Origin of the sequence: Neobacillus paridis (genome assembly GCF_016765675.1) — a bacterium.
Lineage (GTDB): Bacteria > Bacillota > Bacilli > Bacillales > Cytobacillaceae > Neobacillus > Neobacillus paridis.
The window spans coordinates 1-57,671 of sequence record NZ_JAESWB010000247.1; the positions used below are offsets into that span (position 1 = coordinate 1).

62 protein-coding genes (1 of these 62 running past the window's edge) are annotated in these 57,671 nt (G+C 39.0%); 47 read left to right on the top strand and 15 right to left on the bottom strand.

The window, feature by feature from the left end:
• Nucleotides 1-212: 212 nt before the first annotated feature.
• The 6 genes from JK635_RS16480 (at nucleotide 213) to JK635_RS16500 (ending at nucleotide 4,306) form a co-directional block, all read left to right on the top strand.
• Complete coding sequence (locus tag JK635_RS16480; protein WP_202655053.1) at nucleotides 213-569, top strand: hypothetical protein; 357 nt, start codon at nucleotides 213-215, stop codon at nucleotides 567-569.
• 86 nt (nucleotides 570-655) lie between these two features.
• The gene (locus JK635_RS16485) at nucleotides 656-907 is read left to right on the top strand and encodes a hypothetical protein (RefSeq protein WP_202655054.1); all 252 of its coding nucleotides are present in this window, start codon (nucleotides 656-658) and stop codon (nucleotides 905-907) included.
• Nucleotides 908-939: 32 nt separating this feature from the next.
• Nucleotides 940-1,596 (top strand): metallopeptidase TldD-related protein, encoded by a 657-nt coding sequence (locus JK635_RS16490; protein WP_202655055.1) that lies wholly within the window; start codon nucleotides 940-942, stop codon nucleotides 1,594-1,596.
• Between the two features lie 14 nt (nucleotides 1,597-1,610).
• Nucleotides 1,611-1,745 (top strand): hypothetical protein, encoded by a 135-nt coding sequence (locus tag JK635_RS25790; RefSeq protein WP_368857104.1) that lies wholly within the window; start codon nucleotides 1,611-1,613, stop codon nucleotides 1,743-1,745.
• A gap of 77 nt (nucleotides 1,746-1,822) precedes the next feature.
• On the top strand, nucleotides 1,823-3,211 hold the full coding sequence (locus JK635_RS16495) for an MFS transporter (RefSeq protein ID WP_202655056.1): 1,389 nt from the start codon (nucleotides 1,823-1,825) through the stop codon (nucleotides 3,209-3,211).
• 36 nt (nucleotides 3,212-3,247) lie between these two features.
• Entirely contained in the window at nucleotides 3,248-4,306 is a 1,059-nt protein-coding gene (locus JK635_RS16500; RefSeq protein WP_202655057.1) for a M42 family metallopeptidase, read from the top strand.
• A 716-nt stretch (nucleotides 4,307-5,022) separates the two neighbouring features.
• Here JK635_RS16500 and JK635_RS16505 read toward each other — a convergent pair.
• The 5 genes from JK635_RS16505 to JK635_RS16525 are packed head-to-tail and all read right to left on the bottom strand — an operon-like array spanning nucleotide 5,023 to nucleotide 7,771.
• Complete coding sequence (locus JK635_RS16505; RefSeq protein WP_202655058.1) at nucleotides 5,023-5,325, bottom strand: metal-sulfur cluster assembly factor; 303 nt, start codon at nucleotides 5,323-5,325, stop codon at nucleotides 5,023-5,025.
• A gap of 13 nt (nucleotides 5,326-5,338) precedes the next feature.
• Complete coding sequence (locus JK635_RS16510; protein WP_202655059.1) at nucleotides 5,339-6,583, bottom strand: hypothetical protein; 1,245 nt, start codon at nucleotides 6,581-6,583, stop codon at nucleotides 5,339-5,341.
• A gap of 12 nt (nucleotides 6,584-6,595) precedes the next feature.
• Nucleotides 6,596-6,805 carry a DUF2249 domain-containing protein gene (locus JK635_RS16515; protein WP_202655060.1) on the bottom strand — a complete coding sequence of 70 codons (210 nt, stop codon included), beginning with the start codon at nucleotides 6,803-6,805 and terminating at the stop codon, nucleotides 6,596-6,598.
• Nucleotides 6,806-6,818: 13 nt separating this feature from the next.
• Entirely contained in the window at nucleotides 6,819-7,052 is a 234-nt protein-coding gene (locus tag JK635_RS16520; RefSeq protein ID WP_202655061.1) for a DUF2249 domain-containing protein, read from the bottom strand.
• Between the two features lie 26 nt (nucleotides 7,053-7,078).
• The gene (locus JK635_RS16525; protein WP_202655062.1) at nucleotides 7,079-7,771 is read right to left on the bottom strand and encodes a Crp/Fnr family transcriptional regulator; all 693 of its coding nucleotides are present in this window, start codon (nucleotides 7,769-7,771) and stop codon (nucleotides 7,079-7,081) included.
• 241 nt (nucleotides 7,772-8,012) lie between these two features.
• Here JK635_RS16525 and JK635_RS16530 point away from each other — a divergent pair, with 241 nt between their 5' ends.
• Entirely contained in the window at nucleotides 8,013-10,382 is a 2,370-nt protein-coding gene (locus JK635_RS16530; RefSeq protein ID WP_202655063.1) for a nitric-oxide reductase large subunit, read from the top strand.
• Between the two features lie 26 nt (nucleotides 10,383-10,408).
• Here the strand turns inward: JK635_RS16530 and JK635_RS16535 are convergent, their stop codons facing one another.
• On the bottom strand, nucleotides 10,409-10,555 hold the full coding sequence (locus tag JK635_RS16535) for a hypothetical protein (protein WP_202655064.1): 147 nt from the start codon (nucleotides 10,553-10,555) through the stop codon (nucleotides 10,409-10,411).
• 127 nt (nucleotides 10,556-10,682) lie between these two features.
• Here JK635_RS16535 and JK635_RS16540 point away from each other — a divergent pair, with 127 nt between their 5' ends.
• Nucleotides 10,683-10,916, top strand: coding sequence for a DUF2249 domain-containing protein (locus tag JK635_RS16540; protein ID WP_202655065.1), 234 nt, complete (start codon nucleotides 10,683-10,685; stop codon nucleotides 10,914-10,916).
• A gap of 279 nt (nucleotides 10,917-11,195) precedes the next feature.
• Entirely contained in the window at nucleotides 11,196-12,092 is an 897-nt protein-coding gene (locus JK635_RS16545) for a DMT family transporter (RefSeq protein ID WP_202655066.1), read from the top strand.
• An 84-nt stretch (nucleotides 12,093-12,176) separates the two neighbouring features.
• Here JK635_RS16545 and JK635_RS16550 read toward each other — a convergent pair whose 3' ends face one another.
• From JK635_RS16550 to JK635_RS16560, 3 genes are read right to left on the bottom strand one after another with little or no spacing between them, the layout of a single operon-like run.
• Nucleotides 12,177-13,835: a b(o/a)3-type cytochrome-c oxidase subunit 1 gene (locus JK635_RS16550; protein ID WP_202655067.1), complete on the bottom strand. Its 1,659-nt coding sequence runs from the start codon at nucleotides 13,833-13,835 to the stop codon at nucleotides 12,177-12,179.
• Nucleotides 13,832-14,311 (bottom strand): cytochrome c oxidase subunit II, encoded by a 480-nt coding sequence (locus JK635_RS16555; RefSeq protein WP_202655068.1) that lies wholly within the window; start codon nucleotides 14,309-14,311, stop codon nucleotides 13,832-13,834. Before JK635_RS16555 ends, JK635_RS16550 begins: the two co-directional genes overlap by 4 nt.
• A gap of 21 nt (nucleotides 14,312-14,332) precedes the next feature.
• The gene (locus tag JK635_RS16560; RefSeq protein WP_202655069.1) at nucleotides 14,333-14,482 is read right to left on the bottom strand and encodes a cytochrome c oxidase subunit 2A; all 150 of its coding nucleotides are present in this window, start codon (nucleotides 14,480-14,482) and stop codon (nucleotides 14,333-14,335) included.
• 640 nt (nucleotides 14,483-15,122) lie between these two features.
• Between JK635_RS16560 and JK635_RS16565 the strand changes: the two genes are divergently transcribed.
• The 5 genes from JK635_RS16565 (at nucleotide 15,123) to JK635_RS16585 (ending at nucleotide 22,567) form a co-directional block, all read left to right on the top strand.
• Nucleotides 15,123-16,214 (top strand): type III polyketide synthase, encoded by a 1,092-nt coding sequence (locus JK635_RS16565; RefSeq protein ID WP_202655070.1) that lies wholly within the window; start codon nucleotides 15,123-15,125, stop codon nucleotides 16,212-16,214.
• The gene (locus tag JK635_RS16570; RefSeq protein ID WP_202655071.1) at nucleotides 16,211-16,780 is read left to right on the top strand and encodes an isoprenylcysteine carboxyl methyltransferase family protein; all 570 of its coding nucleotides are present in this window, start codon (nucleotides 16,211-16,213) and stop codon (nucleotides 16,778-16,780) included. Before JK635_RS16565 ends, JK635_RS16570 begins: the two co-directional genes overlap by 4 nt.
• Nucleotides 16,781-17,119: 339 nt before the next feature.
• A complete protein-coding gene (locus JK635_RS16575; RefSeq protein ID WP_202655072.1) occupies nucleotides 17,120-20,773 on the top strand; it encodes a dynamin family protein in 3,654 nt (1,217 codons plus the stop codon).
• A 12-nt stretch (nucleotides 20,774-20,785) separates the two neighbouring features.
• Complete coding sequence (locus JK635_RS16580; protein ID WP_202655073.1) at nucleotides 20,786-21,610, top strand: sulfurtransferase; 825 nt, start codon at nucleotides 20,786-20,788, stop codon at nucleotides 21,608-21,610.
• 63 nt (nucleotides 21,611-21,673) lie between these two features.
• Nucleotides 21,674-22,567: a 5'-3' exonuclease gene (locus JK635_RS16585; protein ID WP_202655074.1), complete on the top strand. Its 894-nt coding sequence runs from the start codon at nucleotides 21,674-21,676 to the stop codon at nucleotides 22,565-22,567.
• Nucleotides 22,568-22,614: 47 nt separating this feature from the next.
• Here JK635_RS16585 and sspL read toward each other — a convergent pair whose 3' ends face one another.
• A complete protein-coding gene (gene sspL / locus JK635_RS16590) occupies nucleotides 22,615-22,752 on the bottom strand; it encodes a small, acid-soluble spore protein L (protein WP_202655075.1) in 138 nt (45 codons plus the stop codon).
• 84 nt (nucleotides 22,753-22,836) lie between these two features.
• Here sspL and JK635_RS16595 point away from each other — a divergent pair, with 84 nt between their 5' ends.
• Both JK635_RS16595 and JK635_RS16600 read left to right on the top strand, forming a co-directional pair.
• Nucleotides 22,837-23,328, top strand: coding sequence for a divergent PAP2 family protein (locus tag JK635_RS16595; protein WP_202655076.1), 492 nt, complete (start codon nucleotides 22,837-22,839; stop codon nucleotides 23,326-23,328).
• A gap of 17 nt (nucleotides 23,329-23,345) precedes the next feature.
• Entirely contained in the window at nucleotides 23,346-23,636 is a 291-nt protein-coding gene (locus JK635_RS16600; RefSeq protein WP_235888175.1) for a DUF6123 family protein, read from the top strand.
• An 88-nt stretch (nucleotides 23,637-23,724) separates the two neighbouring features.
• Here JK635_RS16600 and JK635_RS16605 read toward each other — a convergent pair whose 3' ends face one another.
• Nucleotides 23,725-24,645, bottom strand: coding sequence for a DMT family transporter (locus JK635_RS16605; protein WP_202655077.1), 921 nt, complete (start codon nucleotides 24,643-24,645; stop codon nucleotides 23,725-23,727).
• A 168-nt stretch (nucleotides 24,646-24,813) separates the two neighbouring features.
• Between JK635_RS16605 and JK635_RS16610 the strand changes: the two genes are divergently transcribed.
• The gene (locus JK635_RS16610) at nucleotides 24,814-25,470 is read left to right on the top strand and encodes a reverse transcriptase-like protein (protein ID WP_202655078.1); all 657 of its coding nucleotides are present in this window, start codon (nucleotides 24,814-24,816) and stop codon (nucleotides 25,468-25,470) included.
• Between the two features lie 22 nt (nucleotides 25,471-25,492).
• Complete coding sequence (locus JK635_RS16615; protein ID WP_202655079.1) at nucleotides 25,493-25,678, top strand: zinc-finger domain-containing protein; 186 nt, start codon at nucleotides 25,493-25,495, stop codon at nucleotides 25,676-25,678.
• Between the two features lie 67 nt (nucleotides 25,679-25,745).
• Here JK635_RS16615 and cspD read toward each other — a convergent pair whose 3' ends face one another.
• Complete coding sequence (cspD, locus tag JK635_RS16620) at nucleotides 25,746-25,946, bottom strand: cold-shock protein CspD (protein ID WP_042355328.1); 201 nt, start codon at nucleotides 25,944-25,946, stop codon at nucleotides 25,746-25,748.
• Nucleotides 25,947-26,213: 267 nt separating this feature from the next.
• Here cspD and JK635_RS16625 point away from each other — a divergent pair, with 267 nt between their 5' ends.
• From JK635_RS16625 to mntR, 7 genes are all read left to right on the top strand, one after another.
• Nucleotides 26,214-26,483, top strand: coding sequence for a hypothetical protein (locus JK635_RS16625; RefSeq protein WP_202655080.1), 270 nt, complete (start codon nucleotides 26,214-26,216; stop codon nucleotides 26,481-26,483).
• 229 nt (nucleotides 26,484-26,712) lie between these two features.
• Entirely contained in the window at nucleotides 26,713-28,116 is a 1,404-nt protein-coding gene (locus tag JK635_RS16630; RefSeq protein WP_202655081.1) for a cytochrome ubiquinol oxidase subunit I, read from the top strand.
• Nucleotide 28,117: 1 nt separating this feature from the next.
• Entirely contained in the window at nucleotides 28,118-29,131 is a 1,014-nt protein-coding gene (cydB, locus tag JK635_RS16635) for a cytochrome d ubiquinol oxidase subunit II (protein WP_202655082.1), read from the top strand.
• Nucleotides 29,131-30,855, top strand: coding sequence for a thiol reductant ABC exporter subunit CydD (gene cydD / locus JK635_RS16640; protein WP_202655083.1), 1,725 nt, complete (start codon nucleotides 29,131-29,133; stop codon nucleotides 30,853-30,855). Before cydB ends, cydD begins: the two co-directional genes overlap by 1 nt.
• A complete protein-coding gene (gene cydC / locus JK635_RS16645) occupies nucleotides 30,848-32,587 on the top strand; it encodes a thiol reductant ABC exporter subunit CydC (protein ID WP_202655084.1) in 1,740 nt (579 codons plus the stop codon). Before cydD ends, cydC begins: the two co-directional genes overlap by 8 nt.
• A 44-nt stretch (nucleotides 32,588-32,631) precedes the next feature.
• A complete protein-coding gene (locus JK635_RS16650; RefSeq protein WP_202655085.1) occupies nucleotides 32,632-34,818 on the top strand; it encodes a type IA DNA topoisomerase in 2,187 nt (728 codons plus the stop codon).
• Nucleotides 34,819-35,016: 198 nt separating this feature from the next.
• A complete protein-coding gene (gene mntR, locus JK635_RS16655; protein WP_202655086.1) occupies nucleotides 35,017-35,439 on the top strand; it encodes a transcriptional regulator MntR in 423 nt (140 codons plus the stop codon).
• 32 nt (nucleotides 35,440-35,471) lie between these two features.
• Here the strand turns inward: mntR and JK635_RS16660 are convergent, their stop codons facing one another.
• Together JK635_RS16660 and metA are read right to left on the bottom strand one after the other, a co-directional pair.
• Complete coding sequence (locus JK635_RS16660) at nucleotides 35,472-35,684, bottom strand: DUF3892 domain-containing protein (RefSeq protein WP_202655087.1); 213 nt, start codon at nucleotides 35,682-35,684, stop codon at nucleotides 35,472-35,474.
• A gap of 95 nt (nucleotides 35,685-35,779) precedes the next feature.
• Nucleotides 35,780-36,688, bottom strand: coding sequence for a homoserine O-acetyltransferase MetA (gene metA, locus JK635_RS16665; protein ID WP_202655088.1), 909 nt, complete (start codon nucleotides 36,686-36,688; stop codon nucleotides 35,780-35,782).
• A 217-nt stretch (nucleotides 36,689-36,905) separates the two neighbouring features.
• Here metA and JK635_RS16670 point away from each other — a divergent pair, with 217 nt between their 5' ends.
• The 18 genes from JK635_RS16670 (at nucleotide 36,906) to JK635_RS16755 (ending at nucleotide 54,410) form a co-directional block, all read left to right on the top strand.
• A complete protein-coding gene (locus JK635_RS16670; protein WP_202655089.1) occupies nucleotides 36,906-37,436 on the top strand; it encodes a hypothetical protein in 531 nt (176 codons plus the stop codon).
• A 40-nt stretch (nucleotides 37,437-37,476) separates the two neighbouring features.
• The gene (locus JK635_RS16675; protein WP_202655090.1) at nucleotides 37,477-38,112 is read left to right on the top strand and encodes an HD domain-containing protein; all 636 of its coding nucleotides are present in this window, start codon (nucleotides 37,477-37,479) and stop codon (nucleotides 38,110-38,112) included.
• On the top strand, nucleotides 38,112-40,004 hold the full coding sequence (locus tag JK635_RS16680; protein WP_202655091.1) for an ABC-F family ATP-binding cassette domain-containing protein: 1,893 nt from the start codon (nucleotides 38,112-38,114) through the stop codon (nucleotides 40,002-40,004). The genes JK635_RS16675 and JK635_RS16680 overlap by 1 nt, the downstream gene beginning before the upstream one ends.
• A gap of 113 nt (nucleotides 40,005-40,117) precedes the next feature.
• Complete coding sequence (locus JK635_RS16685; protein WP_202655092.1) at nucleotides 40,118-41,254, top strand: conserved virulence factor C family protein; 1,137 nt, start codon at nucleotides 40,118-40,120, stop codon at nucleotides 41,252-41,254.
• 47 nt (nucleotides 41,255-41,301) lie between these two features.
• Nucleotides 41,302-41,736 (top strand): BrxA/BrxB family bacilliredoxin, encoded by a 435-nt coding sequence (locus JK635_RS16690; RefSeq protein ID WP_202655093.1) that lies wholly within the window; start codon nucleotides 41,302-41,304, stop codon nucleotides 41,734-41,736.
• A 192-nt stretch (nucleotides 41,737-41,928) separates the two neighbouring features.
• On the top strand, nucleotides 41,929-42,522 hold the full coding sequence (locus JK635_RS16695) for a YpjP family protein (protein WP_202655094.1): 594 nt from the start codon (nucleotides 41,929-41,931) through the stop codon (nucleotides 42,520-42,522).
• A gap of 100 nt (nucleotides 42,523-42,622) precedes the next feature.
• The gene (locus tag JK635_RS16700) at nucleotides 42,623-43,204 is read left to right on the top strand and encodes a TerD family protein (RefSeq protein WP_202655095.1); all 582 of its coding nucleotides are present in this window, start codon (nucleotides 42,623-42,625) and stop codon (nucleotides 43,202-43,204) included.
• Nucleotides 43,205-43,281: 77 nt separating this feature from the next.
• A complete protein-coding gene (locus tag JK635_RS16705) occupies nucleotides 43,282-44,052 on the top strand; it encodes a TerC family protein (RefSeq protein ID WP_202655096.1) in 771 nt (256 codons plus the stop codon).
• Between the two features lie 72 nt (nucleotides 44,053-44,124).
• Complete coding sequence (locus tag JK635_RS16710) at nucleotides 44,125-45,321, top strand: HpcH/HpaI aldolase/citrate lyase family protein (protein ID WP_202655097.1); 1,197 nt, start codon at nucleotides 44,125-44,127, stop codon at nucleotides 45,319-45,321.
• The gene (locus JK635_RS16715; protein ID WP_202655098.1) at nucleotides 45,263-46,606 is read left to right on the top strand and encodes a phosphoribosyltransferase family protein; all 1,344 of its coding nucleotides are present in this window, start codon (nucleotides 45,263-45,265) and stop codon (nucleotides 46,604-46,606) included. Before JK635_RS16710 ends, JK635_RS16715 begins: the two co-directional genes overlap by 59 nt.
• Before the next feature lie 5 nt (nucleotides 46,607-46,611).
• Nucleotides 46,612-47,727 carry a cysteine protease StiP family protein gene (locus tag JK635_RS16720; protein WP_202655099.1) on the top strand — a complete coding sequence of 372 codons (1,116 nt, stop codon included), beginning with the start codon at nucleotides 46,612-46,614 and terminating at the stop codon, nucleotides 47,725-47,727.
• Nucleotides 47,724-48,596 (top strand): HAD family hydrolase, encoded by an 873-nt coding sequence (locus tag JK635_RS16725; protein ID WP_202655100.1) that lies wholly within the window; start codon nucleotides 47,724-47,726, stop codon nucleotides 48,594-48,596. Before JK635_RS16720 ends, JK635_RS16725 begins: the two co-directional genes overlap by 4 nt.
• Nucleotides 48,597-48,973: 377 nt before the next feature.
• On the top strand, nucleotides 48,974-50,617 hold the full coding sequence (locus JK635_RS16730) for a YceG family protein (RefSeq protein WP_202655101.1): 1,644 nt from the start codon (nucleotides 48,974-48,976) through the stop codon (nucleotides 50,615-50,617).
• A 3-nt stretch (nucleotides 50,618-50,620) separates the two neighbouring features.
• Nucleotides 50,621-51,721: a toxic anion resistance protein gene (locus tag JK635_RS16735; RefSeq protein WP_202655102.1), complete on the top strand. Its 1,101-nt coding sequence runs from the start codon at nucleotides 50,621-50,623 to the stop codon at nucleotides 51,719-51,721.
• A gap of 31 nt (nucleotides 51,722-51,752) precedes the next feature.
• Nucleotides 51,753-52,373, top strand: a complete 621-nt coding sequence (locus tag JK635_RS16740; protein ID WP_202655103.1) for a TerD family protein — start codon at nucleotides 51,753-51,755, stop codon at nucleotides 52,371-52,373.
• 29 nt (nucleotides 52,374-52,402) lie between these two features.
• On the top strand, nucleotides 52,403-52,981 hold the full coding sequence (locus JK635_RS16745; RefSeq protein WP_202655104.1) for a TerD family protein: 579 nt from the start codon (nucleotides 52,403-52,405) through the stop codon (nucleotides 52,979-52,981).
• A 134-nt stretch (nucleotides 52,982-53,115) separates the two neighbouring features.
• Nucleotides 53,116-53,910 (top strand): thymidylate synthase, encoded by a 795-nt coding sequence (locus tag JK635_RS16750; protein ID WP_202655105.1) that lies wholly within the window; start codon nucleotides 53,116-53,118, stop codon nucleotides 53,908-53,910.
• Nucleotides 53,907-54,410 carry a dihydrofolate reductase gene (locus tag JK635_RS16755; protein ID WP_202655106.1) on the top strand — a complete coding sequence of 168 codons (504 nt, stop codon included), beginning with the start codon at nucleotides 53,907-53,909 and terminating at the stop codon, nucleotides 54,408-54,410. The genes JK635_RS16750 and JK635_RS16755 overlap by 4 nt, the downstream gene beginning before the upstream one ends.
• Nucleotides 54,411-54,469: 59 nt before the next feature.
• On the opposite strand, the gene JK635_RS16760 is transcribed toward JK635_RS16755, so the two are convergent.
• On the bottom strand, nucleotides 54,470-54,703 hold the full coding sequence (locus JK635_RS16760) for a hypothetical protein (protein ID WP_202655107.1): 234 nt from the start codon (nucleotides 54,701-54,703) through the stop codon (nucleotides 54,470-54,472).
• 307 nt (nucleotides 54,704-55,010) lie between these two features.
• Here JK635_RS16760 and tatA point away from each other — a divergent pair, with 307 nt between their 5' ends.
• From tatA to JK635_RS16780, 4 genes are all read left to right on the top strand, one after another.
• Nucleotides 55,011-55,205 carry a twin-arginine translocase TatA/TatE family subunit gene (gene tatA / locus JK635_RS16765; RefSeq protein WP_202655108.1) on the top strand — a complete coding sequence of 65 codons (195 nt, stop codon included), beginning with the start codon at nucleotides 55,011-55,013 and terminating at the stop codon, nucleotides 55,203-55,205.
• Nucleotides 55,206-55,344: 139 nt separating this feature from the next.
• The gene (tatC, locus tag JK635_RS16770) at nucleotides 55,345-56,085 is read left to right on the top strand and encodes a twin-arginine translocase subunit TatC (RefSeq protein ID WP_202655109.1); all 741 of its coding nucleotides are present in this window, start codon (nucleotides 55,345-55,347) and stop codon (nucleotides 56,083-56,085) included.
• Nucleotides 56,086-56,316: 231 nt separating this feature from the next.
• Nucleotides 56,317-57,393, top strand: coding sequence for a hydrogenase small subunit (locus JK635_RS16775; protein ID WP_202655110.1), 1,077 nt, complete (start codon nucleotides 56,317-56,319; stop codon nucleotides 57,391-57,393).
• A protein-coding gene (locus JK635_RS16780; protein ID WP_202655111.1) for a nickel-dependent hydrogenase large subunit crosses the window boundary here: on the top strand, nucleotides 57,393-57,671 show its 5' end (the start). It continues 1,443 nt past the right edge of the window; the window shows 279 of its 1,722 coding nt (coding positions 1-279); the start codon lies at nucleotides 57,393-57,395; its stop codon lies beyond the right edge, outside the window. Before JK635_RS16775 ends, JK635_RS16780 begins: the two co-directional genes overlap by 1 nt.

Below are 57,671 nucleotides of genomic sequence, written 5' to 3' on the forward strand. Positions count from 1 at the left end.
TCAGGTTTAACTGTAAATAAATTTCCAAATGGACAGAGCCACCTTTAAATGGGTATTTATCTTTTTGGCCCTAAAAAGGTGAAATATTTTAACTGAAAATTCCGATACTTTTTATGCAACACTAGTGAAAATCATTAGATTTATTTAGATTAGATAATCCTGAAAATAATATTAACCACTTTGTACTTAAGCATGAGTTTTTAACTACCTTAATGTCAATATTAGTGGTTAATCAAAATCCGAATTTTATAATACAAACTGACGATATAAATGAGAATGCTGCATGTAAGTATAGTGTACAGCACTATACAAAGAATATTTATACTAGTATCACAGGTAATAATTCTGTAGATAATCGACAAAATATTTTTCCTTTTTTATATGCATCAACCAAGAACAATTTCATTTGTGGTCCTATAAACTTTTTAATAGAGGACTTACTTATTCACCGAAATACAGAATCAATTCTTGGTCAGTCCGAAGAGTTAATAAAAAAATATAATATTTCACAAGAGACTCTTTTGGAAACCGTAAATAAATTAAAAAGTCTAGGATTAATGGAAGACTGACTGACTTAAAAATGTTGAATAGAGAAAAAAACGTTAGAATTATCTATATTTTACATGATTTAATGTCCAAAAGAAGGTATAAGGATATGGAAGATTCCTTTTTTTTCAGAACTAGCGAATATAACTCATTAGATGATAAGGTCGAACATAGAAATTCTACCTTCATTCATTCAAAAGCCAAAATTCTTTTATTTCAAAAATTGGATGAAGAGTTACATTCTTGTATAACAGAATTAAAAAATTTATTAAAAATATATAAGAATTACTTAGTAAAATTTCATGTTTTAATTCAATCCCGTGAAACCTGGCTTGCACAAAAAAACATTATCTTACCCTAAATACTGAAAATGTTTTTATATGTAGAATTTTTTTGGAAAGAGAGAAAAATATTATTCCAGTTATTTGGCACACTACCTTTTCCAATAACCTATTAGAATTGTTAAGAGAGGCAATCGAAGATGAAATAATTGCTGCGCTAGTTGGAAAAGAGTTAGAAAGAACTGAAACATTGCCTCTGGTTTTAGATCATTTGCCGGCATCAATTTTTATTCATGAATGCGTTGGTCATACATCAGAGGCTGATAACTATCTTCAATATATTCTGCATCAAAATGATGTAAAGTTAGGTTCTAGATTAACTGACTTCCCACTAAATGTTTTTGATAATCCTCTGATTACTGGTCATCGGAGAAGTTACGACAAGGATCACGATGGGATGCCAGGTAGATGTAATCAATTAGTTAAGGATGGAATTTGGAACGAGCTTCTTCATAATAAACAAACGCAAAAAATTATGAATGCACCTTATGGGGGGAGTGGAAGGCGAGTTCCTAAAATGCCAATTACCCTCCCAAGAATGTCAGTAACTTATGCTGATGCTGGAAGTCAAAAGTTTAATCACATTATAGAAAATATCGAGAAAGGGATTTATTGTATAGGAGCATGGGGTGGGGGCTCCATGGGAACTAATTTTATTGTACGTCATATGGTTATTGGATTGAAAATGGAAAGATTACTAATAAGGTAATTAGGAGATTTGATATTAAGGGGAACAAATTTGAGGCGATTTCGAAAATAATCGAACTTACAGATATAGTTAAATTTTATAATCCAGCATTTGGTTGTGATAAATATGGACAAATCAATTACCTAATACAATGGGATCTCCCATTGTAAGGTTGGAAAAATTCACAATCTACCCTATTACAAGAGAAAATTGAACGGAAAAACATATGAAAAGTGGCGGGTTTACCATGAAAAACAAAATTAATGATCAATTATTAATAATTATAATTTCCATGGGGGTTTTCTCAGGTGTAATGAGTACCTCGATGATTACCATTGCATTTCCTGATATTGTAAAAGAATTTAATGTTACCTTTGGAGAATTACAATGGAGAAATATATTGTTTTTTTCTATATTCGCAGTAGGTTTGCCTTTCTTTGGTAAGCTATCTGATAGGTTAGAAGCAAGAAAACAATTTTTATTTGGTTTATGCCTATTTTCAATTTCATCACTATTAAGTGGATTAATTAATAGTTGGTATTGTTTTTTATTTTTTCAATCTTTACAGGCATTGGCAGATGCAATGATTTTACCTGTGATTATCTCCTTAATCCGAAAATTGTTCTCAGAAAATAAGATCGGGTGGGCTTTTGGATGGTTTTCGACTGTCCTTTCTGTAGCAACACTTACAGGTCCAGCTCTTGGAGGACTTATAATAGACTATACAAGTTGGAATGGTATATTCATTTGTTTATGTGCTATTTCATTATTAAATGCTATTTTAGCATTTTTATATCTCCCAAATGTTTCGCCATCGAATGTAATAATAAAGGTAGGGTTTTTAAGTGCCTTTTGTTTACTCGGTGCGATTGTTTCGATGCAAATAATCTTTATGTCTCAAACATTGACTACAAAAATATTTAGTTTAGTATTTTCTTTAGGCTTTTTAGCACTGTTTTTATACGGAGAAAGACGTAAAAATGGCGATCTCTCTTTACTCCCTAAAGGAATTTTTAAAAATAAAATCTTTATAAATGCTAGTATAAGAGTATTTTGTTTATTTTTAGTAGTTAATTCTATTGTTCTTTTTGTACCTAGTTATATGCAAGAAATACATAATATAACGCCTGTTATCGTTGGAGGGATTTTATTAGGTCAAGCACTTATGACATTCCTTTTTGCACGATATTCAGGCAAAGTAGCAGATAAAAAGCCAAGGACTATTTTGAGTTTGGGAATACTCACATCCATTTCAGGATCAATGTTTTTGTTATTTAGTACCTCTATTTCATCTGTTATTTATTATAGTGTTACTTTTATTTTAATTGGTCTAGGTGGAACATTTACAATGCCTTCTCAGAATAAAATTGCCTTACTTTCTGTACCTTCCGATCAAACCGGAAACTATATGGGTGTATTTCAAATGATACAGTTTATTACTGGTGCCTTTGCTGCTGGTTTTTTTGGTTCAATTATACAAAATCAAAAAGGGAATATTTCAATAGAAGGTTTTCAATTTGTGATGATAGTTAATTTAATTTTCTTATTGCTAGCATTAGCTTCTGTTGTATTTGATTGGCGTATACTCAATTCAAGAAAAAAGGTAGATGCTCAATTAAATGAAACAGAAATTTAAGGAATATAAAATAATAAAACATTGGGAGGAAAAGACATGGTATTAAATGATGAAAAAATTTATGGAACTCTAAAGGAATTAATTGATCTACCTGGGCCAGTTGGCCATGAGTATACCGTTCGAAACTGGTTACAAAATCGTTGGAAAGATAAAGTTCAAGAATATATGATTGATCCTGTAGGAAATCTTATTTGCAAAATAGGTGGTAAAGGACCTAAATTACTAATTCAAGCTCATATGGATGAGATTGGTTTTATAGTTAGGTATATTACACCAACTGGTTTTATTTTACTTGATCCAGTTCAAGAGGCTCATAGAACAGCCCCAATTCATTTACATATGATTGGTCAAACAGCCCAAGTTATTGATCGTAAAGGAGTTGTAGCCACCGGTATTTTTGCTGCTCCTACCGGTCATATTCTTACCAATCAACAAATGGGAAGTAATTTAGATTTTAACGGATTTTTTGTTGATCTTGGAGTAAATACCAAAGAGGAAGTAGAAAAAATGGGTGTACGTGTCGGATCGAGTGTTATATGGAACAGAAAATTATCAAAAATAGGGAACCGTTATGTTGGAAAAGCAATTGATGATCGTGCGGGACTTCTTATTATGGATCTTTTGTTAAATAATTTGAACCCTGAAGACTTAAATTATGAGGTTTGGTTAGGTACAACGGTTCAAGAAGAAAATAAAGCGCATGGCGCTTATGCTTTAGGTGAATTTATGAAATTTGACCTTGCTATCCCATTGGATATTGGCTTAGTAGGGGATATACCAACGGTAAATCAACAGGATTATCCTAATCGATTAGGTGCCGGACCTGCATTAGTCTATAAAGATGGGGCTATTCATTATGATACAAACCTTTTATGGCAGTTAGAAGATACAGCTAAAGAAAATAATATCCCTTATCAAATCGGTATTTACAGTAAGTATGGGTCTGATGGTATTGCATTTTATGACAGAGGAATCCCTTCAGCATTAGTTGGTATTCCAACTAGATATACACATACTGCATTTGAAATGGTTGATAATCAAGACATTAAAAAAACAGTAGAATTACTAAAAAAGTTTGTAGAAAGAAGTACCTAAATAATCGATTATTGCCTTGTAAAAGTGACACTGCTGGGACACTTAGGACAAAAAATAGTGACACCCCTGCCATGGCTAGAGCCACCATAAAATAGATTTCGGACTAGACGTGCACTTTATTACAATGAGAAACGGGATGATAGCCTTATCGACTGAGACAGCCCCTATGGATGCTGGCTTTCTGGCTAGGAATCCATGCCTGTAGAGAACTCGTTGTAAAGTGACAAACTGATACTACAAACTACATGTAGAACACATTATTTTCTGGGGGCTCTTCGATTTCCCTAGTGGCTCAAAACTATGGCACGGATGTCACTCAGTCATAGCTGTAATCAATAATACGAGCCGAAGGGGAAGCACCACAAAAAATAGGAGCCGGGGAGGTAAATTTGCCCCGGTTTTCTTATGTTTAGTGAAAGCATCAGATATATAAGTCAGATTTTTAAATCGGATACTCTTAAGATTGTAATATGCGACTTTCATGCATGAGGGTGATGACAGCTTCAAAAAAATTTATTTTTGTGCCCGTACTTGTTGGATCTAATTCCAACATTTTTATGTTTATTTATATTTGAGGGGTGTGGTGTGTAGCAACCAAACTAGCATTATTGGTTCATTGCTACACAAAAAATTAAAGGCTATGAATTGTTACTTATGTTTAATATCGTCTGGTTTTTTACTAATTTAATTATGGGGGGATGGGAAAAAACACCCTTTCACCATCTTCCTAATGCTCTTTTTCCTTCTTCTGTCATTTTGTCAGGGGACCATGCTGGTTCCCAGACGAGGTTAACCTCGACGTTTCTGGTTTCTTCAAGCGCTTCGACACAGTAGCGCACTCCGCTCGTAATACTGCTGTGAAGCGGGCATCCTGGTGTTGTTAAGGTCATGGTAATTTGTACATCGCCTTGTTCAGTAGTCCCGATACCATATATTAATCCTAAATCGACCACATTCATATTTAATTCAGGATCATAGACGCTTTTTAATGCTTCGAGTATTTTCTCTTCTAAGTTCATCGTAAACACCTCGTTATTTTTTTAAAACGCTAAAGATTCCACCAGCAAACACGATAAATACAATCGATGCAACGAATTGTCCAATATTAAAGAGAACTGCAGATTGGATGATTAAGGAACAAAAAACGACAGCTACTGCGGTTATCAATAATGACAAAACAGGGGCTATGAGTTTTTCATTCATCATTTCCTTTAAAGCAGGTACCTTTGCTTTGCCAATTTCTTTACTGTATTTATAGGTCCACCAGAGGAAAGGAACAATCTTATATAAATAGCCTGTGATGCTAAGAACGATCCAAAGTAAAATATAGGCGTAGACGAGCGGTCCGATCACCTTATTAAATGTTGAAGTCCATAAAAGCAAGAAGGCTGCCAAATGAATAATGTTTCCCAAGCCAATAGCTGACAAAGCAAATGAGAACGGCTTATCGAGTTTTTTCTTTAACCTTTTGTTAATGATGATGCTGATATGCCAGCTGAAAATGGAAAACCCCACTAACAGTAGAAAGAAACCAACCTTTGTTAAAACGCTTTGTCCATTAAAGAAGGAAATGAGTGTGATGATCAGTCCTGCTGTATAAAATCCATATACATATCTGGCATGAATCATTGGAAAACCATGCGATAATGAAAACATCGGAACCATCTTATAGGAAAATCCGAAAATTAACAGAGTAAACCAGCCGGTAAGGCCCATTAATAAATGGCTTTTAAAAATAGCTTGATAATAGTTGGTACCGGTACCTGTTTCTAAGCAATATATTAAGGTGATCCCTAAGGATATCGTCAGCAGCAAGCAAACTAAAGCGGTTCCGACAAAAGCCGTCAGGATATTTGGCTTAGCCTGTGTTTGTAAGGTCATCAGCATTTGAAATATAAACATTAAAATTCCCAAAAGGGTCAGGATCCCTGGAATCAACGCATGTTGCGGTGAAAAATATAAAGTGACAGCAAAGGAGATGACTCCTATTGCCGTAATGAAAAATTGGATAAAACCCAATTTTTCACTCCAAATTTTAGTTAAAAAGGCCACTGGTACCAGCTGGTACATCGCTCCCATAGCAATCATCAAGGCCCACCCCAGGACTAATAAATGGGCTGCCGACCAAATCCCCGGAATTCGAAAGCTGCCCCCGGTCACCATTTGCCCGTTAAATAGCAACATGATTTGCGAGGCAATGAGGGCTATTAAACTAAATAATATAAAGGAAAAAGGAAGTTTGAAATTGGTTTCACTTCCTAAATTCTGCGGAAGCATAGTCTCACCTTCTTAACGAAAGATTTCAATTTTAAAACTTCCATCTGATTGTTGTTCGGTTCGCTGTTTATATCCGAGTTCTTCCAGCTGCTCATAAAGGAACATGGGTCTTCTATCATTAATAATCGTTAATACTTCATCATCTTTCATTTTTGTTAATGCAGCTAAAGTCCGCATCATTGGCTGTGGCGGCTCAAGACCACGATTATCTAGCATTTTCATTGATTTCACACTCCTAGTTGCTCTTTGTAAAGGTTACTTTCCAATGCTTTTTTTCGATTTCCTCCGCCTCATGGGAAAAGCCCTTTGCTTTTAAAATGGCAAACAGCGGGGTTGGCTTAAACGGGGCATGAAGAATGAAGATATCGCCCTGATTGCAATCCTTTACAGCCTCCATTATTTTTTGGAATGGCTCAATTTTATTTTTTAAATCTTCTCTAACATCTAATTCAATTATTTTCGGTTCCATTTAACCATCCTTACCTTTCCTTCAAATTAAGAAAACAATTCTCCTTGGAGGGATTCACGGTCGATATAGTAAAACCCATCCTCACTCAGAACAACTTGCTTTTTCTTTTTTAATTGGTTAATCGTACGGCTGACAGTTTCCCTGGAAGTTCCAATCATATTGGCCAATTCCCGATTTGTAAATGGGGTTGTCAGCTTATAATGACCCCCGATTTTTTCCCCATTCGTTTTACATAACCTAATAAGCAGGAGAACAATTTGTTCAAATGTATTATGAAGAACCTGCGCTTCTAATCTCCCTTGTAAATCGATAATTTTTTCTCCCAGCACTTTAAAAAGTTTAATACAAAGTTCAGGAAAAGAAATGAGGATTTCTTCAAATTTGTCAATAGGGATAACAATTAAATCTGCATCCTCGATAACCTCAGCATGTGCTGGATAATGCCCCTTCCTAAAAAAGCCGGCATGAGGAAACATTTCACCCGGTTCCAACACCGAGACAATTTGCTCCTTACCGGTAAAATCAGTTTTGTAAATTTTCACCTTACCGCGATGAATAAAGAAGACACGATCAAGGGGGTCGTCCTGCATAAAAACATACATCTTATGCTTATAAAAGCGAGTTAGGGCAATCTCCACGATGGGAGCTAGTTCATCGGATGATAACTCTTTAAATAAGGGGACATCGGATAGTCTCTTTTCTATGTCCTCTTGCCTCATTAACATCACCTTCATGTTATTAATTACTCTATTCGGAACTATTTTAGCAATGAAATCACAGTAAATATGTGACCTGCATCATAGAAGTGAAGTTTTTATGAAAATAATTCTTGATGTGACAAAATTGTGAACAAAAATCCGCTAAATGTGAGAATTATCACAGATTAAAAATGAGGCGCCTCACACTGTAGAATTATTGGAAAGCTAAAATATGATTTGTAATGAAAAGGAGGAGAACCAAATGGATATCCAAAGGGGAACAGCCACAAAAAAAATGGCAAAGGAAAATAAAAATGCCCTATTGAAATCTATTCTATTAGTCACTATTATTCTTAGTTTCACAGTTTTGCTTGGGGGAGGTTATTGGATCTTCAAGGAACAAGCTCCTAGGCCGCTGAAAATCACCAATCAAAAGGGTGAAGTATTGTTAACGAAAAAATCAATTATGGGCGGCCAGGCCGTATGGCAAAAATACGGATTAATGGATTATGGTACCGTGCTTGGACATGGCTCCTATATGGGACCGGACTATACGGCCGAAGCATTAAAAATATATACCGAAGGAATGCAGGATTTTAAGGCAAATCAACAGTATCAGCAAAATTATGCGACCCTAAATACGGATGATAAGGCAATCATCAAAAATCAAGTTATTAAGGAAATGCGAAAAAATCGTTATGATTCAAGCAAAGATACTTTGCAGCTTACGGACGCACAGGCGTTTGGCTTGGAGAAAGTGCGTACATATTATAAGAAGATTTTCACAAAAGGCGATAGCTGGGGTTTAAAGGCCAATCTAATAAAAGAATCAGATATGCCAACAAGTCATCGTGCCTATGTAGATAACGGGGATCAAATAAAGCAAATTTCTGATTTCTTCTTCTGGACGGCCTGGCTCTCAAGCACTGTACGGCCAGGAGACAAAATAACCTATACGAATAACTGGCCGTATTACGAAGATGCCGGAAATCATCTGTCTTTCTCAGCTGTATGGTGGAGCGGAGCAAGCGTTACGATATTAATTTTAATGATTGGAATTATTCTATACTTCTTCTACCGTTATCAATTTAGCATGAAAGAGGCCTATAAGGAAGGAAATTTCCCGCGGATAGATTTGCGTGCCATGCCGGTGACAAGTTCGCAGGTTAAAACAGGAAAGTATTTTGCCGTTGTTTCAGTGTTATTCTTTGTTCAATGTATGTTTGGGGCGTTACTTGCCCACTATTACATTGAACCGGAGAGCTTTTTCGGAATAAAGTGGATTCATGATATCCTTCCATTTAATATCACAAAAGGCTATCATTTGCAGCTGGCGATATTCTGGATTGCAACTGCCTGGCTTGGAATGGGGATCTATGTAGCACCGCTTGTTGGCGGTTATGAACCGAAGAAGCAAGGATTATTAGTTGATATTTTATTCTGGGCATTAGTTGTCCTTGTCGGCGGCAGCATGGTCGGCGAATGGCTTGGTGCCAAAGGCTATTTAGGCAACGAATGGTTCCTGTTCGGACACTCAGGCTGGGAATATATTGAGCTGGGACGTGTATGGCAGCTGATTCTGATCGTAGGTATGTTTATTTGGCTGTTTATTGTCTTTCGGGGAATTAAAGCCGGATTAAAGAAAGAAAGTGATAAAGGCGGTTTAATTCACTTATTATTTTACTCGGCAATTGCTGTTCCAGCCTTTTATATCTTCGCATTATTTATTAATCCGGATACAAGCTTTACCTTTGCTGATTATTGGCGTTGGTGGATCATTCACCTTTGGGTGGAAGGAATTTTCGAAGTGTTTGCCGTAGTGGTAATCGGGTTCTTACTTGTTCAATTGGGACTCGTTACGAAAAAATCAACTGTTAGACAATTATACTTCCAATTAATTTTATTGTTAGGCAGCGGGGTAATCGGCATTGGCCACCATTATTACTATAACGGATCCGCTGAGGTTTGGATAGGACTTGGTGCTGTTTTCTCAGCTCTGGAAGTCATTCCGTTGACATTATTAATTCTTGAAGCATATGAACAATATAGAATGATGCGTGATGGCGGCGTCGATTTTCCTTTCAAAGGTACCTTCTGGTTCTTGATTTCTGTTGCCATCTGGAACTTGGTTGGTGCTGGTGTCCTAGGATTCTTGATCAATCTGCCAGCCGTTTCCTACTTTGAACATGGGCAATTCTTAACACCGGCTCATGGACATGGTGCGATGATGGGGGTATATGGTATGTTTGCCTGTGCAGTCCTGCTATACTCCTTAAGAAATGTTGTAAAACCAGAGGCTTGGAATGATAAGTGGATTAAATTTAGCTGTATCATGTTAAATATCGGTCTTGCCGGAATGGTCTTCTTATCGCTGCTTCCTGTCGGTATTAAGCAAATAAAAGAAGCCTTCTATCATGGTTATGCAGCCAGCCGTTCCTCGGCATTCCTGAAACAGGACTTTGTGCAAACTATATTAACCTGGCGTGCTGTTCCTGACACCATTTTCCTAGCCGGAGTAATTGTTCTTACACTATTCTGCATTAAAGCGCTTTTCAATTTGCGTAAGCCAACACATAAAGAGGGGGAAAAGCTCCCGGTTAAAGATTTAACACTTGATTATGAAGAAGAATAAATAATGAAAATCCGTAAGGCTCAGCTTTACGGATTTTCATTTTTTTTGCATATAGTTTCGTAGCAAGTGAAGCAGTAACTTTGTTTTTCATCCGTCATGACTCCATTGAAAAAACCGTCTAAACAATAAATGTCTTTACCACAGCAACTGCAGGTGCCAACTAATTCCTTCATCCCAAATCCTCCTTTGCCTTAAACCTATTAACAAAATCATCAATAAACTGTGATAGGGTTCACTATTTCTTGGAAAAACATTTTTTATAATGTAATAGCAGTTAACGAAATAACAGGAGTGATTCTATTGCAAACTTTTGCTAAGGTAATAAATGTACCAGATTATCCACCACGTGAAAAACATCCAACGATCTTTAAAGCATTTGATGCGTTAGCATCGGGGGAAATCATGCAAATTATCAATGACCATGATCCAAAGCCCCTGCTATATCAATTTATGATGGAGAGAGCAGAGCAATTTACTTGGGAGTATACTGAAGAAGGTCCTGAAATTTGGAAAGTAACGATTAGTAAGAGATAATTTTTGCTGATTTGACAAGTCCCTCTTTAAAACATTCGAGAAACCCATTATTTTAGATAAATTTATTTTACAACAGAAATAACTTCTGTTGTATTTTTTTATAAAGGGGAGATCGCTTGCACCGTCTTTTAACTTTTCAGAAGAATGTGATAAAATTTATTTTATGAAAAAGGGGGAAGCTTTGATGGATTTTGGACCATTAACTATGGAGTTCTTAGAATTATGTCAGAAAGACATTGATTATTTATCAGAAAAATATGGAAAGGTGTATCAGTTAAATTGAAACACGTTTACCCGATTTTTTTGATATCTATTAGTGCGACGTTATGGGGGATTATCGCGATCTTTGTTCGGAAACTTTCAGCTATTGGCTTATCTTCAATGGAAATTGTTACTATCCGAGTGGTAATGGCAGCCATATTGCTGGGGATTATCGGACTGGTAAAATATCGGCCGCAGATGAAAATTTCTCTATCAGATTTGAAGTTATTTATCGGGACGGGAATCTTTAGTATTGTGTTATTTAATTGGTGCTATTTTACTTCCGTTAATCAAATGAATTTATCTTTAGCGGTCATATTGCTTTATACATCGCCGGCTTTCGTGACCATTTTATCATTTTTGTTTTTAAAGGAAAAAATGACATGGCTAAAGGCTGTCTCAGTCTCCGGAACGATCCTGGGGTGTATGCTAATTGCCGGCGTCAGCCAACATGATGCTGCCTCTTTAAGTACGCTTGGCATTATTACTGGTCTTGGTGCCGGTTTTGGTTATGCCTTATATAGCATCTTTGGTAAATTTGCCTTGGAAAAATATCAGCCGTTTACCGTTACCTTTTATACATTTTTAATCGCGGCTATTTTCTTACTCCCAATTTCCGGTCTATGGAATAAAGCAGGATTACTTTTTAGTGGGCAAGTCCTCATTTATGGAATTGGTTTTGCGTTGTTTCCAACCGTTATTGCCTTTTTATTATATACGAAGGGGTTGGAGAAAATTGAAAGCAGTAAGGCAGCCATCATTGCAACTGTTGAACCTTTGGTGGCTACTTTATTAAGCCTATTACTTTATAAGGAAAGCTTTGGATTGATTCAGGCCATTGGATCCAGTCTAATTCTCGCATCAGTTATTATCGTTAATCTGCCAAAAAAACAAAAGGCTTCAATCATCGATTGAAGCCTTCGTTTGTCCTAGTTTTCAAGTGTTTTTTTCTTTTGTTTATCTAAAGATGTTTTCTTTTAACAAAGTATTTACTTTTTATTACCATGTCTTAAAGCCTTTTGAGCCAATTGGTGCATTTTGAATGATATCAATGAATGGCACCGTGTAGGCAAACAAGATAAGTACAGCAGTTATTCCAAGCCATAATTTCCAGTTTTCAAATACCAATGGTGCTTTTTCTTCCAGATTCTCTGCTTCACCAACAGGGAATTCTTCTTCTCCTTTTGGTGCAAAGAAAGCGAGATTAATAAAAATGATTAAGAACAAGATAATCCCAATGAATAAAATCGATCCGCCGACTGCTTGGGCAATTTGGTATGGAATCCAATCTAAAGCCTGCTGTGAATTCCCATATGTTGAAAAACTTGAGCGTCGTGGTCCGCCTAAGAGACCTTCAAGATGCATTGCTACAGACATGAACGTCATTCCAATAAACCAAACCCAACCTTGGATAATCGCCAATTTATTCATGGATTTTGTTAGTTTACGCCCCGTTAAATGCGGGACAAGCCAATAAGACACACCCAGGAATGTTAATAATACAGCGGTTGCAACTGTAAGATGAAAGTGACCCGTTACCCAAATAGTGTTATGAACTACCTGGTCCATTTGGTTGGAAGCATTGACAATACCACCAGCACCTGCAGGGATAAATGCAACCATACCGATAAATGGAACGGTAAAGCGGGCATCATTCCACGGAAGTACTTTAAACCAGCCGAAAAGGCCTTTTGCTCCCTTGCTACGTCCATATCTTTCAAATGTAGCGAAGAGGGAGAATGCGGTCATCAATGATGGGATGACAACCATAAATGTCAGGATAACTTGAATGAACTTCCATGCTGGATCAATCCCCGGTTCCATTAACTGATGGTGGAAACCGACCGGAACCGAAAATAGCAGGAATAAAATAAATGTCAAACGAGCTAAAGAATCTGAGAAAATTTTGCCACCAATTACTTTTGGAATCACAACATACCAAGCCATATAAGCAGGAAGTAACCAGAAATAAACCAGCGGGTGACCGAAGTACCAGAAGAGCGTACGGCTTACCAGGACATCAACCCGGTCAACCAGACCCAAAGACCATGGAAGCAATTGGAATAATACAGTTGAGGCTACACCAAGGGTAGCGACAATCCACATTACTGTATTAATAACAGCCATAAAGGTCAAAAGCGGACTTGGTTTCCCAGGATTATTCTTCCGCCATTTAGCGTAGGTCATAATTTGTGCTGCACCATCAACCCAGCTGCCGACAACGACCAAGGTTAAACCTAAGTAGAAAATCCAATGTGCTTGAAGCGGTGCATAGAACGTATAAAGAACGGATGCTTTATTGGTCAAAATCATCGCAGCCGCCATTAATGTTCCAATTGTCATCAGCCAAAAACCAATCCAACCAGCACGTCTCGCTGCATTAGAGTGGGTTCCGGCTGTTTTGCTGACTGCAGCATATTGGAATCCCATGATGAAAAACGTAGTTAAAATAAGCCCCATTAACACACCGTGGGTGGTTAAAATCTCATAATAGCCTATTCCTAATGGTAATTCGAATTTACCGGAACGGACGAGCACTTGCAGTAAGCCCATAAGTCCCCCAAGAGCAAGCGCTATAAAGGCCACATAAAAATGCGCCATTGAAACCTTTGCATCTTTGGGATCAACCTTTACCTTTGCCGAAACACTATTTATCATTGTTTAACCACCTCTATCTTTGAGAACATTAAATGGTGACCCGAGCCGCAATATTCGTTACAAACGACTAAATATTCGCCAGCTTTATTAAATGTTGTCGTATATTCGCTGACATAGCCAGGTTCAAGCATCATATTAATATTCGTTCCGGCAACTTCAAAACCGTGAATGACGTCTTTCGTTGTAGCAATTACCTTTACTTTCGCCCCAAGAGGAACTTTTACTTGAGCGGGATTATATGAGAATGCCTGCGCAACATAGACTAGCTCATAATCCCAGTCTTTTCCTTCTACTTTATGTAACCCCGGTTTGTCGAATGGCTTTTGCTGATCGACCTTATCAGGGTCTACTGTTGTTAAACAGCTTGGCGGTTTATTGCCAAGGTAGAAGGCGCTTACACCTATCGTGGTTAAGAAAAGAACCAGGCAGCTAACACCCACTATTAGCCAAATTTTTTCCAGCTTATGCATATGCATAATTTTTTCCCCCTTCAATCTTTAAAAACGTTCTACGAATAGCATGTAAACACTAACCCAGGTGATAACAATAAACAATCCCAGGAAGAAAACGGATGCAAGTGTTCCTTTTAAAGAAGAACTATCTTCTATTTCTGTTTTTTGTTCCGTTTTAAGTTCTGCTTTCGCCATCCCCAAACACTCCCTTCTGAAAGTTTAAAAATAAAAATAATTTAGTTCTCTTTCATAATACAAAACAATCTTGAAAGAAAAATACCAAATTTAAGAGTTCACAAATTGTTCATACTTTATATTTTCACTATGAATATAGTGAAAAATTGATGTAATAGTGATTTATGTCACATTTTGCATTTTTGCAAATGTGAACAAAATGTGAAATGCCATAACTCACTTGTGACATAAGTAGTTGAATTTTCCTAAAAGGTCCTTTCGCCATTTTATGTCACCTTATCGGATAGAAGGAATAGTATAATTATTATTTGAATATTTTTCAGATTGGAAGAGAGTGATCGGTAAGTGGAGAAATATTACTGTGAGCAATGCCGCTTATTGTATAGCAAAATGGAGTATTGTAAAATATGCGGAATTTTAGCCAGTAACAAAATAAAGATTGAAATTCATAAGCAGCCCGAAAAATAAAGCTGGAAAAGATTGTTCAATGCCTGGCCAATGAATCTGCTATATAATAATAGAGCACAACAACAACCTTCAAAACGTTTGCTTCTCCATCTGCGGGGAGGCTTTTTTTTTACTGGAATAATGGCTGGTGAACAGGAGATAATATTCCGTAAATATATTAGGGAGTCAGAAAATGCCAACAATCATTTCTATTGCAGAAGTTATTCCGCCGTTTGAAATAAAACAAGACAAAGCCTCTGAATTTGCCAAAAATCTATTTTCAAATGCCTATAAGGATATCGATAGATTATTGCAGGTGTTTCAAAATGGTCAAATTGAAAAACGCCATTTTGTGAAAGATTTAGCCTGGTTCGGGAACAGCCATTCATTAAAAGAAAGAAATGATGCTTATATTGAAGCAGCGGTTTCTTTAGGGAAGGCTGCAGTTATAAATTGTTTAACAAATCGCTCATTTTTAAAAAAATCAATTCCCGTTGCGGAAATTGATGCCATCTTTTTTGTCTCGACAACTGGTTTTGCTACTCCCACTATAGAGGCGAGGATAATGAATCTTCTCCCGTTTAACCCAAACACAAAACGGATCCCCATTTGGGGGCTTGGCTGTGCCGGCGGGGCCGCCGGGTTATCAAGAGCATATGAATATTGCCTGGCCTTTCCCAGCGCAAAAGTTCTTGTCTTGGCAGTTGAACTTTGCAGTCTCACATTTCAGCATGATGACCTTTCAAAAAGTAATTTAATCGCCACATCGCTTTTTGCTGATGGTATAGCTTGTGCGCTGATTTGTGGAGATGGTTGTAATCTGGATGAAGTAAGATTGAAAAAAACCTTGCCGGCAATAATGGCCACGCAGTCGACGTTAATGCCTGATTCATTGGATGTTATGGGGTGGGATCTTCAAAATGAGGGCTTATACGTTCTCTTCTCCCGCGATATCCCCAGTATCATCGAGCGATGGCTAAAGCCAAATGTTATCAGCTTTCTTCAACATCAGCGGCTTCATTTGGAAAAAATAGATTATTTTATTGCCCATCCGGGTGGTAAAAAGGTACTAGACGCTTATTTGAAAGCACTACATATCCCTGCTTCCATGGTTGAAAATTCTTTGGAGGTGTTAAGACAATACGGAAATATGTCTTCAGCGACTATATTTTATGTGTTAAAGCGTTATTTGGAATTGCAAATTCCGGTTGGGGCCAATGCTTTGTGCGCTGCCCTCGGTCCGGGCTTTAGTATGGAATTGTTATTATTAAGGTGGTTTGAATGAGTAGTAGTACACCGTTTCTTTGCTTAATCAGCTATCTAATTACCGCACGTTTAATAGAACTGGTGATTGCAAAAAGGAATGAAAAGTGGTTGAAACAGCGGGGGGCAGTTGAATTCGGCAAAGATCACTATCGTTATCTAGTCACGATGCACATGCTGTTTTTTGCGGTATTTGTTTTTGAAAAAATTTTCTTTAATTGCAGGTTAACTCCGTTATGGCCGGCAATTTTCCTTCTTTTTATATTGGGGCAGATGATGAGAATTTGGATCATCGCGTCACTCGGTAAGTATTGGAACACGAAAATTATTGTGCTGCCAAATGCAAAAGTAGTCAAGAATGGTCCATACCGCTTTATGAAACATCCTAACTACTGTATCGTTACATTGGAGTTTATCGTGATTCCATTATTGTTTTCCACCTATTATACATTATTTATTTTTACATTATTAAATATGTTCATGCTTATGATTCGGATTCCGGAAGAGGAAAAAGCACTTAAAAGGTTAACGGAATATGAAGGAACTTTTCATGATTATAATCGTTTTATACCAAAGATTGTGAAATAATTGTGACTTTTACTTTTTTGATGTTGAAAATGATTATCATCAGTGCTACAATTTGATTAGAGTGAGAATTGTTCTCAGCAACGGACGTAATAAGGAGAGTGTTACATATGACATATGCTTTTGTTGTCGGAACAATCATTATTTACGCATTTGTCATTAAGCACGTTTTAAAAAATGTAACTCATTAAAATGGATTTAATTTTTGCCAGGGAGCTTGTACACTCCTTGGCTTTTTTATTTTTTAAAAAATTAAACCGGTTTGAAGTGTCAAGATAGGAAAAGTTTGAATTATCGTATAAAATAGAAATTATTATCACGATGCTAAGGGGATTAAATGTAATGGTGAAAACTGCCAAGCAAAATGAAACCATCCAGACACTTAAACAAAAGATGGTCTTGATGTACGACTATTTAATGGAACAAAGTGATCACGAAAATGCTGAAAAAGTGAAACAGTTAGCAAAAAAATTGGCCAATCGGGAATATGCGATTGCCTTTTGCGGTCATTTTTCCGCAGGAAAATCAACGATGATCAATCGGGTAGTGGGAGAAAATTTATTGCCGTCGAGTCCAATTCCTACCAGTGCCAACCTGGTGAAGGTGAAATCCGGCGATGATTATGCAAAAGTCTTTTTCAAAAGCGGTAAGCCGCGCCTTTATTTAGCTCCTTATGACTATGAACTGGTTAAAAATTATTGTAAAGACGGCGATAAAATTGAGGAAATTGAGATTAGTCACAGTGACTCCCATCTGCCAGAGAATACGGTGATTATGGATACACCTGGGATTGATTCAGCCGATGATGCTCATCGGATTGCCACTGAATCAGCGATCCATTTAGCAGATTTGATCCTTTATGTAATGGATTATAATCATGTTCAGGCAGAATTGAATTTTTTATTTACGAAAGAGCTGACAGAGGCAGGGAAGGATGTCTATTTAATTGTCAATCAAATTGATAAACATAAGGAAGAAGAGCTAAGTTTTCAAGACTTTCAGCAAAGTGTAGTTGATGCTTTTGGTTCTTGGGGGGTAAAGCCGGCAAAAATCTTTTATACGTCATTAAAAGATAAAGAACACCCATTTAATCAGTTTCAGGACCTGCGGCAGTTTATTGCTGACCATTTAGTTGAAAAAGATCAATTTTTACTGCCATCCGTATTCCATTCTTTAAAAAAAATTGCCGCGGAACATATTGAACATACAAGAAAAGCAGAGAAGGATAAACTAGCACCGATTTTTGCCCGATTAAATGATTTAACTGACGAGGAAAAAACAGGATTACTGGAAACCTATCGGAAAATTTCTGCTGACTTGGAAGAACTAACCGAAAGTGTCACAAAAAAGGAAAAGCAATTTGATGCAGAAATGGATAAAATTTTAAAAAATGCCTATTTAATGCCGTTTCAAACTAGAGCTTTAGCTGAAAGCTTTCTGGAGTCATCACAGCCGGAATTTAAGGTAGGGTTCCTGTTTTCAAAGCAGAAAACGCTGGAGGAGAAAAAAGCCCGATTCCAAAAATTTTACGATGATATCAATGATAAAACGAAGTCACAGCTTGAATGGCACTTACGTGAATTTTTGTTAAGGACATTAAAAGAGGCCGGATTAAATCATGGTGAACTATTAGACATGGCGCAAAAATTTTCGCTCTCGGTTCCTGAAAAGATCTTACTTGATGCGATAAAGTCAGGAGCCCGCTTAACCGGGGAATATTTGCTTCATTATACTGAAGATGTTGCCAATGATATTAAGAAGTATGCCAGAAATGAACTTGGTCAATTTAAAGCGAGCTTGCTTAGTTCTCTTTCCGAGCAGGTAAAAAGGTTAAGAACTCAATATGAGCAGGAACTGAGTCATATGCAGCAGTATGTTGCGGCATTCTCGGAACTAACATCATTTGAACAACAGATTGCCAGGAAAGAAACAATTATCAATGATTTACTCAGTGAAACCGACGTCTTCTTTCAAGAAGATCATGATCTATTTAAGCTGGCGGAAGAGGAATATGAGCTGGTGAAGTCCGATTATGAACCTCTTAAAGAAAAAAAAGAAAAGCTGATTACGCCAGCTAGCGATAAGCTTGCTCGGAGTCGTCAATCGAATAGTAAGCGGGCAGAGGATCAGCTGAAAACGACAGTTGCCAGACTGCAGCTGGCTTCAAAGTTAATCGTGGATTTACCGGGGTTCCAAAAATTATCAATTGAATTGATGGAGAAGGCTGGCAGATTAGAAAACAAAGGTTTTACCGTTGCTTTATTTGGTGCTTTTAGCGCAGGCAAATCCTCATTTGCCAATGCCTTAATGGGAGAAAGGGTGTTGCCGGTTTCACCAAACCCGACTACTGCGGCGATTAATAAAATTAAACCGGTAACCTCCGAGTACAAGCACGGTACGGCCTTGGTGAAGTTTAAGGAAAGTGCGGCAATGCTTGAGGATGTTAACCGTTCGTTAAAGTTTTTTGATTTACAGGCCAAGGATTTCACAGAGGCGATAAAACATATCAGCTCGATTATGCTTGAGCAAGGCCAGGCGGGTGTCTTGGAGAAAACCCATTTTGCCTTTTTAACGGCATTTGCAAAAGGATACTCCGCCTTTGTACCACGCTTGGGCACGGTTTTAGTCACGGATCTTAACGAGTTTCATAATTTTGTTGCCTTAGAGGAAAGATCTTGTTATGTCGAATGGATTGAGCTTTACTATGACTGCGAATTAACCCGGAAAGGAATCACTTTAGTTGACACACCTGGGGCGGATTCGATTAATGCACGACATACCGGGGTTGCCTTTGATTATATCAAAAATTCAGATGCGATTCTTTTCGTCACTTATTACAATCATGCCTTTTCAAAAGCAGACCGGGAATTTCTAATTCAGTTGGGCCGGGTTAAGGATTCATTCCAGCTTGATAAAATGTTCTTTATTATTAATGCCATTGACTTGGCTGAGAACGAGGAGGAAAAACAGGCTGTTTGTGATTATGTTCAAGATCAGCTGGTGAAATACGGGATTCGCAATCCCCATCTTTATCCATTATCAAGCTTGCTTGCGCTGCAGGAAAAAACAGATCAACCAGCGGCAGAATCATCGGGAATGAGTTATTTTGAGCATGATTTCGCAGAGTTTATTTCCAATGATTTAACGGAAATGGCAGTTTCCGCGGCGGAAAAAGAAGTGACACGTCTTCAGGCTGTCATGAACAAGCTGATTCAAACTGCCAAAGAAGATAAGAATCTCAAAGCGAAAAAGCGCTTTGAGATTGAGCAGCAGAAGGCGGAAATTATTGGTCTATTAGCCGCCCAAACCGCTGACCATCTCACGAGCCGCATGCTTCAGGAAGCTGAAGAGTTAATTTACTACATTAAACAGCGGGTCTTTTTCCGCTTTGGTGATTTCTTTAAAGAAGCCTTTAACCCATCGACATTAAGGGATGATGGGCGCAACTTGAAAAAAGTCCTGCAAGCGGCCCTTGAAGAATTCTTAGAGAGCCTTGGTTTTGACTTTGCTCAAGAGATGCGGGCGACAACTGTTAGACTAGACCGGTTTGTGGAAAAACTGTTTGCGGAATACCAGGAAACGATTGTCTGGCACTTACAGGACATTAATCAGGATTTATCTTTTTCATTTGTTGAAGTCAACGCCAATAATCAGCTTGATTTCCCAATTGCCTTTAGCAAGACTGACCTCCAAGTGTTTGCCAGAGCACTCTCTTATTTTAAGAGTCCGAAGGCCTTTTTTGAAAAGGATGAGAAAAAATTTATGCTGGAGGAACTTCAAAACGTGTTAAATCCGCTGGCGGACCAGTATTTAAATCAGGAAGCTGAACGAGTGACTCAATATTATACGGATGAAATATCTCGCGAATTCTACCGTTTACTTGACCATATAAAACAACAGGCTGAGGATTTCTGCTTTAGCTTATTAGCTGCCATAGACGGCGGTGTGCCAATTGAACGGCTAATGGAAATAAAACAGCAATTAGCTAATTCATAGGGGGGAACTAGATTGAAGTACATTGTAGAAAAAGACTGGCTGTTAAGAAATTTAGATGACAGCAAGATTAGAATTGTTGATTGCCGGTTTTCTTTGGCGGATAAAGAGCAAGGCCGTCAAGAATATGAAGAAAGCCATTTGCCTGGGGCCGTTTTCTTTGATGTGGTAAAAGATCTATCCAGCACCGTTAAAGAACATGGAGGCCGTCATCCATTTCCTAATTTGCCAGATTTCATTCACAAATTGGAACAAGCAGGCATCGATGAGACCGTAACCATTGTTGCTTATGACAACGGCGAATGCTCATTTGCCGGACGCTTTTGGTGGCTGCTTCACTATTTGGGTCATGATAAGGTATATGTATTAAATGGCGGTTTTAAACAATGGCGGGCGGCGAACTATCCTCTATCCGCGGATATTCCATCCTTCGAAAAAGTTCATTTTCACAGCCATATTCGGCCTGAACTTTTAGCCGATATCGAAGAGGTAAAAGCCGTATCTGCCGGAAAAAAAGCAGCAATACTAATTGATTCACGTGAAGCCAAGCGCTATCTGGGAATGGAAGAGCCGATTGATAAAAAGGCCGGTCATATCCCTGGTGCCATTAATAAACCATATATCGACGGATTTAGCGGCGGGCAGTTTAAGCCGGCAGAGGATCAAAAAGAAAGATTCAAAGATGTCGATCCGGACAAACAAATTATTGTTTACTGCGGCTCAGGCATTACGGCAACGCCGAACTTTTTGGCGTTAAAGGAAGCAGGCTTTGACAAAGTAAAGCTTTATTTAGGAAGTTTTAGCGATTGGATCAGCTATGACGATAATATTATCGAATAATTTTTTTAAGCTGTATTTGTGGTATAATGGTAAACATGTGTTTTTTCTAAGGAGGTTCTTAACATGAAGCAGCAAAAGCCTTCATTTATGCTTGTTGATGGAATGGCACTGCTTTTCCGAGCTTTTTATGCAACAGCCGTTTCCGGACAATTTATGGTCAACTCTAAAGGAATCCCGACAAATGGAATCCATGGCTTTATAAAACATATGTTTACCGCTATTTCGTCGTTTAAGCCGACACATTTGGCGGTATGTTGGGATATGGGCAGCAAAACATTTCGAACTGAGCTTTTTCCGGACTATAAAGGCAACCGTGGCGAGGCTCCAGAGGAGTTAATCCCGCAATTTGACCTTGTCAAAGAGGTGGTGGCATCATTTGATATTCCCAACATAGGTATCGACGGGTTTGAAGCAGATGATTGTATGGGGACAATTGCAAACCAAGTCAAGGACTATGCCCATGTTTCCATCCTGACAGGAGATCAAGATATTCTTCAATTGCTGGATGATGAAATATCGGTTATTTTGCTGAAAAAAGGCTTTGGAAATTATCTGGTACACACGCCTGAAACCTTTTTTGAAGAAAAAGGAATTTCACCAAGACAGATGATTGATTTAAAAGCCTTGATGGGGGATCCGAGTGATAATTACCCCGGGGTAAAAGGGATTGGCGAGAAAACGGCACTTAAATTGTTAAAAGAGTTTCATCATGTTGAGAATATAGTCGCCAACCTCGATCGGTTGTCCAAATCAAATCGCACCAAAATTGAACAGAATATCGACATGCTCTACCTATCGAGAAGATTGGCCGAGATTAAATGTGATGTTCCTGTCAGCTGCACCATTGAAGAAGCGGGGCTGAGGATTGAAAGGGAAAAAGTCTTAAATAAATTAATGGAGCTCGAAATCCGCGGTTTGCAGCGGCTGCTGCCAATGGATGAAGCCATTATATCTTAACAAGTGAGTTCTGGCTGTCTAGGAAGACAGCCAGTTTGTCGTTTGTGCTATATTTTGGTATTAGACTTTTTCGCTCTGTTTTCCAGCTTGCTTTTCGGTTCCTCGGAAAATTCTGCATCCTGTCCGTAACCTTGTGGATTCACACCTGGTGCTTTGACACCGCGATTTTTGCTTTTCTTACCCATATTGTCACCTCCCGCTTGATTAGTATTTCCGTTTCGTATAATAAAACTCAACTTTCTCAACAATAAGGGCAGAGGTGATTCAGAATGAACAAAGGGGTTTATTTGTCCCTTTTAAGTATAGGGCTTGCTCAAGCAATAAAAATCCCGCTTCATTATATAAAAAAAAGGGAGTGGCGGCCGGATCTATTTTTCAGTACCGGGGGCATGCCCAGCTCCCATTCTGCCGGGGTTTCTACGTTAACAACATACATTGCCTTAAAACAAGGGATGCCGACTTTTGATTTTGCCTTATCGCTTATTTACGGGTTGATTGTCATGTATGACGCCCAAGGGGTACGAAGGCAGACGGGTGAATTAACATTACAAGTTAATTCTCTTAATGAATTCATTGAGAAAATTCATAAAGACGAGAGCGTCAAATTTAAACAGAATGGGCCAAAAAAGTTAAAGGAAGCGCTGGGACATCAGCCAGAAGAAGTATTAGGCGGTGCGCTGCTTGGAATATTAGTAGGGATGATCGGCCATAAATGTACAAAAAAGGATAGAAAATCAGCAAAAATTACGATAAGATTTTAAAGGGATTGGCAGATTGAATGGAGAGGGATGTAAGTAAAGTGCGGACAGTGGAAGATTATTTGCACTATTTAAAAGGAAAGGGCTTTCAATTACAAGAAGATGCCATTGGCTTTATTTACTTTGGAAAACATTATACCAATGCTTCCGATGAAATCATCAATACAGCGATTGAAGTGACGCTTAAAGCCCAAAAAAGCTTCGATGGCAGTTTCTATGTTTCGTTACTGGAAACGTTTATCACAAATAACATCAATAGCAGAGAAGATGCTCTTAAGTTTGTTAAAGAGAATGTATTGCTGGCCATTTAACAGCCTAAAGCAAAGCTATCGCGAATGGTGTCAGGCACCGCTAATTTATTGAGGGCCCTGACACCATAGCCTTTAGATCGTCTTTTTGCTACCCTCCAATACTTTTACTTTTTTGCAGCAGCGGAATTTTCTTGGCAGGCAATTCAGCCAAGATCATCCCTATAAAGATAAGGCTGCAGCCCATAATGGCGCTAGATGTTAATCTTTCGTCAGCCCAATAATATCCGGTGATTGCCGCAAAGACAGGCTCCATGGCAAAAATTAAGGCAACTCTTGTGGCGGATGTATATTTTTGGAATTTTGTTTGAATAAAAAAAGCAATCGCCGTAGCGAATACACTTGTGACAATTAATGCGATGATGACCTCCTTTGATAGTAAAATATCGGCTCGGAGAGACTGTTTCCAATCTTCAAAAATAAAGGATGAAACGATACATAAAATGGCAACGGTTGTAATCTGAACAACTGTTAACAGCATCGTTGGATATTGGCGGGCAAACTTTCCAGTAAAGATAATTTGTAGTGCGAAGCTTATGGCACAAATAAAGACAAATCCATCGCCAATATTAATTGCTGTAACGTCAGTCATTGTCAATAGGAATAACCCGAGTGTTGCTACCATTATTCCGAAAATGGCATTTCTGCTTGGAAATTGTTTTAAAACAGCCATAGAAAAGATGGGGACTAATACCACGCTCAAACCTGTAATAAACCCGGCCTTGGAGGTAGTGGTATATAATAACCCGATTGTTTGGCTGACATATCCGAGAAACAACCAAAAACCAATGAAAAATCCGGCAGCTGCCAATTTGAAATCAAATTGTTTTAATTGTCCTCTGTTAAAGAACATAAGAAATAGAACAAGTAATAAAGCCGCCATTAAAAAGCGGATTCCGTTAAAGGCAATTGGTGGTAAAAAGTCGATTGCCTTTTGAACTAATACAAAAGTCATTCCCCAAATAAGGGCTACAAAAAGTAAGCTAATATCGGCGATTATTGATTTCCTCATTTTATGTTCTTACCTCCATAAATGTTGACCTTTCTCTAATGCAATATGGAAAGTTTATCATGATTATGATAAGTTTGCAGATAATTTGCATAATTGGGTAAGATAACAAAGTGTATAGAAAATATTCTATAATAAAATACAACGGTAAATTATGAAAGGCTGAAAAAAATGAAATTCAGACTGGAATGGAAGTATAAATTAAAAAATAATCAAAAAGTTCACTGCTCTTCGGAATGGATTTCAGGAATGAATGCCATTCAAATGGGAGAAGAATTAGAAGCTGGCGGTAAGGCCAGTGAATTGTATTTTTATGATGAAAAAGGGACATCGTGGATATTAAAGGAAATGAAAAAGCTGGTTGTCGAAATTGAGGAGGATCCGCATGAAGTTACCGTCTATTTTGATGGCGGATTTAATCGAGAATCCAATCAGGCCGGGATTGGCGTGGTCATTTATTTTAAACAAGGGAAAAAGAAATATCGCATACGTGCTAATGAGTTAATAGAGGAAATGGATACAAACAATGAGGCGGAATATGCAGCATTTTACTATGCCTTAAATATACTGGAAGATTTAGGCGTTCGCCATTTGCCATGTGAATTTAAGGGTGATTCTCAGGGATTATTAAAGCAGTTGGAAGGTGAATGGCCGTGCTACGAAGAAGTGCTGAACCAATGGCTTGACCGGATTGAGGAAAAAATCAAGGCATTGGATCTGAAACCAGTCTACAAGGTTATTCCCAGAAAGGACAATAAAGAAGCGGATAAATTGGCAACCCAGGCATTAGAGGGAAAAGAAGTCTTCTCTAAAATGTTGATACTTTGATAAGCGGGGGGTAGGAAAATTAGTGAAACCAACAGTCAGGAAAGAAGTTCTTCAACAAGTGGAATCGATCATGGCTCAATATTGTGAGGGCTGTTTTTTACATCGGTATTTGAAACAGGAAGGCGGCAGGAGACTTGCCCATCGCTTTTGCATTTCACAATGTACAGTTGGTGCAACTTTAAAGGAATATGGAAAAAAACTGATTTAATGACAAGACAATATAGAAAAAGGTCGACATCATTTGTCGACCCTTAATTGTCTAATCTATAAATGGATCATAGTTTTACAACGTTAGCAGCTTGAGGTCCACGGTTTCCTTCGACGATTTCAAAAGAAACTTCTTGGCCTTCTTCTAATGATTTGTAGCCTTCACCTTGGATTGCGCTAAAATGTACGAATACATCGTCGCCGCCTTCGACTTCGATAAAACCAAAGCCTTTCTCATTGTTAAACCATTTAACTTTACCGTTTTGCATGTACTTCTTCCTCCTAAGCCTTTCGCGGCACCGCCTATATAGTGCCAAAGTAAAATATTACCATGTCACGTTTACCAACGCTTTGTTTCATTGTTAAATCTGTGTACATGATGCTTTAAATATACAATAAGAAAAAAGGCCAGTCAAGGAACGCTGAAGATTTTTACAAATATTATTGAGGAGATTTCTGGATTCAAAAACATTTAACATAAAGTAATTGAGGCCCCTCATATGTTAGATTATGACTAAATATTGAGGTGGGGATCCATGTATCGCTTTTCAATTGAAAAAGATGAATGGGTTTTAAGATTTTCTCCAAAGCTTTCCATTGATGCTGACGAACGGCAAATGATTTTGATGTCACTCCTTCACATAGGCGAGAAACTGTCGAAATATTCACATGGAGATGCCTTTATCATTTTTACAAAAAAGATCGGCGCTATTGTCTTTACTGTAGAAACAATCCCATCATTTATATTAACCGTATCAAATATTATTTCAGAAGAATATTGGTACAATCAAGATTCGGTCAGTTAAAAAAATAAGTGCAAGAGGTTCAACAGGGTGCCCATTGAGGCACCCTGTTTTGGTTGAACTAGGAATCATGTTAATATTGTAACAAATTTGACAAAAATTAGAGCACTTTCTTTGATTATCTTTGATAAGATAAATGTGAGGAATATCACATTTAAAAACAAATCGGCTTTTTTGTGGGTGCATAATTTTATTAACATAATAATCAAATAATCTAAAGGGAGTGTTATTAGTGGATCCGCTTTTTTTGGCAAGGGTTCAGTTTGCCGCGACAACGATTTTCCATTTCTTCTTTGTTCCGCTTTCCATTGGACTTGTCTTTATGGTAGCAATTATGGAAACCATGTATGTCGTGAAAAAAAATGAACTCTACAAAAAAATGGCAAAGTTTTGGGGGCATTTATTTTTAATTAATTTTGCCGTTGGTGTAGTTACCGGAATTATTCAAGAGTTTCAATTCGGCATGAACTGGTCAGATTACTCCCGATTTGTTGGGGACGTCTTCGGTGCTCCGTTGGCTATTGAAGCACTTTTGGCCTTTTTCATGGAATCTACTTTTATTGGATTGTGGATTTTTGGCTGGGACCGTTTGTCGAAAAAGGTCCATCTGGCTTGTATTTGGCTGGTTTCCCTTGGTACTACTTTATCGGCAATTTGGATCTTGACAGCCAACTCATTTATGCAGGTTCCGGTTGGATTTGCAATGAAAAACGGCCGTGCGGAAATGAATGACTTTTTGGCCTTAATTACGAATGGCCAATTACTTGTCGAATTTCCACATGTCTTTACGGGTGCCTTATGTACTGCGGCCTTCTTTGTTGCCGGAATTTGCGGCTATAATTTATTGAAAAAACGTCATATTGCTTTTTACAAAAAGTCCATGAAATTGGCTATAATTATTGGCCTAATCGGCAGTATTGGTGTTGCTCTTACGGGTCACACACAAGCCCAGTATCTTGTCAAAACACAGCCGATGAAAATGGCTGCAGCAGAAGGGATTTGGAAAGATACTGCTGATCCTGCGCCATGGTCTCTTTTTGCTTTAATTGATACTAAGAAACAGGAAAATAAATTTGAACTAAATATTCCATACGCCTTAAGCTTTTTATCCTATTCGAAATTTGAAGGTTCACTTAAAGGGATGGAAACACTGCAAAAGGAATATACTGAAAAGTATGACTCAATCGTAGGTGAGGGAACAAATTATATCCCTCCGGTAAAGACCACCTATTGGAGCTTTAGACTGATGGTCGGTTTTGGAGCAGCGATGATTCTTTTATCAATCATTGGTTTAATCCTCTGGAAAAGGGACCGGCTTGTTGCAAGTTCTACATTTTTGAAGTTTTTGGTGCCGGCAATAGCGTTCCCATATTTGGCCAATACCTTTGGCTGGCTGATGACAGAAATTGGACGGCAGCCATGGTCTGTATTCGGTTTAATGACCACCGCCGATGCTGTTTCGCCGAATGTCCCTGCTGGGATGGTGCTATTTTCAACCATTATATATCTAGTGGTATTTACCATTCTTCTTGGTGTAATGGTGTATTTAATAATCAGGGAAATCAAAAAGGGTCCGGAAGAAGTACAGGGTATAGATGATAAACTTTCAACAGATCCATTTAAGGTAGGTGCTTAAGATGGAGTTAAGCGAGTTATGGTTTGTCTTAATCGCAGTGGTATTTATTGGTTTCTTCTTCCTGGAAGGGTTTGATTTTGGGGTAGGCATGTCAACCCGTTTTGTAGCTAAAAATCAAACAGAACGTTCAGTTATGGTCAATACCATCGGGCCGTTCTGGGATGCGAATGAGGTGTGGCTGTTAACAGGCGGCGGAGCTATTTTTGCGGCTTTCCCACACTGGTATGCCACGATGTTCAGCGGCTACTATTTGCCTCTGTTTGCGGCTTTGCTTTGTTTAATCGCGCGCGGAGTCTCATTCGAGTTCCGGCGAAAAATCAAGAATGAACGTTGGACAAATATTTGGGATTGGGTCATATTTATCAGCAGTCTTCTGCCGCCATTTTTACTTGGTGTCTTATTTACCAGCATGCTCAAAGGCATGCCAATTCAAAAAGATATGAATATGCAGCCCGGATTTACCGATTTTATCAACGTTTATTCCCTATGGGGCGGTGTAACCGTAACAATATTATGCTTCTTGCACGGCCTTCACTTCTTGACGTTGAAAACGGATGGCGAGATTAGAAGCCGCTCGGCCAGCCTTGCCAAAAAGGTTGCCTTGGCTGCACTGGGAGCATTGGCCATTTTTGTTGTCCTGTCCTGGATCATGACTGATATATTCACCGTCCATCTTGTTCCGGAGCTGGCGTTAGTGGTGTTAATTGTCTTGGCATATGCCTTAGCCTACTATTTTGTCTCGAAAAAGCGGGAAGGGTTAGCATTTACAATGTCTGGTCTAGGTTTGGCATTTACTGTTTCGGCGATATTTGTCGGGCTGTTCCCGCGGGTCATGATCAGCTCGATCAATAAAGCCTTTGATTTGACAGTCTACAATGCATCCAGTGGAGCTTATTCTCTCAAAATCATGACAATTGTTGCGGTTACGATCCTTCCATTTGTGTTAGGTTATACAGTCTGGAGTTACTATATTTTCCGTAAACGGGTAACAGATAAGGAGCATTTAACCTACTAATGGACAAAGCGATATTCACCTATAAAGGAGTTACACCAGTTTTAATTAAATTAGCGGTTTTAACGATATTGCAATGTGGAATGATCATTGTACAGGCCTATTATTTAGCGAATGCAATCTCCTCTCTTTATAGAGGAGATTTGTTTCGTACTGTGGTCGTTAAATTAATCATTTTCCTTATAGCACTTGTCCTTCGCCAGCTGCTATCTGTGTGGAAAAAAAATATTAGCTTTCATTTTGCTGCACATACAAGTGAATGCTTTCGTGATGCACTATTGCAAAAACTAATTTCTTTAGGTCCTCGTTTCATCCGAAAAGAGGGGTCGGGAATGACAGTTACATTAGTAATGGAAGGAATTTTAAAGTTTCGTCACTATTTGGAAATTTATTTAATAAAAATGATGAATATGGCCATTATTCCTATGGTCATTGTTTTGTTTATTTTTAAGGTTAGCGTTCAGTCAGCGGTAATATTAGTAGTAACTTTACCAATTCTGGTGACGTTTCTTATACTCCTTGGACTTGCAGCAAAAAGTAAGGCAGACCGGCAATTTCAGTCATTTCATCTGCTTTCGAATCATTTCATCGACTCGCTTAGGGGATTAGAAACCCTCAAATACCTCGGATTGAGTAAAGAACATGTTCATAAGATTAATAGTGTCAGTGAAGCCTATCGACGGGCCACGATCAAAACTCTGAGAATTGCCTTTTTATCGTCTTTTGCGCTTGATTTTTTTACTCTGCTTTCGGTTGCTACCGTGGCCGTTTTCTTAGGCTTGGGATTAATAAATGGTACGGTCCAGCTGCACCCGGCTTTAACGATTCTTATTTTGGCACCGGAATTCTTCCTTCCGATTAGGGAACTGGGGGCTGATTATCATGCTACTCTCGATGGCAAAAATGCCGGTAAAAAGATAGCAGAAATTATTGCCCAAGAATCAGAACATCACGATCATAAGATTTTACCAGTTTGGAATACATCAAGCAGTTTAGCTATTAAACATGTAAATTTACAGTTTCCTGATCATCAACAAGGTGGTCTTCAAGATATTGAACTTACCGTTTCAGGCCCCCAAAAAATTGGCATCATTGGGGCAAGTGGTGCGGGAAAATCCACCTTAATTGATCTGTTAAGCGGCTTTCTTGAACCTTCATCAGGAGAGTTTTGGATAAATGGAGAAAAGAGTTCTACACTATCCAATGACGTTTGGCAGCAGCAAGTTACGTATATACCGCAGCATCCATATATTTTTAATGACACGGTTTTAAACAATATCCGCTTTTACCAACCGGAGGCTGCAGATGACGACGTGCTTAGAGCTGCCAAGAAAGCTGGACTTGAGGAGGTAATCCAATCACTGCCCCAAGGGCTGGAAACCGTGATTGGGGACGGCGGCCGCAGCTTAAGCGGGGGGCAGGAACAACGAATCGCATTAGCCCGGGCTTTCTTGGGGAACCGCTCGATTATTATGCTTGACGAACCTACTGCCCATTTAGATATTGAAACGGAAGCAGAATTAAAGGAAACGATGTTAAAACTATTTAGCGGCAAGCTGGTTTTCTTTGCCACTCATCGTCTGCATTGGATGTTGGATATGGATCAAATTATTGTGTTAGATCAAGGCCGTATTGTCGAAATTGGATCACACGAACAGTTAATCGCAAACAAATCCTATTATTATCAACTCGTAGAAGCGCAGAAAGGAGATGGTCAACATGGGTAAGGAGAACTGGATTCGGCCTTATATACGGCAATACCGAACTTTCTTTGTCCTCTCAATCTTTCTTGGCCTATTGACCATTCTCTTTGGTGGTGCCCTTATGTTTACGTCGGGGTATTTAATCTCTAAATCGGCAGCACGGCCTGAATCCATCTTGATGGTGTATGTTCCGATTGTTGGTGTCCGCGCTTTTGGTATTGGCCGGGCGGTATTAAGCTATGTTGAAAGGTTATCAGGGCACTCGTTAGTGTTAAAAATCCTTTCAGAGATGCGTGTGAAGTTGTACAAAGTGATCGAGCCTCAAGCTTTTTTTGTACGCTCACGCTTTCGCACCGGAGACATTCTCGGGGTACTTGCTAATGATATTGAACATATCCAAGATTTCTATTTAAAGACCTTCATTCCTGCGTTTGTTTCCTTAATTATTTATGCGATCATCGTTGTTTGTTCTGATTTGTTTTCTATACCATTTGCAATCTTTCTTGCAATCATGATTGGCTTATTGTTATTTGTCGGTCCGCTCTTTTCATTGATCTATACAAAAGCCAAAAATGAACATTTAAAGAAGAACAGAAATGAACTCTATTATAAATTTACCGATGGCATTTTCGGTATTAGCGACTGGATCCTTAGCGGTCACTCTTCACAATTAATTGAAAAAGTGAAAAAACAAGAACATCAGATATTCCAAATAGAAGAAAAAAAACAATCCTTTATAAATTGGCGTGATGTCGCCAATCAGCTTGTACTGGGTTTCATTGTTATCGGAGTCATCTACTGGGCTAATGATTTTACACTTAAAGAGCTGCTTACTCCGCCATTCATTGCTGCCTTTGGACTTGCTGCTCTCTCCTTAATGGAATCCTTTTTGCCGATTGCAGGTGTCGTTAGTGATATTACCACCTACCAAGATTCCCTAAAGCGGCTGGATACAATAGAAAGTAAAGCCTTATTAATAACCGAAGAAAATCACACTGCTGATGACGTGGAGTTATTCTCAAACTGTGATAAACTGATCGAGATCAATAAGCTGACATTCGGTTACTCCCCAGATCTCCCGGTCCTGAATGAAGTGAATCTAACCGTTTCCCAAGGAGAGAAAATTGCTATTATCGGCAGAAGCGGCACAGGAAAGTCAACCTTGTTACACTTGCTGCATGGCGCCATTCATCCAACTAGTGGCGAAGTTAAAATAAATGGTCGGAATCTAACCAATTTAAGCGGATCAATCACTAAATATATTAGTGTTTTAAACCAAAAATCCTATTTATTTAATACATCGGTTTTGAATAATATCCGTCTGGGAAATCCAGCGGCAAGTGATGATGATGTCATTCGTGTTGCCAAGATGGTACAGTTAGATGAGATGATTAAGCAGCTTCCGCTCGGTTATGATACCATCATGGAGGAAACAGGGCAGCGTTTTTCGGGAGGAGAGCGTCAGCGGATTGCACTTGCCAGAATTTTATTGCAAAATACACCGATTGTTATATTGGATGAACCGACAGTCGGTCTTGATCCAATTACCGAATCTAAACTGTTATCTACTATTTTTACGACACTAAAGGATAAAACGATTATTTGGGTGACGCACCATTTAATTGGTGTTGAACAAGTAGATCGTGTTCTCTTTCTCGATCAAGGGAAATTTGTCATGGAAGGCAGTCATAAACAGCTGTTAGAGAGCGAAGAACGGTATCGGCGATTATATAGCTTAGACCGTCCGTTTTACTAAAACCTTTGATACCACCCTAAAAAATGAGGGAATGGAGGTATAAAATGGTTAGTGTAATTATTTCAGAGAAACCATCCGTCGCAAAAAATATTGCGGATGCGTTAAATATAAAGAATAGAAAAGATGGATACTTTGAAGGTAAAGACTATATTGTTACTTGGGCTTTTGGACATTTATTACAACTTTACAATGTGAAGGATTACGATGTGGGAAAGGCAAGGTGGAGAATGGAAAACTTCCCATTTATCCCTTCCCATTTTCGCTATAAAGTAAAAAGTGATCCTCGTAATAAAGAAAAAGAAGATCTTGGTGCTAAAAAGCAGTTGAAAATTATATACAGCTTAATCAAACGAAATGATGTAGATTCAGTGATACAGGCTTGTGATTATGATCGTGAAGGACAAGTCATTGGCGATACGATTATTTATAATCTCAAGACAAAAAAACAAGTTTATCGCTTATTATTGAACGAATGGACTCCGGATGAAGTGTTAAAAGGACTCCAAAACTTAAAGCCAAATACGGAAATGAGGCCTCTCCTAGACGCTGGTATTAGCCGTCAGTGGGCTGATTGGGTAATTGGCATTAATTTAACTTCTGTGGCAACCTTGAAGTATCAGAAGGGTTCTGGAAAGGCACTGAACATTGGAAGAGTGCTACTGCCAACGCTAAAAATTATTTATGATCGAGATAAAGAAATCGAAAACTTTGTACCTGAAGATTATTTTAAATTAGCGGCTACATTTAAAACAAAAGATGGTAAAGAGTACGAAGGGACATATATGGAAGATGGAGAGGATAAATTTAAGAATAAGGAAACTTTGGAATTAATACAACAAGCTCTAAGTCATCGATCAGCCACAATCTTAGACAAAAAAGTTGAACTTAAAAAAGAATATCCCCCATATTTATTTAACCTTTCAAACTTACAAGGTTTTATAACAAATAAATATAAAGGTTGGACTTCTGATAAAGTCTTGAAAGTGGCTCAATCTCTTTATGAAAAGAAATATATTACGTATCCACGTACGGCCAGTGTAGTATTGGAAGAAAGTTTAGTAGATAAGGCGGCTAAGGTACTGGGTAATCTAAAAAAAGGACTGCCATATGAAAATGAAATTACATTTGCGAAAAAGAAACGTGTTTTTGATAATTCTAAGGTAGAAAGTCACAGTGCGATTACTCCAACGTATTTACTTCCGAAATCGTTATCGGGGGATGAAGAAATTGTTTATAATGCTATTAAAAATCGCTTTATAATGCAGTTTATGCCGATTGCTGAACATGAAGAAACTAAAATTATCACCAAAGTTAATAATGATGAAATAAAAGGTCTGTTTACATCAAAAGGGAAAGTACAGCTAGTTGAAGGATGGAAAAAGGTTGAGAAAATCGAATCGAAGGATACTATTCTACCTTTAGTGAATATAAATGAGGTCGTAAGTATTGAAGACCACAAATTGACTTCTCATGTGACAAAACCACCAAAGCACCATACAGAAAAAACATTATTAAGAGTAATGGAAACATGCGGCAAGGGTAAAGACAAAGAGGATGATGATAGTGAAGAAATGATGGCTGCTATTTTAAGTGGTTATAGTATAGGTACACCAGCTACAAGGGCTGAAACAATAAAGAAGCTAAAAGACGTTGGCTATATTGCTACTCAAAATAAAGATTTAATTTGTACGGAACTGGGCAGAAAGTTAGTTGACACATTTCCAGTAAAGGAATTATTTGATTTAGAATTCACTGGTAGATTGGAAAAAACATTGTCTGATATTGAAAAGCAAAAGTTTAAAAAGGAAAGTTTCTTGAACTTAATTTTTGATTTTACAACAGGTGCTGTTAAAACAATTAAAAATGAAAAAGACATCATTATTAATGAAGTATCAAATAAAAAGAAATCAATGGAGGTTCTTGGCAAATGTCCTCTTTGTGGGCATGGAATTATTGAGGGACAAAAAGGTTATGGATGTAGCAACTGGAAAAATGGCTGTAAATTTGTCATTTGGAAAAATGATAAATATTTAGCATCGATGAAAAAGAAACCAACAAAAACAATGGTAAAAAGCCTTTTAAAAAATGGAGTCGTTTTGGTTAAAGGACTAACTAGTAAAAAAGGGAATAAGTTTGATGCTTATTTACGTTATGAAAAAAATTCTGATAACGAATATTTTAGTTGGAAGATGGAGTTTCCTGAAAAGCAAAAGGTTAAGGGTGAAAATTAACAAGGATTTACAAATAACGGTAAAGACTTTAATGCCAGGGTTTTTTTCGATGAAATCGGCTATAACCTGAAGTTCTTATTTGAAAGCGGGACAATAAAAAAATGACCTTTAGACCAATATTAGTGTGATAAAGAGCCTTGTCACTCTTATGGTTCTATAGTAAACTTTTAATGATGATGAGTAATGGAGGACTTCGGGATGCCCACACCAAGTATGGAAGATTATATAGAGCAAATTTATATGTTAATTGAAGAAAAAGGATATGCTCGTGTCTCTGATATTGCTGAAGCGCTATCTGTTCATCCCTCCTCAGTAACGAAAATGGTGCAAAAGCTTGATAAAGATGAATATTTAGTTTATGAAAAATATCGAGGACTTGTTTTAACTGCAAAGGGAAAAAAGATTGGCAAACGGTTAGTGTTCCGCCATGAATTACTGGAACAATTTTTGAAAATTATCGGTGTCAAGGATGAAAATATTTATAATGATGTCGAAGGAATTGAGCATCATTTAAGCTGGGATTCCATTGATCGGATTGGTGATCTGGTGCAATTTTTTGAAGAAGATGAAAAGCGGATTGATGCCTTAAAAGAAATTCAGAAACACAATGAAAATGGGTAGGAATGAGCACTTGGCAGAATCGCCAGGTGCTTTTAAAATAGGTTGGGATAATGATCAAAATCTTGCTCATGCTCGGGCAGTAAACACGGATTACCCTCCGGTCCCATCTCAACATGAACACCGGCAAGTAAACCTTTTTCCGCTTCCATTATCGCTTTTTGATAAGAAATGACCCGGCCTTCAGAGGTAATAAAACTAATAATCTTGCCATAATAATTCCGATGCAGTGCTGTAATTGTTTCCACCAAATATTCCACCTTTCCCTTCTAGCTTTTCATCTTTTCTATTTTTTAATCCACTTGCAAAAGAAAAGCATCGGAAAAATTTTTCCGATGCTTGTTTACCTCCAAATAAAAGGTGTTTCCTGGTAGACATAATAGTTTAGCCAATTTGAAAAGAATAAATGTCCGTGAGAACGCCAGCGATTAATCGGCGGCTGATTGGGATCATTATTGGGAAAGTAGTTTTCCGGCACATGAATCTCGAGACCTTTTTCAATATCTCTTTGATATTCCTGTGCCAAAGTATCGGATTCATATTCCAAATGACCGGTAATCATGACATGTTTGCGGTCTTTTGAGGAAATTAAAAGGGCGCCCGCTTCATCTGAGGCAGCTAACAGTGTTAACTTAGGATGATTTTTAATTGCCTCGATTGAAACATCTGTATATCGGGAATGAGGAGCGAAAAACTGGTCATCAAATCCCCGCAGTAATAAATCGTTCGCTTCAAAAACACGATGTGGATAGATTCCTGAGCATTTTCGGCTTAACTCAAATTTTCCGATATCATAATGGAAATAAAGAGCTGCCTGGGCACCCCAGCAAATATGTAACGTTGAAGTAACGTTTTCCTTCGTCCATTCCATGATTTCAGTCAATTCCGACCAATATTTCACTTGTTCAAATTCCAATAATTCAACGGGGGCTCCCGTTATAATCATCCCATCATACTTGTGATTTTTCACTTCTGCAAAAGTAGTGTAAAATTGTTCAAGATGCTGTTTACTCGTATGTGTCGACTCATATGAGCTGGTTTTTAGAAAGTTCACATTCACTTGTAATGGTGAATTTCCCAGCAATCTTAGCAGCTGAGTCTCCGCCTTTTCTTTTTCAGGCATCAAGTTTAAGATTAAGATGTTTAATGGTCTGATGTCTTGGCTGGTGGCTCGTTCGTCATCCATGATAAAAATATTTTCCTGTTCTAAAATTGCCCGTGCCGGCAGCAATTTTGGAATGTTAATAGGCAAATGGACCGACTCCTTTCATTTTTCGTTCATTCACCTAAATAAGTTTAATAGGTCAATGTGAATGAATAATATAAATATTCAATATTATTATTATAAACATTATTGATATTTCAGGAAAGATGATAATTTACTCTATTTACTTGTTCGAATGAATGCCTTATTTCCTAAAAGGACAAAGCAGTTCTAAATAAAGAAAACGAAGGAGTAGAAAAGTGATATGTTTGATCCAACAGCCTTTGATAACATGAAGGTAGTGATTGAAGGGGCAATATATGATCGGGATCTAAATGGAGAAATCATAATTACCGACCGAAATGATATAATTAACTCTGCAAAATTGTCTCGAGAGTTTTCGGTTCGTTTTACCCTTCCCGAAGATATAGATCATCATCTTTCTGCACAGATAGAATTGGTTGCAACGCTTGATAATTTGGCAGCTGAGCTGCTTTCCAGCTCCATGTCAGAAAAATTGGCAGGCTGTTTGGTTAAACTGGAATTCTTTTTAATACATCATCACGTTGCTGATAACTATCAAGCCATTCAAAAGTTGTTTTCCGGTATATGGGGAGAAACAAGAAAAATTACACAAACAATTCAGTATAAGCCTTTCGAGGAACCGCAAAAGGTAAAACATATTGTGACCATTGATTTTGCCCGGCTAATCAGGGAAGAACAAATGGATGATTTAATCGAGATGCTTGATTTTATCGTTAAGACTCTAAAGGAGTTACAGGTATTTACCATTTAAGATATGAGGATGAAAGCAGGTGTAAAAGGTGAACAGGGAAATGATCGAGCAAACAGAGAGCTTTGTCCGCCAAGAATTAGCTGAAGATGCGACAGGTCATGATTGGTATCATGTAGACAGAGTTCGGCGAAATGCATTATATATTACACACGAGGAACAATCTGGCGACCCATTTATCATTGAAATGGCGGCACTTCTTCATGATATAGCTGACGAAAAACTGAATGAAACTGTTGAAAAAGGAGAACAAAAGCTTGATAGCTTCTTGCAGACGTTATCAATAAATGAACAAACGAAACAACATATTAAAGAAATTATCGGCACCATTTCCTTTAAGGGCGGGCATGGCAGTGAACTTACCTCTGCCGAAGCAAAAATTGTCCAAGATGCGGACCGTTTGGACGCAATCGGTGCAATTGGAATTGCCAGGGCTTTTGCTTATGGAGGCAAAAAAGGACAACCAATCTATAATCCAGAACTTCAGGTTAGACAAGAAATGAGCCTGGAGGAATACCGGAAAGGGAAATCAACAAGTATTCATCATTTCTATGAAAAACTGTTGAAATTGAAAGATTTATTAAATACTGAAACAGCTCGAACAATGGCTGAAAGCCGCCAAAAAATGATGGAGCGCTTTTTAGATCAATTTTTTCAAGAATGGAATGGGATAAGATAATGAAGATGCTCACTGTCGAAAACGTTAGCAAAACATACGGAGAAAAGCAGCTTTTTCAGGAAATTTCCTTTACAATTGCGGAAAAAGAACGTGTAGGTTTAATTGGTGTCAACGGAACGGGAAAGTCTTCGCTATTAAAGATTGTAGCCGGTTTGGACCAGCCTGATTCCGGAAAAATAATAATGGGAAAAGACTATTCAATCGCCTACCTTCAGCAGCAGCCGGAGTTTGCTGTCGACCGCACGATTCTTGAGCAAGTCTTCCTTGGTGAGGCTCCTATCCTTAAGCTAGTACGAGAATATGAAAATACCTTGGTGCGACTGGCCAGCTCACCGAATGACGTTGAGACTCAGGAAAAATTATTTAACTTGCAGAAACAAATGGATACTCTAAATGGCTGGGAGACAAGCACAAATGCCCAATCGATTTTAACAAAATTGGGGATTACGGATTTTCGCCAGCATGTCGGTACTCTTTCCGGCGGGCAAAAAAAACGGGTTGCTTTGGCACAGGTCCTCATTGCTGAACCGGATCTGCTCATTTTGGATGAGCCTACCAACCATCTTGATTTTGAATCGGTCAAGTGGCTGGAGGAATATTTAAGCAGATATAAGGGCTCGATTTTACTTGTTACCCATGACCGTTATTTCCTTGATAGGGTAACCAATCGTATTTTTGAATTGGACAAGGGGCAGCTCTATAGCTATAAGGGCAATTACGCTGCCTTTTTGGAGGCTAAGGCTGTTCGCGAAGAAAACGCGGTGGCAACCTATGAAAAACAAAAGAACCTCTACAGACGGGAACTGGAATGGATTCGCCGCGGTGCTCAGGCGAGGTCGACAAAGCAAAAGGCAAGAATTCAACGCTTCAATGAACTTGATGAAAAGCTCGCGACTGGAAAACCCGGAACGGACAAGCTTGATATTGCCTTATCAGGGAGCCGCTTAGGTAAACAGGTTTTTGAATTAAAGGATGCAACGAAGCGGTATGGTGCCAAAACCATTCTACATCATTTTGATTTACTGGTTAAACCCGGGGATCGAATTGGCATCATTGGGAACAACGGGACCGGAAAATCAACTTTTTTAAATATCCTTGCTAAACGAGTTTCGCTCGACGAGGGTGAGTATAATATGGGCCAAACCGTGAAAATCGCTTATTATACCCAAGAAGGCGAAGATATGGATGAGAATAAGCGGATGATTGAATATATGAAAGAAACAGCCCAAGTTGTGGAAACATCGGATGGGAAGACGATTTCTGCCGCCCAAATGCTGGAACGTTTTTTATTTCCGCCTTCCACCCATGGTACTCCAATCCGGAAGCTCTCAGGCGGGGAAAAGCGCCGTTTGTATTTATTGAAAATTTTAATGACAGCCCCTAATGTCTTGCTGCTGGATGAGCCTACGAATGACTTGGATACCGAGACATTGACAGTGCTTGAGGATTATCTCGAGGAGTTTTCCGGAGTCGTAATAACAGTTTCTCATGATCGCTACTTCCTAGATAAAGTTGCCGAACAGTTGCTTATTTTAAGAGGTGAAGGGCAAATAGAGTCTTTCTATGGGAATTATAGTGAATACCTTGAAAAAGTAATCGCTATTGAGGCGAATAAAGCAGCTGTAACAGCTGCGCCAATTCCTAAGGGTCCGGAAAAAGAAAAAAAGAAGAAGAAAATGACCTATAGGGAGAAGAAAGAATGGGAAGAGATTGATGGAGTCATTGCCCGGACAGAAGAGCAGCTGGAAGAGATCACAGCGGCAATGGCGGCATCCGGCAGTGATTTTGCAAGTTTACAGGAGTTAATGAAGCAGGAGGCAGAAATAAGCGAAAGGCTGGACCAGTTAATTGATCGCTGGACCTATTTGGCGGAGCTTGCCGAAAATGAATGAATATACACGTCATGAAAGACGTGCTTTTTCATTTAAATCAGGCATCTTACATGAATTAATGATATTCAATATGTTAAACTTGTTAATGAATACATGAGAATAAGGTGATTGTGTTGAGAATTAAGTCTATAGAACCAACGCCAAGTCCAAATACGATGAAAATTATTCTTGATCATGAGCTGCCGATGGGTAGAAGCCATAACTATAAAAAAGAAACGGCTGCGGATGCTCCTCCAGTTATCCAAGCTATCCTGTCTATAGAGGGTGTTAAGGGAGTCTACCATGTTGCCGACTTCCTGGCAATTGAGCGAAATGCAAAATATGATTGGCAGCAAATTTTGCCAAAAGTTCGTCAGGCGTTTGGTGAAAAGTTAACTCAAGCAGAGGAAAGCCAGAACCTTGTTACCGATCACTTTGGGGAAATAAAAGTGGAAGTTCAAATGTTTAAAGGAATTCCGCTGCAAGTCAAACTAACGGATGGTACACAGGAAAAGCGGTTCGGCATGCCGGAATACTTTTTAAAAGAAAGAGAGAAGGCCCAACTGCCTGAGGATAATTATATATTGCTGCGCAAATGGAAAAATATAGGAGTGAGATACGGTGACATCGATCAGGTTGGGCAAGAGGTTGTTGAGGAACTCGTTGCCGCCTATCCACTTGAAAGATTAAAGGAACTTGTAAAAAAAGCACAGTCAAAAGACGGCACTAAAGAACAAAAACCTAAACGCAGCCGCAAACGACTAACGGTCCAAGACTTAAACCATCCTGATTGGCGGGTTCGCTACCAGCTGCTGGAGCAAATGGATGATCCGGAACTGGCCGATTTGCCTGTTCTTGAAAAGGCTTTAGCGGATGAAAAACCTTCGATACGCCGGCTGGCCACCGTTTACTTGGGGATGATTGAAGATCAAGCTGTACTGCCTCTCTTGTATCGCGCCCTCAAGGATCGGACCGTTACAGTCCGCCGTACAGCTGGAGATTGTCTGTCCGATTTAGGATTTATTGAAGCTGTTCCGGCAATGATGGAAGCATTGCAGGATTCCAGTAAAATAGTGCGCTGGCGGGCAGCGATGTTTCTATATGAAGTGGGAGATAAACGAGCACTTCCGGCATTAAAAGCTGCCGAAAATGATCCCGAATTTGAAGTCAGAATGCAAATTAAAATGGCTATCGAAAGAATAGAAGGCGGCCAAGCCGCCAAGGGCTCCGTTTGGAAGCAAATGACCGAAGCACGAAAGACAGAAGCATAATTGCTTTAAGTTGATTTTCTTAAAAACAAGAATGGAGTGAAGTATTAATGTCAAATGCCTATGAAGAATATATGAAACAAATTATTTCGCCGATGCGTGAAGAGCTGACAAATGCCGGCTTTGAAGAATTAACGACGGCAGAGGACGTCGAAAAATTTATGGAAAATGCAGATGGAACAACTCTAGTCGTGGTAAATTCTGTGTGTGGTTGTGCCGCTGGATTAGCTCGCCCTGCAGTAGTTCAGGCTATAGTAAACAGTAAGAAAAAACCGACCCATCTTGTTACGGTGTTTGCCGGTCAGGATAAGGAAGCAACAGCGAAGATGCGTGAATATTTTGAAGGCTATGAGCCTTCCTCTCCTTCAATGGCATTACTGAAAGGGAAACAAGTAGTTCATTTTATTCCACGGCATGATATTGAAGGGATGGAGATGGAAACAGTAATGCAAAATGTGCTCGGGGCGTTAGAAGAACATTGTTAACTTATGGGGGACGAACTCACGGCGTCCCTCAGTTTAATTTATGAAATAAATATCAATATTATCTGGACGTTTCCAAAAATTTAAATTTTTAATAAATATATCAAACTGCATTTTCCATTTTTTCGAAAAAAGAAGTATAATGACCTTATCGGTAAGTTTTTTTGACTTAATAGAGAAAATGGGTGAACTGTCGTGAATAAATGGCTCCGAAAATCACTTTTTATCATCATTTCTATCTTAACTTTCGGCTTAGTCACACCTTCACAGCTGATGAATACGGTGAATGCCGAAAATCATGGCGATCGTGATGCATTTGAAGCTCAGTCGGTAGAGAATAATTTTGTCAAAGCAACCGGTCTTTTAGAAGAGTCTGAGTCTGCAAAAGAAACATTCCTGCAAGAACTATTAAAACAAGCTGAGTTACAATCCTATCAAAAATTTGGAACGAGAATAAAACCGGTGATTGAAAATGAATTCCGGGAAATTATCTTACCTAATATTGAATCAGCACTTGAAGAAACGGCGGCACAATTTCCCGAAGAAGACTTAAAAAATTTGACGATTACAGAAAAGCCGGGAAAGGGACTTTCCGAAAAAATATTTAATATAAAAAACGCTGAAACAGGGAAAGATATTCTTCGATTCCATGTGAGAAGGGAACATCCGCCGCAAGCGGGATACTGGTTTAACTTTCACTACCATACGTATCACGACGAATATCAAGGCCATCATGATCTCGGTTCTATCTATTGGGACAAAAATACTCCTCCAAAATGGATGAGTTAAACTTTCTTTTAACGAAAGAAAGAAAAAGTTATTTTTAAGTGAAACTTTTTATTAAAAGACTCGTAAATAGACTATCAACTAAAATGGAGGAATGATAAAAATGGCAGTAAGTTTATCAAAAGGACAAAAAGTTGATCTAACAAAAACAAATCCAGGGTTAACCAAAGTGGTAGTTGGCCTTGGCTGGGATACAAATAAGTATGACGGCGGTCATGATTTTGACCTGGATTCTTCTGTTTTTCTATTAGGCGAAAACGGTAAAGTGACAACTGAAACTGATTTTGTCTTTTATAACAATCCACAAGGGGCCAATGGTGCAGTCGTACATACCGGGGACAACCGAACAGGCGAAGGAGATGGCGATGACGAACAAGTAAAAATTAATTTAACGGAAATTCCGGCCAACATTCAGCGGATTGCTTTCACGATAACAATTCATGAAGCAGCCAGCCGCAATCAAAATTTTGGACAGGTGTCGAACTCATACGCCCGAATTTTTAACGAAGAAACAGGTGAAGAATTGATTCGTTATGACTTAGGCGAAGATTTCTCGATCGAAACAGCCATTGTAGTTGGAGAATTATACCGTCATAATGGCGAGTGGAAATTCAGTGCAATCGGAAGCGGCTACCAAGGCGGCTTGGCAGCATTGGCGACAGACTTTGGGTTACAAGTCGGCTAATCAGTTCATGATTTTAAGACCCGGCAGGAAGCTGGGTCTTTTTGACAAATCAGTCTATCTAGGGGGAACAAACTTAAATGTCAGTTTTACAAGGAATTCTCGACACATATGCGCAATTTTTTGATTGGCATATGTGGGGAGAGGTTTTGACCGATCCGGTTGCATGGGGGCTCATTGGTTCACTGGTTATTCTTGAAGGCCTCCTTTCTGCCGATAATGCTCTCGTTTTAGCAGTAATGGTAAAGCATTTACCGCATGATAAACGGAAAAAGGCCCTTTTCTATGGCTTAATTGGCGCTTATACCTTCCGCTTTGTTGCGATTGGGATTGGCGTATATCTGATTAAGCTATGGTGGGTCAAAGTTATCGGGGCTGGATACCTTGCTTGGTTATCCATTAAATATTTTATCGATAAACATAAAGACGAAGCTGAAGAAGGGGAAGAAGCTGAGGGAATCAACAAGAATGGTATATTGATTCGTACTTTCGGTGTTTTTTGGGGAACAGTTGCTTCTGTTGAACTGATGGATATAGCTTTTTCAGTCGACAGTGTGCTGGCGGCGTTTGGTGTAAGCAATGAGGTCTGGGTCCTGTTAATCGGAGGTATGCTAGGTGTGTTGATGATGCGAGGCGTAGCCGGTTTATTCTTAACCTTAATTGACCGCGTTCCAGAGCTTGAAACAACGGCCTATATTTTAATCATGCTGATTGCCATTAAGATGCTGCTTAGTGTCTTCGATATTGAATTAACCCATGTAACATTCTTCACAATCCTGATCGTAACCTTTGGTGCTACTTTCATTGTTCATTTTATGAACAAGAAAAAGAAGAAGGCGAAAGAAAGTTAACAGCAACATGAAAAGGGAGCTGCCGCGAGTTGTCTCCCTTATTTTTTAGCGTACATGAGGAGTAGGAAACATATGAGGTTTTTTACCTATTTTTATCAGGATGAACTTGAGCAGTTCTTCTATCAACAACCCCAGGAGTTTAATAAATTTTCAAGCAGGGATATCCTGGCTTACGGTTTGGGAGCAACACTTTATATGCCAGCAACACGCCCCAATATTCATCAGGATATTCTCTCCAATAAGCATGAGGGGTTAACCTCCTTAGTTTTAGATCTGGAAGATGCCGTCGGTGATAATCAAGTTATTGCTGCCGAACTGCTGTTAATTGGAGAACTGCTGAAATTAAATGGTGAATTGGAGAAGGGATTTTTAACCGTAAAGGATTTGCCCTTAATGTTTGTCCGCATTCGCAGCCTTGAGCAGTTCAAGCGGGTGATGGAACAGTTGGGTGATGCATCACAGTTGTTAACAGGGGTTGTGCTGCCTAAATTTAATCCCGAAAATGGTGCGGAAATTTTGAACGAAGTTCGTCATATTCATTTGCACCACCATCCTTTTTATGCCATGCCGATTCTCGAATCAGTTAAAGTGATCCAAAAAGAAACGAGAATGGAAGAATTATTAAAAATTAAACAGCTTATCGACTGCTATAAAGAAAATGTACTTAATATTCGAATAGGTGCAACAGATTTTTCCGGGTTATATGGGATTCGCCGCAGCGCCGATACAACGGTTTACGAGATTGCTGTTTTACGAGATTGTATTGCTGATATTATTAATGTTTTCGGGCGCCAGGCAAGTTCCTATGTTATTTCAGGCCCTGTGTGGGAATATTTTTCAGCAAAAGATAGAATCCTTAAACCACAGCTTAGGCAAACCCCATTTCGCGACCGTTATGGCACGGAAGGCTTACGATGGCGAAAAAAATTGTTAGATGAAAATATCGACGGGTTCATTCGGGAAATTCTAATGGATATCGCCAATGGCTTAACCGGGAAAACGATCATTCACCCTTCACATATTAAAATCGTTCAGGCATTAAATGTCGTTTCGTATGAGGAATATATTGATGCGCAGATGATCATTCAAGCGGCAACCGGTGAATTCGGAGTGCTGAAAAGTGAGTTTGCTAACAAAATGAATGAAATAAAACCACATTTGTACTGGGCAGAGAGAACGATGATAAAAGCAAAGCTATACGGGGTGCTGTATGAACATTTTACCAACATCGACCTTATCAAAAAAGAAGTATACGTTCCATATCCTTGATGCACTTGTTGCTGAAATTGATCTATTGGATAATCCATACAGGCTGCCGATTGAGGAGTTATTTACAATGGCCGCAAGAATCAATAAAAAACGGGCGTTTTTATTTGTCAGCAATGTGCTTGGAAAACATGTGCCCATCAGTCCCAATAAAGGACTTTTAATTGGGGCTTTATTAGCAGCGAGATATTGCGAAACGGTAAAGGGACTGCCAGCTAATAATAAAAATCAATTGGTAACTGCGTTTCTTCAGGATACATCGGTGCCGATTGATCCTTTTATTGTAGCCGCAGTGAATCCGCTCATAATTGGGTTTGCGGAAACAGCAACGGCACTCGGTCATGCATTTTTCTCCTGCTTCCAGCATGCCGATTTTTTTCATACAACAAGGGAAGAAGTAGCGAGTTGCACTCCGGAAGTGATCTTTGAAGAAGAGCATTCGCACGCGACCTCGCATCGTTGTTATATTCCAACGGAAATGATCGCTCATCAGCGGGAAATAATTCTCGTTGACGATGAAATGACAACCGGGAAAACCGCTTTAAATATTATTAAGTCTATCCACTGTAAATATCCGCGGAGCGAATACACCGTTGTATCGATTCTGGATTGGCGTTCAGAAGACCACCACAGGCAATTTGCCGATTTAGAGAAAGAGTTAGCCATTAAAATAAATGTAGTCAGTCTTTTATCAGGTAAAGTGCGGGTTAAACCGTTAAAGGAGATGAAAGAAAACGTCCCTGTGAAAGCGGAAGCAGAAAAGCAGCTGTCGATTGAGACGGCAGACCTTTCCGAAATGTTTTCGCCGACGTCATTTTCTTCTATTACTGAAACCATTCCATATATTAAAGAGACGGGGCGATTTGGGCTAAATAGTAGAGAAAATGACCAGCTTCATCAAAGAGCCTGTCAAGCAGCCGCGTTTTTATCGCAGAAAAGGAAGGGGAAGCGGACGCTTTGTCTCGGAACAGGTGAATTCATGTATCTGCCAATGAAAATCGCAGCTGAAATGGGAAAAGGTGTATTTTATCAATCAACAACAAGAAGTCCGATCTATGTTGACCATAACAAAGGATATGGGGTCAGATATGGTCTTGCCTTTCCCAATCCTGAGGACATGGCTGTTCAACATTTTGTCTATAATATTGCCCCAGGATGCTATGATGAAATTTTCCTATTTTTTGAGAGAGCGGTCAATTTAGCGAATCTTGCTCCACTGCTTGAAGAGCTGAAAAAAACGAAAATTAACTCGGTTCAACTTATCTTTTTTTCAAAGAAACAGAGGTGAAAACCATGCAACTTACTAAGCCCGCTAAATTCGGAACCTATTCCCAAGATGACGTCGTTTTTCTATTGAAAGATTTAAGTGATGTGAACCTTGAGGACTCTACCGCCAATCGTGAACGGAGAATTCAATCGGGCGGGCATTATAGCGAGTCGCTGCCAATTGAATACCAGCCTCCAAAAGAGTATGTCGCGCTTTTTTGGGAGACCTTACAGCAATTTAAACAAAAGACAGCCTTATGCATCGGTATTGTTTCAGAGAGAATTTTTCAGTTAAAGGGAAGGAACACTGTTTTGGTTTCCCTTGCCCGTGCCGGGACACCTGCGGGGATATTAATCAAAAGATATCTGCAAATGCAGTATGGAGTTTCATTGCCACATTACAGTGTTTCTATTATCCGCGATCGTGGAATCGATGAAAATGCGATTCAATATATTCTTCAACAGTACTCAGAAGAAAATATTCAATTTGTTGATGGCTGGACAGGTAAAGGTGCGATTTCACTTGAGCTGACAAAAGCCTGTCACCAGTATGAACAAAAATACGGGGTAAGGCTGGATGATCGCCTGGCCGTGATTGCCGACCCAGGCTATTGCACAACCCTCTTTGGAACTAGAGAAGACTTTTTAATCCCTAGTGCCTGCTTAAATTCCACCGTGTCCGGGCTTATCAGCAGAACGGTTTTAAATGAAAGGTATATAGGAAAAGATGATTTTCACGGAGCCAAATTTTACAAGGAATTGATCAAAGATGATGTTTCCAACAAGTTTATTCAGCTGATAGCGAATGAATTTCCAGGCATTGCAAACGAAGCAAAAAAAACCGCGGCACGAATGAATCAGCAAGTGATTGAAACGGGCTTTTTGGGGATAAAGGATATTCAGAGGATACAAGCGGATTTTTCAATCGAAAATATCAATTACATTAAACCAGGTGTCGGGGAAACGACAAGGGTTTTGCTCAGAAGGATTCCGTGGAAAATACTAATGCGTGATGCTTCCAGTCCATTTGTGCAGCATATCTTGATGCTGGCAGAAGAAAAAGGTGTTGAGGTGGTGGAATATCCCGAGCTGAACTATTTGTGCTGCGGCATCATCAAGTCGCTGAAGGAGCAGAACAAATGATTATTGCCTCTGATCTTGACCGCACGTTGATGTATTCTGCCAGAGCAATTAAAGAGCTAAACGCTGCTGAAGAACAAGAATTGAAACCAGTCGAAATGAAAGAGGGCCGCTGGATTGGTTTTATGACGGAAACCGCTCTTAGGAATCTTAAACAATTATCTCAACAAACTTTATTTATCCCCGTAACCACAAGAACAACAGATCAATTTAACCGCATTGTTATCTTTGAAACAGATATCGCGCTTAAATATGCGATTACGGCAAATGGTGCCGATATTTTGTATTATGGCAGGAAGTTGGAAGAATGGTCTGAACAGGTGTTACAAACAATGAATACAGAATCGCTGTCAATGGCAGAAATGTTGGCATTGTTAAAATCGGAGGGCTTTTCTTATGCTAGTGAATTACGGCAGGTAGAAAATCTCTTTTTCTATTATCATTTCAAAAGTGTTCCGGATTTGCTTGATAAAAATGCTCTCCATGCTTTGGCAGCCGTTTCCGGGTGGAGAATATCGCTGCAGGGACGAAAGCTGTATTTTATTCCCAAGGCTATCAGCAAAGGGGCGGCTTTGGAATTTATCTGCCAACGTGAAGGGTTAAAAGCCGTAGCTGGTGCGGGAGATTCAATCTTGGACTGGGATTTTTTGCAGCATTGTCAGCATCGATTTGTGCCAAAACACGGAGAACTGGTAAGCAGGTCCGAGCATGGTCTTTTTACTGTGATTGAGCAAACAGGTTTAAAAGCAGGAGAAATGATTATCAAGGAATTCTTAAAATTGATCCCGCTTAATTGTCCATCTTTTAACAACAAAATAATAAAAACTGGAAAACAAACTGTAACAGCCAATGAAGAAGAAAATCGACAATGAAAGAGAATGAAATACCGGCGTAAGAAACAACGTGAAGATGAGGCTAAATACCAATAAATCGAGAAAAATGAAAAAATCAGATGCCATCACATCCATCACATCCGTTAATTCCTCATAAACAAGTTCCACCTTGGGACGTTTATATAAAAATCTCATTGCGAGCACCTACTTTAATATTGGTATTCAATACTATGTAGGGAGAAGAAAAAAGGTGAAGGAATGGAGGGCGGCCATCGATATATTGAAACATTTTTTTCGTTCTTTCGTATAAACATATGAACCATTTAATTAACTGTGATATGATAAAAAGGGCTGCCTTACATAAATTTCTAATCATACCTAATTCAAGTTTTGCTATAAAAGGGAAGGGGTTATGAATGAATTTATCTTTAAATCAATTAAACATCCGACCTGTAGCCCTTACATCTGAAAATTGGCAGAAAATGCTCCGAAAACCGCTTCAGGATAGGCCCCATTTTTCCTTAGAAAATGGGACGATTCAAATCGGGCAAGTATTAGGGGAATTTCTTGGAGTACCAATTGACGCAGATGAGTACTATAATCAGCTTTTCGACTATGTTTCCTCAAAAGAGTTAGATTTACATTTGCTTAATGAGGATTCTCTTGATAAGACGATCGATAATAGACATTTTCAGGCCATCCAAAGGGTTATTAATATCCATCAGGAGCAAAACCTGTCCATCAACCGCTTTACCGCATTCCTTGACGGGGAGCAGCTGCTGTTAAAAGCAACCGTGCCGGTGCTCCAGCGAAAATTACGGGAAGCAATGGTTGCCACGCTCGAGTTGTTTACGAACCGTGAACAAGACGGCTTGAAAAGTCACGAATTAAGACGTGTTCTAGTAGACTTGGTGAAGTGGTCGATGAACCATCTTGCCTCACCGCTGGAGAAGGCTGACCCGCAAAAATCAATGCCCAAGTTTCTCTGGTATGGGGATGTGAAAAAGAGCCACCAATATTTTTTATATTATTTAATCAAGCTTGGCTGTGATATTGTGGTTTTTCATCCCGGAGGCATGGATATTTTAGGGGAAATCCTTCAGGAGCCGGTCTTTATTCACCGTTACCCCAACAATCTGCCGCCGGAACCATTTCCAACTGAAAAACGGAGCCGGAAAACAACGGTTGCATACAGGGCTTCCAAGGAAATTGAAACGATTCTTAATCAAGAAGGCTCAGGCCTTTATAAGCCATGGCAATTAAGGAACTACACTCCATCATCATTGACGCTCAAAACAACCTATGATGAAATCTTTATTGTCAGTAAAGAAATCGCCATGATTCGGCCGGAATTTCAGGTGAGCGGCGGCGAGGTAAAGATCCCTTCCATTTTTGCGAAAATCCACGGTGTCAGCAGGGATCGCAAGGAATATTGGGAGCGTCTTCATGCACTATCTCAATTGGACAATAGCCTATTGATTCGCAGACTGCCGATTACTTTACCGAGCCAAAGCGATTTCCGCTTTCACTATCGGAATGCGCTAGGGAAGAATGGGGTGCTTCTTCCGGAGAAAATGATGCAAGGACATTACTGGCCCTATTCATTTCTGCCATTAGGCCTGCAAAAGGGACTGGCTAATGCGATAAAGAGAGTATGTGAGAAACCAGGTTTAAAATCCTTACCAGGGGAAAGTCTGGAAGAAGTAAAAATATACCTGTTTACCCAGGCGATGTTTATCCCGAAAAGTATTATCCAGCTGCTCGAAAGATTTGATTACTCTCAAGAGGTTCCCAAATTGATTATTTTTAATAATGAGACGACAGGGATGTTTTCAAGAACGGATGCGGCGATCCTTCTTTTACTCAACCAATTTGGCCTCGATCTGATTGTATATAACCCTACTGGTCACAATGATATTGAAAATTATCTTGATGAATCCTTATTTGACAGCCATTGGCTTGAGGATGTGGTCTTTGATTTGGAGTATAAAGAGCCTTCTCATTCCATATTCAAAAAGCGAATTTTTCATGGGATATTAAAAAACTTAAGGGGAGATTAACCAGTGAATCTTACACCAAATTCAACGAGTGGTTTAACACCTGCAGAAGATTTATTAACCGAAGCAAAAGTATCGGATATCAAGCTGGCCCTGCGTAAGGAACCGGAAGTGCAGAACTTGGCCCGGTCTATTGATGAACGCGACCAAATTCAAGTATTAGAGTTTGGCAAGGAGCCGGCTGAACAAATTTCCCGGTTCTCCGATCAAATCTTAGGAAATATGCGGACAACAAAGGTAGAGGATTCCGGCGAGCTGTTAAAACAGCTTGGTCGGATTATGGATAAATTTGATCCAAAAGATTTTCAAAAGACATCGGGCGGTCTTTTCGGCAAGTTGTTTAAAAAAGGGGAAAAAGTCATTGAAAAGCTTTTTGGAAAATATCAGACGATGGGATCCGAAATTGACAAAGTTTATCTGGAAATTTCCAAGTACCGCCAGGAAATGGTGGACTCCACAACGATGCTTGAAAATATGTATGAACAAAACTATCAATATTATTTAACCTTGGAGAAATATGTGGTTGCCGGTGAATTAAAAGTTGAGGAGTTGAAAAATATTCAGCTGCCCCAGCTCGAAGCCCGCGTTGCTTCAGGGGACCAGCTTGCTTCAATGCAGTTAGATTCTCTAAAGAACTCAATTGAACTGTTGGAACAGCGAATTTATGATCTAGAAATGGCCAAAATGGTAGCACTGCAAACAGCACCGCAAATCCGGATGCTCCAGCGGGGAAATACCAAGCTGATTGGGAAAATTAATTCTGCTTTTGTAACGACCATTCCAATTTTTAAAAATGGGTTGATTCAGGCAGTTGCCGCCAAAAGGCAAAAGCTTGTGGCCGATTCGATGAGTGAATTGGACCGTCGTACAAATGAAATGCTGTTAAGAAATGCGCAAAACATTTCTCAACAAAGTACCGATATTGCCAGACTAGCCGGTGCCCCAAGTATAAAAATTGAAACGATTGAAGAATCGTGGAATACTATCATCAAAGGAATGCAGGAAACAAAAGCAATAGAAGAGGAAAATAAACGGTTACGTGAAGAGGGGACCAAGCGTTTAGAACAATTGACGCAAAACTTTAAGCAATTAAAACAACAATCTTAGATTGTTTAAAAATATGGATGAGGTGAAAAAAATGGCGATCAATTTACAAAAGGGACAAAGAGTGGATTTAACAAAAAGCAATCCGGGTCTAACAAAAATTCTCGTCGGTTTAGGCTGGGATCCCGTTCAAAACAAAAGCGGCGGTGGCGGTTTCTTTGGTTCGCTATTTGGCGGTGGTGGTGGTGGCCAAGCAAACATTGACTGTGATGCTTCGGTTATAATGCTCGGTGCCAATGACAAACTCGGGAGCAATAAAGATGTCATTTATTTTGGCAATTTACGAAGCAATGACGGCAGTGTTCAGCACTCCGGCGACAATTTGACCGGTGATGGCGACGGTGACGACGAGCAAATTTGGGTAGATTTAAGCAGAGTTCCTGCCAATATTCAAAAGCTCGTGTTTGTCGTTAATATCTACGATTGTGTAAAAAGAAAACAGCATTTTGGGATGATTCAAAACGCCTTTATTCGGATTGTGAATCCTAACAATCAACAAGAACTGATTCATTACAACTTGACAGATAATTACAGTGGCCTAACTTGCCTGATAACCGGTGAAATCTATCGCCATGGTAACGAATGGAAGTTTGCTGCAATTGGTTCAGGGACAACTGCAGCAAGTCTTAGTGAAGTCGTCCGTTCCTACAGTTAACGAAGAAAAATCTGTTAGAGGTGATGATATTGGGCATCAATTTATCAAAAGGACAAAGAATTGATTTGACGAAAACGAATCCGGGCTTAACGAAAGTCATTGTTGGTCTTGGCTGGGATACAAATCGCTATCATGGTGGCTATGACTTTGACCTGGATGCATCTGCTTTTCTTACTGATTCTAACAGCCGGGTAATCAATGATCATGATTTTATTTTTTACAATAATTTGGTTCATCCTTCAGGTGCAGTTGAACATACAGGTGATAATCGCACTGGTGAGGGAGACGGAGACGACGAGCAAATTAAAATTGATTTCAGCAAAGTTCCTTCACATGTCGATCGGATTGCCATTACGGTAACAATTCATGATGCCGAGGCAAGGAACCAGAATTTTGGACAGGTCAGCAACGCTTTTGCGCGAGTTGTTGATGAAGAGTCGGGCAGAGAAATTCTTCGGTTCGATCTTGGTGAGGATTTTTCCGTTGAAACCGCCGTAGTCATCTGCGAGTTGTACCGACATAACGGTGATTGGAAATTCAATGCTGTCGGCAGCGGATTTGCAGGAGGGTTGGCTGCTCTTTGTAGAAATTTTGGTTTAGAAGTTTAACGGCTGGAAGAGGCTGTCCCAAAAGGTTAATGTCCTTTTGGGTCCAGCCTCTTTTTTGGAGCTTATAATTGCTTAAGCCCTTGAACTAAATTAAAATAAAATAAGATGATTGGCAGTTAGAGGAGTGTACAAATTTGAAACAATATTTAGACTTATGTAAGCATGTGTTAGAAACTGGAACGGTGAAGGGTGATCGCACCGGAACCGGAACCATCAGTACTTTTGGCTATCAAATGAGATTTCCTTTAGCGGATGGCTTCCCACTGTTAACAACAAAAAAACTACATTTAAAATCAATTATTTATGAACTGCTTTGGTTTTTACAGGGCGATACCAATGTTCGTTACCTGCAGGAGCATGGCGTCCGCATTTGGAATGAGTGGGCGGATGAAAATGGTGAACTGGGACCGGTGTACGGTCATCAATGGCGTTCCTGGACCGGAGCCAATGGGAAAACAGTTGATCAAATCAGCGAGTTAATTGAGCAAATTAAGACCAATCCAAATTCGCGGAGATTGCTGGTTAATGCCTGGAATGTCGCGGAGATCGAGCAAATGGCACTGCCGCCTTGTCACTGTATGTTCCAATTTTATGTGGCCGATGGGAAGCTTTCCTGCCAGTTATATCAGCGTTCCGCTGATGTCTTCCTTGGCGTGCCATTTAATATTGCTTCCTACGCACTGCTGACGATGATGATTGCCCAAGTTTGCGGGCTTAAGCCCGGTGAATTTATTCATACGTTTGGTGATGTTCATATTTATCTGAATCATCTGGATCAGGTGAAGCTGCAGTTGACAAGGGAACCGCGGCCGCTGCCAACATTAAAAATTAACCCTGATGTTAAAGATATTTTTAATTTTAGCTATGAGGATTTTGTATTAGAAAACTACAACCCGCATCCTCACATTAAAGGAGTAGTCAGCGTATGATTTCTTTTATTGTGGCAATGGATGAAAATCGGCTAATTGGCAGGAATAATCAGTTACCCTGGCACCTGCCCGAGGATTTGAAGTTTTTTAAACGGATGACCTTAGGACATCCGGTGGCAATGGGAAGAAAAACACACGAATCAATTGGCCGGACACTCCCAGGCCGGGAAAATTTAATTATAACCCGTCAATTTGGGTATCAATCTGAAGGCTGTAAAATATTTTACTCAATCGATGATTTTATCCATTACTGCCGAGAACAAAATGAAGAAATTTTTGTGATTGGCGGTGCGGAAATTTTTAGAGAGACGTTGAAATACGCGGAACGCCTCTACATTACCCTCATACATCATCAATTTGAAGGCGATACATACTTTCCGGCATTCAATTTAGCAGACTGGAAATTGGTTTCAAGTGAAAAAGGGCTAAAAGATGAGAAGAATCCATATGATTATGAATTTAGAATTTATGAAAAGAATGCGAAGGTTCTCGTTTCTTAAGCTATAATGAAAAAAGCATCAGCTTTAAAGCTGATGTTTTTTTCATATTTACTAGTAATTTAATATCCATTAATTTCATATTCGGCTAATTTGGCTAGCATTCCCTGGAATTCGTGTGGATGGCAAAATTCCTCCTCACGGAAATGTGCTTTCACCCAGGCTATTAGTTCTTTCGGGCTATTAAAATACTCTCCGCTTCGATCGCTTTTTCGAATGGTGTACCTTCCATTGTCATCATCGATTGTTACCTCCACTGGCAGGGCCCCATCAAAACTGCAAAGTGAAAATTCCATCCAACTCACATCCTATCCTAAATTAATTTTCATTAGTATATGTTACTAATGATCCAATTATATGCAAAAAAAGTAATGTTGTCAAAATATTTTAAAAATTCCATTAAGATTTTCTTCATTGACTTCAAATCAGGATATTGTTAAATTGACTATAGAGATGGATAAGACATGAATTGTTCATCATACTATTACGTGTTTTATTGAAGTTTGTGAATCTTCTATGAATTATTTTAAAAAATTTTCCCAAACGCAATCCTTAGTACTATAATCGTAGTAGTCATTACAACAAATAAAGGGGAGATACTTCATGTTTTCAAATATCGGAGTACCCGGATTAATTTTGATTCTAGTTCTAGCACTGATTATTTTTGGACCGAAAAAATTACCTGAAATTGGAAAAGCTTTTGGACAAACATTAAAGGAATTTAAAAAATCAACAAGAGAGCTTACAGAAGATGTAATGGAAGATATTAAAGATGAAAAGGAAAAATTGACTAAATAAGGGTGTAAGATTTTGTGTCTTGCACCTTTTTCTTCTCAACTTACCAGATTATTATTGTGTTATGGGTTAATATTGGCCATCATACTTGGTAAAAACGACATAAAATATTTTTAACCTTTGAAATTGGCAGGGGAAGTAAATGGAAGACAAAGAATTACAGTTGGTTGATCATTTAGAGGAATTACGAAAACGAATTATTATTACGGCACTTGCCTTTATTGCTTTTTTTATCTTAGGGTTTATCTACGTCGGTGATATTTATAAATGGTTTGTTCGCGATTTGGATGTTAAATTACTCGTTCTTGGTCCTAGTGATATTATCTGGATTTATTTTATGCTCGCGACTATTGTTGCCATTGCCGGAACAATTCCGGTGCTGGCCTTTGAAATATGGCTGTTTGTAAAACCGGCTTTAAAACCAAACGAAAGAAAAATTACTCTTTCTTATGTACCAGCACTATTTTTTCTATTTGTTTTTGGACTTGCTTTTGGGTATTTTGTTATTTTCCCAATGGTGCTGAAATTCCTGGTAAACATAGGAGCCGATATGTTTGTCACAAATTTTACTGCAGAGCGGTATTTCCGTTTTATTCTGAATATGACACTTCCATTTGGAGTATTATTTGAGTTGCCGGTAGTGGTTATGTTTTTAACTTCACTCGGCATTATAAATCCATTTGTTTTAGCAAGGGTTCGTAAATATGCTTATTTTGTCCTTGTTATTATCGCAGTAGTCATTACACCGCCGGACTTTATGTCTGATTTTGTTGTTACTCTGCCGCTGATCTTGCTATATGAAATTAGCATAAACCTGTCGAAATTTGTTTACCGTAAGCGATTAAAGAAACAGCAGGAAGAAGAGATGTTAGAGTTAAACTAAGCAGACCTTAAGGAATTTGATTCCTTAGGGTCTTTTTTTGCGTATATTTAGAGAGAAAATGGTTTTTAGAACTTAATTAATGTGAAGTTTATCACTAATGTTTTTTATATAAACATCATAAGCATGCAATTAAGGCGAATTTGTGACTATTTGGAGAATAACAGGACGAAATTTTTAAACTATACTACAATTATTTTATATCAAGATTTCTATTTTTGGAGGGGAAGGCGGATGTCGAAGAAAGAGAAAACGGTTTATGAAGCCGCACTGGAACATGGATTTTCACGTCGTGATTTCTTGAAGATGTGTACGGCGCTGGCAGCGACGCTCGGTCTGGAATTTACCCAGTCCGATCAAGTGGTGAAAGCCATGGAAACAAAAACTAGAGTACCAGTTGTATGGCTGCAATTCCAAGATTGTACAGGTTGTTCAGAATCATTTATACGTTCGTCACAACCTAAAACTGAAAGCGTATTACTTGAGATGATTTCACTTGAATATTCTGAAGTACTTTCCGCACCATCCGGGCATCAGGCTGAAGCATCAATGGAACAGGTTTTAAAAGACTATAAGGGTAAATACATACTTGCAGTTGAAGGAAGCATTCCAAAAGATGATGCTTACTTAATGGTTGGAGGAAAATCTGCCAGAGAAACATTTATCAAAATGGCTGACAATGCCCAGGCTGTCGTTGCCTACGGTTCGTGTTCCGCCTGGGGGGGGATTGCCGGTGCTTCTCCAAATCCAACTGGTGCGAAACCGGTTACAAGCTTTGTGAGTAATACCCCGGTTATCCTTGTTCCGGGTTGCCCGCCAATTGCTGAGGTTATGACGGGAGTGATTGCACATATTATTACATTTGGAAAACTTCCGGAACTTGATCATTTAGGCCGGCCGAAGGCGTTTTATCGCCACAGAATTCATGATAAATGTAACCGGCGTGCCTATTTTGATGCAGGACTGTTTGTTGAATCCTTCGATGATGAAGGGGCCAAACAAGGCTATTGCTTGTATAAAGTGGGCTGTAAAGGACCTACCACCTATAATTCATGCGCGGAAATGCGCTGGAATGGCGGAGTGAGTTACCCGATTCAGTCCGGTAACCCATGCATAGGCTGCTCCGAAAAGGATTTTTGGGATAATGGTCCATTCTTTACAAGAAGAGCGAAAATTCCTGGAACGCAAACAACGATTAATCCGGATTCCGTCGGCTTAGCAGCTCTTGGCGTAACAGCAGCAGGAATCGCTGTCCATGCAACTGGGACAGTGGTTAAGAAAAAGATGGACGAAAAACGGGGTGAAGAATAATGAGCGAACGAATTGTAGTAGATCCAATAACAAGAATTGAAGGCCATCTGCGCGTTGAAGTTGATGTAGATGAAAAAGGTGTGATTAAAGACGCCTATAGTTCAGGCACGGCTGTCCGCGGTTTGGAACTGATTGTAAGAGACCGTGACCCGCGCGATGTCTGGGCATATGTGCAAAGAATCTGCGGTGTGTGTACGACGACACATGCTCTCGCATCTGTCCGGGCAGTGGAAGATGCCCTAAAGATAAAAATTCCTAGAAATGCCCATTTAATACGT

What these genes read in the sequence shown, in the direction of transcription:
- JK635_RS16480 (WP_202655053.1), top strand. Translation starts at nt 213, where the DNA reads ATGTCAATATTAGTGGTTAATCAAAATCCGAATTTTATAATACAAACT.
- JK635_RS16485 (WP_202655054.1), top strand. Translation starts at nt 656, where the DNA reads ATGGAAGATTCCTTTTTTTTCAGAACTAGCGAATATAACTCATTAGAT.
- JK635_RS16495 (WP_202655056.1), top strand. Translation starts at nt 1,823, where the DNA reads ATGAAAAACAAAATTAATGATCAATTATTAATAATTATAATTTCCATG.
- JK635_RS16500 (WP_202655057.1), top strand. Translation starts at nt 3,248, where the DNA reads ATGGTATTAAATGATGAAAAAATTTATGGAACTCTAAAGGAATTAATT.
- JK635_RS16505 (WP_202655058.1), bottom strand. Translation starts at nt 5,325, where the DNA reads ATGAACTTAGAAGAGAAAATACTCGAAGCATTAAAAAGCGTCTATGAT.
- JK635_RS16510 (WP_202655059.1), bottom strand. Translation starts at nt 6,583, where the DNA reads ATGCTTCCGCAGAATTTAGGAAGTGAAACCAATTTCAAACTTCCTTTT.
- JK635_RS16515 (WP_202655060.1), bottom strand. Translation starts at nt 6,805, where the DNA reads ATGAAAATGCTAGATAATCGTGGTCTTGAGCCGCCACAGCCAATGATG.
- JK635_RS16520 (WP_202655061.1), bottom strand. Translation starts at nt 7,052, where the DNA reads ATGGAACCGAAAATAATTGAATTAGATGTTAGAGAAGATTTAAAAAAT.
- JK635_RS16525 (WP_202655062.1), bottom strand. Translation starts at nt 7,771, where the DNA reads ATGAGGCAAGAGGACATAGAAAAGAGACTATCCGATGTCCCCTTATTT.
- JK635_RS16530 (WP_202655063.1), top strand. Translation starts at nt 8,013, where the DNA reads ATGGATATCCAAAGGGGAACAGCCACAAAAAAAATGGCAAAGGAAAAT.
- JK635_RS16535 (WP_202655064.1), bottom strand. Translation starts at nt 10,555, where the DNA reads ATGAAGGAATTAGTTGGCACCTGCAGTTGCTGTGGTAAAGACATTTAT.
- JK635_RS16550 (WP_202655067.1), bottom strand. Translation starts at nt 13,835, where the DNA reads ATGATAAATAGTGTTTCGGCAAAGGTAAAGGTTGATCCCAAAGATGCA.
- JK635_RS16555 (WP_202655068.1), bottom strand. Translation starts at nt 14,311, where the DNA reads ATGCATATGCATAAGCTGGAAAAAATTTGGCTAATAGTGGGTGTTAGC.
- JK635_RS16560 (WP_202655069.1), bottom strand. Translation starts at nt 14,482, where the DNA reads ATGGCGAAAGCAGAACTTAAAACGGAACAAAAAACAGAAATAGAAGAT.
- JK635_RS16565 (WP_202655070.1), top strand. Translation starts at nt 15,123, where the DNA reads ATGCCAACAATCATTTCTATTGCAGAAGTTATTCCGCCGTTTGAAATA.
- JK635_RS16570 (WP_202655071.1), top strand. Translation starts at nt 16,211, where the DNA reads ATGAGTAGTAGTACACCGTTTCTTTGCTTAATCAGCTATCTAATTACC.
- JK635_RS16575 (WP_202655072.1), top strand. Translation starts at nt 17,120, where the DNA reads ATGGTGAAAACTGCCAAGCAAAATGAAACCATCCAGACACTTAAACAA.
- JK635_RS16585 (WP_202655074.1), top strand. Translation starts at nt 21,674, where the DNA reads ATGAAGCAGCAAAAGCCTTCATTTATGCTTGTTGATGGAATGGCACTG.
- sspL (WP_202655075.1), bottom strand. Translation starts at nt 22,752, where the DNA reads ATGGGTAAGAAAAGCAAAAATCGCGGTGTCAAAGCACCAGGTGTGAAT.
- JK635_RS16595 (WP_202655076.1), top strand. Translation starts at nt 22,837, where the DNA reads ATGAACAAAGGGGTTTATTTGTCCCTTTTAAGTATAGGGCTTGCTCAA.
- JK635_RS16600 (WP_235888175.1), top strand. Translation starts at nt 23,346, where the DNA reads ATGGAGAGGGATGTAAGTAAAGTGCGGACAGTGGAAGATTATTTGCAC.
- JK635_RS16605 (WP_202655077.1), bottom strand. Translation starts at nt 24,645, where the DNA reads ATGAGGAAATCAATAATCGCCGATATTAGCTTACTTTTTGTAGCCCTT.
- JK635_RS16610 (WP_202655078.1), top strand. Translation starts at nt 24,814, where the DNA reads ATGAAATTCAGACTGGAATGGAAGTATAAATTAAAAAATAATCAAAAA.
- cspD (WP_042355328.1), bottom strand. Translation starts at nt 25,946, where the DNA reads ATGCAAAACGGTAAAGTTAAATGGTTTAACAATGAGAAAGGCTTTGGT.
- JK635_RS16625 (WP_202655080.1), top strand. Translation starts at nt 26,214, where the DNA reads ATGTATCGCTTTTCAATTGAAAAAGATGAATGGGTTTTAAGATTTTCT.
- cydB (WP_202655082.1), top strand. Translation starts at nt 28,118, where the DNA reads ATGGAGTTAAGCGAGTTATGGTTTGTCTTAATCGCAGTGGTATTTATT.
- cydD (WP_202655083.1), top strand. Translation starts at nt 29,131, where the DNA reads ATGGACAAAGCGATATTCACCTATAAAGGAGTTACACCAGTTTTAATT.
- cydC (WP_202655084.1), top strand. Translation starts at nt 30,848, where the DNA reads ATGGGTAAGGAGAACTGGATTCGGCCTTATATACGGCAATACCGAACT.
- JK635_RS16650 (WP_202655085.1), top strand. Translation starts at nt 32,632, where the DNA reads ATGGTTAGTGTAATTATTTCAGAGAAACCATCCGTCGCAAAAAATATT.
- mntR (WP_202655086.1), top strand. Translation starts at nt 35,017, where the DNA reads ATGCCCACACCAAGTATGGAAGATTATATAGAGCAAATTTATATGTTA.
- JK635_RS16670 (WP_202655089.1), top strand. Translation starts at nt 36,906, where the DNA reads ATGTTTGATCCAACAGCCTTTGATAACATGAAGGTAGTGATTGAAGGG.
- JK635_RS16675 (WP_202655090.1), top strand. Translation starts at nt 37,477, where the DNA reads ATGATCGAGCAAACAGAGAGCTTTGTCCGCCAAGAATTAGCTGAAGAT.
- JK635_RS16680 (WP_202655091.1), top strand. Translation starts at nt 38,112, where the DNA reads ATGAAGATGCTCACTGTCGAAAACGTTAGCAAAACATACGGAGAAAAG.
- JK635_RS16690 (WP_202655093.1), top strand. Translation starts at nt 41,302, where the DNA reads ATGTCAAATGCCTATGAAGAATATATGAAACAAATTATTTCGCCGATG.
- JK635_RS16700 (WP_202655095.1), top strand. Translation starts at nt 42,623, where the DNA reads ATGGCAGTAAGTTTATCAAAAGGACAAAAAGTTGATCTAACAAAAACA.
- JK635_RS16705 (WP_202655096.1), top strand. Translation starts at nt 43,282, where the DNA reads ATGTCAGTTTTACAAGGAATTCTCGACACATATGCGCAATTTTTTGAT.
- JK635_RS16710 (WP_202655097.1), top strand. Translation starts at nt 44,125, where the DNA reads ATGAGGTTTTTTACCTATTTTTATCAGGATGAACTTGAGCAGTTCTTC.
- JK635_RS16715 (WP_202655098.1), top strand. Translation starts at nt 45,263, where the DNA reads ATGAACATTTTACCAACATCGACCTTATCAAAAAAGAAGTATACGTTC.
- JK635_RS16720 (WP_202655099.1), top strand. Translation starts at nt 46,612, where the DNA reads ATGCAACTTACTAAGCCCGCTAAATTCGGAACCTATTCCCAAGATGAC.
- JK635_RS16725 (WP_202655100.1), top strand. Translation starts at nt 47,724, where the DNA reads ATGATTATTGCCTCTGATCTTGACCGCACGTTGATGTATTCTGCCAGA.
- JK635_RS16730 (WP_202655101.1), top strand. Translation starts at nt 48,974, where the DNA reads ATGAATTTATCTTTAAATCAATTAAACATCCGACCTGTAGCCCTTACA.
- JK635_RS16740 (WP_202655103.1), top strand. Translation starts at nt 51,753, where the DNA reads ATGGCGATCAATTTACAAAAGGGACAAAGAGTGGATTTAACAAAAAGC.
- JK635_RS16755 (WP_202655106.1), top strand. Translation starts at nt 53,907, where the DNA reads ATGATTTCTTTTATTGTGGCAATGGATGAAAATCGGCTAATTGGCAGG.
- JK635_RS16760 (WP_202655107.1), bottom strand. Translation starts at nt 54,703, where the DNA reads ATGGAATTTTCACTTTGCAGTTTTGATGGGGCCCTGCCAGTGGAGGTA.
- tatA (WP_202655108.1), top strand. Translation starts at nt 55,011, where the DNA reads ATGTTTTCAAATATCGGAGTACCCGGATTAATTTTGATTCTAGTTCTA.
- tatC (WP_202655109.1), top strand. Translation starts at nt 55,345, where the DNA reads ATGGAAGACAAAGAATTACAGTTGGTTGATCATTTAGAGGAATTACGA.
- JK635_RS16775 (WP_202655110.1), top strand. Translation starts at nt 56,317, where the DNA reads ATGTCGAAGAAAGAGAAAACGGTTTATGAAGCCGCACTGGAACATGGA.